The organism is Flavobacterium phragmitis (genome assembly GCF_900112575.1).
Classification (GTDB): domain Bacteria; phylum Bacteroidota; class Bacteroidia; order Flavobacteriales; family Flavobacteriaceae; genus Flavobacterium; species Flavobacterium phragmitis.
Map to the genome: position 1 here is coordinate 230687 of NZ_FOMH01000011.1, position 45908 is coordinate 276594.

Consider the following 45908-nt stretch of genomic DNA (forward strand, 5'->3'; position numbering starts at 1 on the left):
TATTATGAAATAGAAGCTAACGAAAATGAGGAACTTGTATTTTCTTACATTGGCTTTAAAAGTGAAACGGTTGTTATTTCCCAAAACAAAATCCAAAATATTATTTTAAAAGATGAATCTTCTAATTTAGAAGAAGTTGTTGTAGTGGGTTATGGTGTTCAGAAAAAGAAATCTTTAACAGGAGCAGTTACCCAAATGGTTGTTCAAGAAGATAATACCGTTTACAATACAGCTGGAATTTCAGATTCATTATCGGGAAAAGTTGCTGGTGTGAGTGTAAGCGATTATAAAGTTATGATTAGAGGAAACGGTTCAATCTCGAGTGCAAATTCTCCAATTTACGTCGTAGACGGAATAATAGTAGCCAATATAGACAGTATAGACCCTAAAGATATTTTAGCAATCGATGTTTTAAAAGACCAAAAAGCAACTGCCCTTTATGGAAGCAGAGCTGCAAATGGCGCTATTATCATTACAACAAAAAAAGCATTAGAAGGGTTAACCCAAGTCAAAGCCAGAAAAAATCTTTCTGAAACTGCTTTCTTCTTCCCTAATTTAAGAACTGATTCTAAAGGAAAAGTAAGTTTCAATTTTACTTCTCCCGAAGCACTTACGGCTTGGAAACTTCGTTTATTAGCTCATAACAAAGATGCCGTTGTAGGATATCTGGAAAAGAATGTTGTTACACAAAAAGAATTGATGGTTTTACCGAATTTTCCTCGCTTTTTGAGAGAAAAAGATACAATCGTAATTAGCACTAAAATTTCGAATGTGACCAATGAAACAAAAACCGGAATCGCAAGTTTGCAGTTTTTCGACGCTTCAACAATGCAACCAATCGATGCCAAAATGTTAAACGCAAAAAACATAAAAAACTTTACAATTCCAGCTTACGGAAATACAACGGCAAACTGGACAATTACAATTCCCGAAGGTCTACAAGGCATTCAATACAAAATCGTAGCTAAAGCAGGTAATTTCTCTGATGGAGAAGAAAATATTATTCCTGTTCTGACCAATAATATGCTGGTAACTGAAAGTATTCCGATTTGGGTTCGCGAGAATTCAACTAAAGAATATACGTTTGAGAATCTAAAAAACAATAATTCTACAACATTAAAAAATCATCAGTTTACACTAGAATATACTTCTAACCCAACTTGGCTTGCCATTCAGTCAATTCCTTATTTAATGGAATATGAACATGAATGTGCCGAACAGACTTTCGCACGTTTTTATGCCAATTCGCTAGCTACGGAGATCATTGCAAGCAATCCAAAAATCGCCAGCATCTTTGAAGAATGGAGAAAAAATGAAAAATTAAATTCAAAATTGGACGATAATGAAGAATTAAAATCACTCATTTTGGCCGAAACGCCTTGGCTGAATGATGCGCAAAACGAAAATGAAAAGAAAAGAAATCTTGCATTGTTATTCGATTTAGAAAAAATGAAAACTTCTCAAGATGCAGCTTTTCAAAAATTAAAACAAAAACAACTGCCTTCGGGTGCTTTTTCTTGGTTTGGAGGAAACTACGAAAATGAATACATCACGAGACATATTCTGGCCGGCCTCGGACATTTGGAAAAACTTCAAAAAAACAACACTACTTCTCAATTAGAGCAGATTACAGCTACTGCAATTCCGTTTATAGATTCTAAATTTTTAGAATACTATAAAGCCACAACCAAAAATCTAAAAAAGAGCGATAAATTAATTTGGCTCAATCCATATTCTGATCTGCATTATCTTTATACCAGAAGTTTTTATTTAGAGAAATATCCTTTACCTGATACTTTGAAAAAAGCCTCAAAACTATATATAGAAACAGCTAAAAAAAGCTGGTTAAACTATTCTCTTTACGAGAAAGGACTAGCTGCCTTGACACTAAATCGTTTTGGAGAAAAAGCAACAGCCAAAACAATTCTGGAAAGTCTAAAAGAAACTGCATCAAACAACGAAGACTGGGGAATGTACTGGATTGCCAACAAATCAGGATGGTATTGGTATCAGGCTCCGATAGAAACTCAGGCTTTATTGATTGAGGCTTTCGCCGAAATAAATAACGACACCAAATCGGTTGATGCGATGAAAGTCTGGTTATTGAAAAACAAACAAACCAAGAACTGGCCCACAACAAAATCTACAACCGAAGCCATTTATGCTTTATTAATGCAGGGAACCGATTGGCTTTCGGTAAAAGACAATACGGTTATCAAATTAGGAGATGAAAAAATCATGACGAAAAAATTATCCGAAAATGAAAAAGAAGCAGAAACAGGTTACATCAAACTAAACTGGAAAGCAGATGAAGTGAAAAAAGAAATGGCTTCCATAAAAATCGAAAACAAATCTAAAGTTCCAGGTTTTGGAGGTGTTTATTGGCAATACTTTGAAGATTTGGACAAAATTAAAAACAATTCCAGTGCAATTTTATCTGTTTCGAAAGAATTATATCTAAAGAAAAGTACTCTCAAAGGAAATCAATTAGAAAAAATTACAACAAAAAATCCATTAAAAATTGGAGATTTGGTTACGGTTCGACTTATCATTACCTCAAAAGAAGATACCGAGTATGTTCATTTAAAAGATATGCGTGCCTCATGTTTTGAACCTGTCAATGTTCTTTCTGAATATCAATACAAAAATGGATTAGGTTATTACATGAGTACAAAAGATGCGGCCACACATTTGTTCTTTGACCAAATCAAAAAAGGAACTTATGTTTTAGAATATGATATTCGAGTAAATAACATTGGCGAATTCTCCAACGGAATTACCACAATCCAAAGTATGTATGCACCAGAATTCGCAAGCCATACAAAAGGAATTCGAGTGAAAGTTCAATAAAAATTCCAAATTTTGAAATTGCTTCGCCAGTTCGCTAGCGCTCGTGTCCAAATTCCAAAAAAAGTATCTAGTATATCTTTGTGTCAGTCTGAGCGAAGTCGAAGACCCTTTCCAGTTGGCAAGCCTTCGACTTCGCTCAGGGTGACAGTAGATTTCAAAATTAACTTTTTGTCATAAAACCAAAGCAACAAAAAAACTGTTAGGTTTGCTTTTGCGTATCGATTGTCAGTCTGAGCGAAGTCGAAGACCCGTTCCAGTTTGCAAGCCTTCGACTTCGCTCAGGATGACAGTTGATTTCAAAATTAACTTTTTATCATAAAACTGAAACAACAAAAAAACCTAACAGCTTTAATTCTGTTAGGTTTTGAATTTTTATTTTACATCGAACCATATAATCCCAATAATTTCATTTTTTTGAGAAATTGGAATTTGGGATTTATAAATTGGAATTTAAAATCAGATTATTTAGCAATCGTCAATTCGTCGATAATGTTTTTTGCTCCTGCGTATTTGTCGATAATCCAAAGTACGTAACGAATATCTACGTTGATTGTTCTTTGTAAATTAGAATCAAAAATTACGTCACCAGCCATCGCTTCAATGTTTCCGTCAAAAGCAATACCAATTAATTCGCCTTTTCCGTTCAAAACCGGTGATCCTGAATTTCCTCCAGTAATATCGTTGTCTGTCAAGAAGTTTACTGGCATGTAACCTGCTTTATCAGCATATTGTCCAAAATCTTTTTTCTTGTTCAATTCTAACAAACGAGCTGGCAAGTCAAATTCCTGATCTCCTGCTTTGTATTTTTTAACCATACTTTCCATTGTAGTATAGTTATTGATTTTTGCATCATTACGAGGATCTGCAGGTAAAGCACGAACTTTTCCGTAAGTCAATCTCAAAGTAGAGTTTGCATCTGGATATTTAATCGCGTTTAATTTAGATTCTCTAAGACCTTCAACCAATTTACGGAAAGCTGTTGCGAAACCATCATCAGCTTTTGCCTGATCGTCTGTTTTAGAACGGTATTTTGTCAACAAATCATTAGAAATAATATACAACGGATCGTGTGTAAGGGCTACTGGCTTTGGATCTGCTAAAAACCCCAATATTTTTTCTTTAGATGTAAAATAACTTTGTTCCGTTGCTTTTGCTACATCGGCAGTAAAATCGCCATTGTTAGCCGTTTTCATTTTTGCAATTTCTGGAGCAAGTCCGTATTCAGCAGCTTTAGAAGCATATAAATTCAACTGTGCAGTTAAAATATCTTTTTCTAACGGAGCATAAAATTCTCCGTAAACGCTTTCAATCAATGCATTGATTTTAGGAAGCATTTCTGCTTTCTTCGCATCATTTTCTTTGTAGTAAGCAATTAATACATTTCCTAAATTAGCTGGTGCAGTTGCATAAGCAGAAGTACGTAAAAGCTGTGTCAAATAATTATCGTGACGGGCTTTTAAGTTTGTTTCTCTGTAATAATCGTTGATAGTCGGAATTACATTCTCGTACTTTTCTTTATTAGCAGGTTTGCTTGCCCACTCGTAAAATTTATCTTCTTGTTCTGCTTTAGTATCAACCGTTCCAGCTTTTGTTAAAGCATCGATCATACCTTGACGGTTTTTCCAGTAGTTTGCAGTCGAAGCATATTTAGAAGCGTACTGTAAACGAACAGTTGCATCTTTATCCATATACTTTTTCATTACGTCCATTCCGGTTTTTGCACCTTCAACCCAAGCAGGATATGCATACTTAATGTTTTGCTCAATTCCTCCGGCTGGCATCCAACGGTTTGTTCTTCCTGGATAACCTAAGATCATGGCAAAATCATTTTCTTTAACGCCTTTAATACTTACTGGCAAATAATGTTTTGGTTTTAAAGGCACATTGTCTTTTGAGTAAGCTGCAGGATTTCCGTCTTTATCTGCATACACTCTAAACATAGAGAAATCTCCAGTTTGACGAGGCCATTCCCAGTTGTCTGTATCTCCACCAAATTTACCAACGCTTTCTGGTGGTGTTCCCACTAAACGAACGTCTGTGTAATCCTGATAAACAAAATAGTAGTATTCATTTCCTTGAAAGAATGGACGAACAGAAACCGTATATTTTCCGTTTTCGCTGTTTTCTTTTTCGATCAAAGAGATTTCCTGCTGAATCACTTTGTTTCTTTCCGTTTCCGTCATTTGATCGTTTACTTTAGACAAGATTCTTTTAGAAACATCATCCATACGGACAAAGAAACGAACAAACAAAGATTTTGGTTTCATTTCCTGACTACGGTCTTTAGCCCAGAAACCATCTTTTAAATAGTTTCGTTCTGCAGACGAAAGTTCAGCAATTGCGCTATATCCACAGTGGTGGTTTGTCAATACCAAACCAGTATTTGAAACGATTTCTGCAGTACATCCTCCATTGAATTGTACAATCGCATCTTTCAAACTGTGATTGTTGATACTGTAAATTTCTTCGGCTGTCAATTGCAAGCCCATTTTTTCCATATCTCTATGGTTCAATCTTTCGATAAACATCAAAAACCACATTCCTTCATCGGCTCTCATAGGGAAAGTCATAAGGCACATGGTCAAGAATAAAATTACTTTTTTCATGTTATTTTGTTTAAGTGATGCGAATATAGCTCATATTTATAATTATTCCGCGAAAAACAAATCCAAAATTGCACATGTTTTCGCTTTTTTAGTCTTTTATTAAGAATTTAACACAAAAGCAGAACACTGATTAAACAGATTCGCTATCGCGAAGACGCGGATTTAAACTGATTTTTTTTTAAATTCGTGTTTATCCGCGACTTTACGAAGTAAATCCGTTGCATCCGCGTTCTTAATGTCATTATTTATCACAAGCAAAAAAGGATATTCAATTTCCAGAATATCCTTTTTTAAAATTGTATAAAAATATAATTTACTCGTTAAGCATTTTCCAAAGCCTGTCCTTCAAATCTGTCAAACCTTGCTGTGCAACAGACGAAATAAACATATAAGGAACATCTTTGAAAGTAACATCTAGTTCAGCTTTCAATTCTGCTTTTAGTTCATCATCCAGCATATCGCATTTTGAAATCACGACAAGACGTTCTTTGTCCAGCATTTCAGGATTGTATTTCGTTAATTCGTTAACCAAAATATCATATTCTGCTCTAATATCCGGTGCATCAACCGGAACTAAGAATAGCAACGTTGAATTACGCTCAATATGACGTAAAAAATAATGCCCAAGACCTTTACCTTCAGCAGCCCCTTCAATAATTCCAGGAATATCGGCAATTACAAAGGATTGAAAATCTCTGTACGCTACGATTCCTAGATTTGGTTTTAAAGTGGTAAAAGGATAATCGGCAATTTTTGGTTTAGCCGAAGTTAAAACAGATAATAAAGTAGATTTTCCAGCATTTGGAAAACCAACTAAACCAACATCTGCCAAGACTTTCAATTCTAAAATCACATCCATTTCCACACCAAGCAATCCTGGCTGTGCATAACGAGGCGTTTGATTTGTTGAACTTCTAAAATGCCAGTTTCCTAAACCTCCCTTTCCTCCTTTTGCAAGAATCTTTTTTTCTCCGTCTTCGGTAATTTCAAAAAGTGTTTCTCCGGTTTCTTTGTCTTTTACAACAGTTCCCAGTGGCACTTCAATGATTTTGTCTTCTCCGTCTGCACCTGTGCTTCTATCAGAACCTCCATCCCCACCGTGACCCGCTTTAATGTGACGTGCAAACTTTAAATGAAATAATGTCCAGAGTCCTTTATTCCCAACTAAATACACATGTCCGCCTCGACCTCCATCTCCACCGTCTGGACCACCTTTTTCAATAAATTTCTCTCTATGTAAATGCGTAGATCCTTTTCCTCCTTTTCCGGATGAAACATATATCTTAACGTAATCTACAAAATTTCCTTCTGTCATTTTTCTAAGTGTTCAGTCGCAGTCGCAGTTTTCAGTACTAAATACGACTGAAAACTGTAACTGAAAACTATAATTTATTTTTGATTTAATCTCAATCTAAGTCCCAGCGCAAACCGCGACCGTAAATTGTGACTGTAACTTTTTTATTTAATATTGAGCCTCAATCTAAATTTTCAGCATAAAACTGAGACTGAAAACTGAGACTGAAAACTCTTTTTACTCTTTTAGCGCTCTTACAAGCACTTTGTCAATCTTAACTCCATCCATGTCGATAACTTCAAGAACGAATTTTTGCCAAACTAACTTTTCACCTTCTTTTGGAATATGAGAAAGCTCGGTCATAATCATACCGCTTACGGTGTTTACTTCATAATCATTGGTTAATTCGTCTAACTCGAAATACGTTAAGAAATCGTGCAACGAATAATGTCCGTCAACCAGCCATGAACCGTCTTCTCTTTCTATAAGCTGGAATTCGTCTTTATAAAATTCCGATGCGTCTCCAACTAAAGCTTCTAAAATGTCATTCAACGTAATCATACCTTGAAAAACGCCGTATTCGTCTGAAACTAAAGCGTAATGAATTCCTGTTTTTTTGAAGTTTTCCAAAGCTTTATAAGCTGTGGTATGCTCCATTAAATAAGGTGCTTCAGTTATAATTGAGGCAAAATCGAAATTATCGTTTTCAATATTTGCAAATATATTTTTTAGGGTTGCAACTCCAACAATATCATCATAATTGTCGTTGTAAACTGGATAAACCGCATGCAAATCCTGAACAACCAATTCCTTAATTTTTGCCTTGTCCGCTTTTAAAGGCAACATGTCAACCGATTTACGGTGTGTCATTAACGAACTTACTTTTCGATCTCCAATATGGAAAACACGTTCCACAATATCTTGTTCAATTTCCTGAACTTCTCCAACTTCGGTTCCTTCTTTAATGATGGCTTTAATTTCTTCTTCGGTTACTTTTCCGTCGGCGGTTGGTTTAATCTGAAAAACATTCAGCAGGAAATCTGTTGAAGAAGTTAACAGCCAAATAAAAGGCGCCGTGATAATCGAAATAATTTTCATTGGCATTGCTACCATTTTAGCAATTGCTTCCGGATAATTTAATCCGATTCGTTTTGGAAGTAATTCTCCTAAAACCAATGAGAAGAAAGTTAAAACTACCACCACAATTCCAACTGCGATTGAATGTGCATAAGGTTTTAAAGCTGCAAAACCTGCCACAAATAATTCAACATCAGCAGTGATTTTGTCTCCGGAATAAATACCCGTCAAAATTCCGATTAAGGTAATTCCGATTTGTACTGTTGATAAAAATTTGTTTGGCGAATTGGCTAAATCGAGTGCCGTTCTAGCACTTTTGTTGCCTTTTTTCGCTGCTGTTTCCAACCTGTTTTTACGGGCTGAAATTAAAGCGATCTCAGACATGGAGAAAACTCCGTTTAGTAGAATTAGAAAAAATATTATTAGTATTTCCAATTGATAGGGGATTCGTTATAAAATAGTCTCGTTAATGTAATTCGTAATCGTAATCTAAATAGCCCAGATGGAAGTGAATAGCCCGGAGCTAAAAAAACTAATTTTTCCTGCCAGAAAACAGCGACCGGAGGAAGCTCGTTTTATGATTTGGAAAAATAGTTTTTTTAGCGAGGACTAGTAACGTACAGCTGGAAAAAGCTTCTACAAATTATCTATAACTGACGTTAAGCGCTCTGTAATATCTTTAATTTCTCCGATACCGTTTACAGCGTAAAATTTATTCTGTGCTTTGTAGTAATCGATTAACGGAGCTGTTTTTTCATTGTATTCCTGATATCTCACACGAATTTTTTCTTCGTCCTGATCATCTGCTCTTCCGCTTGTTTTTCCTCTTTCTAATAGACGTGCTACTAAAATTTCGTCATCAGCTTCTAAAGCGATTGTTGCTGTTACGCTAGAACCAATTGTTGGCAAAAATTTGTCTAAAGCTTCTGCCTGATTGATTGTTCTTGGGTAACCGTCGAACAAAAATCCTGCTGTATCAGGATGTTTTTTTACCTCATCAATTAACATTGCAGTTGTTACTTCGCAAGGAACTAATTCTCCATTGTCCATAAAAACTCTTGCTTTTTTTCCTAGTTCAGTATCATTTTTTAAATTGAAACGAAAAATATCTCCTGTTGAAAGGTGTGTTAAATTGTATTTTTCTTTTAAAAATTCTGCCTGAGTTCCTTTTCCTGCACCAGGCTTTCCAAATAAAACAATGTTAATCATAATTGAAATGAGTGTTGTTACTTCTGTCTTTCAGAAGTTTTAAAATGAATATATAGTTGTGTTTTGTTATTCTGCTAATTTGTAAACTTCGGTTAAGTTTCTTCCTAATCCATCATAGTCCAAACCATAACCCACAATAAATTTGTTCGGAATACGAATTCCGATATAATCTATTTTTATGTCTTTTTTATATGCTTCGGGTTTAAAAAACAATGTTGCAATTTTAAAATGCTTTACATTTTGTGCTTTAAACAAATGTTTCAATTCTTCGATTGTATTTCCGGTATCGATAATATCTTCGATGATAATTACCGTTCTTCCAGACAAGTCCTGATTAATTCCGATTAATTCTTTAACTGAATTTGTTGTTTCAGTTCCTTCATACGATGCCATTTTGATAAAGGAGACTTCGCACGGTTTTTTATATTTTTTCAAAAAATCTGATACGACCATAAAGGCACCATTCAAAACTCCAATAAAAATTGGCGTATCATCTCCAAAATCGTCTTCTACCTGAGCCACTATTTTAGTTAAAGCAAAATCAATTTCTTTAGCCGAAATAAACGGAACAAATTGTTTATCGTGAAGTTGTATCATTATTTTTCTTTTTAAAATAATGGACAAAGATACAGAATTAGAACTTAACAGCTTATATCAAAATGGACTGTATCTGGATTATTTTTTTTAGAATGTTAAATATCAGTTAATATTTACAAACCAGTCTTTTAGGCTATTTTAAATTTCAGTAAATTGTTATGATATAATTATTTAACTCCAAAAAACCAATGAAAAAATCGTTAATCCTGTTTTCAATTCCGTTATTAGCTATAATGACTTCCTGCAACGGACAAGTAAAAAAAGAAGAAAAAGAAGCACTTGCCAAACAACCGGGAAATGTTGTAAAAACGGCTATCGGAGATATTACACTTCCCCCGCCCTACGCAACCGAATCCAAAACAAAGAACAGTAAAGTTTTAGGCTGGCCAGAAGGAAAAACCCCAAAAGCGCCTGAAGGTTTTACGGTAACGAAATTTGCTGACGGTTTCGAAAATCCGCGTTGGAGCTATATTGGACCAAACAATGATATTTTTGTTGTGGAGAGCGGAACCAGAACAAGCAAAAACCAAATTATCATTTTACGCGATAAGGATAAAGACGGAAAATATGAAACTCGCGAAGTTTTTATTTCTGGTTTAAACAGACCTCTAGGAATGCTAATTCTTAAAGACTTTTTTTACATTGCAAATACCGACGGACTTTACCGTTACCCCTATAAAAATACTCCTTTAAAATTAGAAACCAAAGGAACTAAAATTGTTGAGCTTCCTGCTGGCGGATACAACAATCACTGGACAAGAAGTTTGCTTGCTAATCCTGAAGGAACGAAGATTTATATTGGTGTTGGTTCAGGAAGCAATGTTGGAGAAAACGGAATGGATAAAGAAATTCGCCGTGCCGCAATTTTAGAAATCAATCCTGACGGAACCGGCGAAAAAATTTATGCTGAAGGTCTTAGAAACCCAATGGGAATGGACTGGAATCCAGCCAACAAAAAAGAACTTTGGACAGCGGTAAACGAAAGAGATGAACTTGGCGATGATTTGGTTCCAGATTATATTACGAGTGTAAAAAGAGGCGGTTTTTACGGATGGCCTTATTCGTATTTTGGAAGTATTCCCGACCCAAGATGGAAAGGGAAAGGCGAACGAAAAGATTTGATAGAAAGAGCTATTGTTCCCGATGTTCCGGTTGGTGCTCACACTGCTTCGTTGGGATTAGCCTTTTACACTAAAAATGCTTTTCCTGCAAAATATAGAAATGGCGCTTTTGTAGGTCAGCATGGCTCCTGGAACCGATCTGTAATTTCAGGTTATAAAGTTTTATTTGTTCCTTTTAAAGATGGAAAACCTTCAGGAAAACCAGAAGATTTTTTAACTGGTTTTATTTCAAATGATGAAAAAGCAGAAGTTTATGGACGTCCAGTTGCAGTAACTGTTATGAATGACGGATCGCTTTTGGTAAATGATGATAGCGGAAATACGATTTGGAAAGTAACAGCGAATAAATAAAATTCCAATTTTTTTAAATTCCAAATTCCAATTCTCTTAGAGAGTGGAACTAAACTATAAAGATTTTTAAACACATAGAGACATAGATTTTTGTTCTAAAAAGATGTTACTAAGAAAACCCGTTTTCACACATAGTTTTTCTATGTGGCTTTTGATAAGTAAAACGCCTTTTTTGCCTCAATCAATGACTGTGTTTCTATGTGTTAAAATAAAACAGCACTTTTAACCTCCCTTATTTATGCCTTTTCAAAATTGTTTTCTTTTTCTTTTGATTCTTTTTATTTCTAAAAACATTTCAGCACAAGAAAATATTGATTCTACCAAAACCCAAAAACTAGACGAAGTTTTAATAAGTCCGCTTCATATTAATCGGGATTTGCAAAATAGTCCGGCTTCAATTGGCATTTTATCCGAAAAAGAATTACTTCGAAATAACACCACAGACATTAGTAATATCATTAATACGATTCCGGGTGTTTTTATGCAATCGTCGAATATTACCACAACCCGAATTTCGATTCGTGGAATTGGCGCCAGAACACCATACGGAACGAATAAAATCAGAGCTTTTTATGGAAATATTCCTCTGACATCTGGAAACAGCGAAACCGTAATTGACGATATCGATCTTCAAAACATTAATCAAATTGAAGTGATAAAAGGTCCGCTTTCGAGTATTTATGGCGCTGGTTTAGGCGGAGCAATTTTAATTTCGCCTCAAACATTTAATAAAGGAAATTATCAAACTGAAATCAGTTCTATTATTGGCTCTTTTGGTTTATTGAAAAACAGGGTCAGTTTTAATTTGAATGAAAAAAGTGCTTCTTTAAATCTAAGTTATCATAATTTAAAGACCGACGGCTGGCGAGAAAACAGCGTTTACAATCGGGAAGGAATTACACTTGGCGGTGAATTATTCAGAAAGAAAAACAGCAAACTGACTTACTTCTCCAACTATACATATTTAAAAGCTTACATTCCGAGTTCAATCAACAAAACCACTTTCGAAAATAATCCACAAGCGGCTGCTCCAACTTGGGTTGCTTCAAAAGGTTTTAAAGAATACAAATCAACTTTGGCAGGATTGGCTTATGATTTTAAATTAAATGATCATTTGAATAATTCGACTTCTGTTTTTATCAATTATAAAGACAGCAACGAACCGCGACCTTTTGATATTTTGCGTCAATATACTTTTGCCTCGGGTGTACGAACTCAATTTTCGGGAGATTTCAATATCGGAAAAATTAAAAATCAATTTATTGCGGGATTAGAATATTTCAGAGATAATTATAGCGGAAATACTTTCGAAAACTTGTATCAGCAAAATAATGGGAATGGAAGTCTGCAAGGCGATCAGCTTACTGCAACCGATCAAAAAAGACATTTTTATAATGTTTTTTCGCAAATCAGAACATTGCTTTCTGATCGATTTGAGATTCAGGCAGGTTTAAATTACAACAAAACCAAATTCGAACTTCAGAATGATTTTCCCGCTTCCGCGAATAATCCGAAGGAGAAATATAGTTACGATGGAATTTTTTCGCCACAACTTTCTTTTTTGTTCAAGCCAAATGAAGTTCAGACAATCTATTTTTCTGCAAGCCGAGGATTTTCTCTTCCCGCAACCGAAGAAACTCTAACCTCAACGGGTAATATCAATCAAAACATAAAACCTGAAACGGGTTATAACTTTGAATTGGGTGGAAAACTTCATTTTTTCAATAAAAAACTATATGCCGAAATTGCAATTTATCGAATGGAAATTAAAGATTTATTGGTAGCCAAAAGAATCGGCGATGATCAATACGAAGGTATGAATGCAGGAAAAACCTTTCATGAAGGAATTGAAATTTCCTTAAATCATAATTGGCCAATCAATCGAATTTTTACTCTAAATTCTTATGTCGGAACTTCAATTGGAAATTATGAATTTAAAGAATTTGTCGATAACGGAAATGATTATTCCGGAAACAAATTAACCGGAGTTCCAGCCAATACCGCAAGCGCTGGTTTTACCTTAAACCTAAATTCAGGATTTTACTTTACCGCCGATTTTCAGTTTACAGACAAAATCCCAATGAATGATTCAAATGCCGATTATTCCGATTCTTATTCACTTCTGAATTTAAAAGCCGGTTATCAATTTGAAATTTTATCAGGTTTAAAAGCTCATTTTGATGCAGGCATAAATAATGTAATGGACGAAAAATACGCTTCTATGATTTTGACCAATGCCACTGCCGTTGGAAATGCACTACCAAGATTTTATTATCCTGGATTGCCGATAAACTATTACGGAATTATCTCATTAAATTATGTATTTTAGCATTGTATTTAATTTCACAAAACAATGCTTTCCGAATTGCAGAAAAAACTGGATTACGTCAATGCTTATAGAGAAAATCGTCTCAAAACGGCAAAAGATGTTTTAGAAAACCCTTCGCTTTTTAGTGAATTGGTTTCGATTTGCTTTTCGCCCGAAGATAAAAACAATCATAAAGCTTGCTGGATTTTAGAATTTGTTTCATACGAAGAATTGTATTGGCTCCAGCCTCATCTTGATTTTTTCTGTTCGAATTTAAAAGTTTTAAAAGATGAAAGTTCTTTGCGACCGATTGCAAAAGTGGTTCAGCTTTTGGTAAAATCGCATTACAAGAAAAACGAAAACGGCATAAAACTCTCCGAAGAAAATCTTCAAGACTGCATCGAAGCTTCTTTCGACTGGCTCATTAACGATACCAAAGTCGCCACAAAAGCCTATTCTATTCGTACTTTATATATTTTAGGAAATTATTACGACTGGATTCATCCCGAACTAAAAATCATAATCGATAAAGATTTCGGAGACCATTCGCCCGCATACAAAGCCGTCGCCAAAGAAGTTTTGAAGAAAATAAAATAAGTTTTAGTTGCCACGAATTACACTAATTTCACTAATTTTTTATGTTGAATTTGAAAAAAAAATAATTCGTGGAAATTCGTGTAATTCGTGGCAAACAAAAAAAACCTCTATAATCCTTTTAATCTGTGGCAGAAAACTAAATTTTGGCTAAAAAAAGATTAAAAACTATCTTTGCAAAAACGCGACATAATTATTTTACGTACATTTGTAAAAACTTTACGTATATGAATACAAAACTCACTTTATCGCTTGAAAAAGAGGTTATCGATCAAGCGAAGTTGTATGCTAAAAAAACAGGCCGAAGCTTATCTGAGTTGGTAGAAAGTTACTTTAAAAATTTAACTGAGAAGACAGAAACATACGACGACATTCATCCGAAAGTAAAAAAGCTTATTGGAATAGTTACTTTACCAGATGATTTTGACGAAGAGAAAGTAAAAGAAGAACATTACAGAGAAAAATACGGTCTATGAAAAACGTATTTATTGACACTAATATTTTAATGGATATTTTCGCCAATCGACAGCCTTTTGTGCATAATTCATTAAAAATATACACTTTAGGCGTTGATAAAAAAATCAAGCTATATTCTACATCAAACACTATAATAACCCTTCATTATCTGTTAAAAAGATTAATTCCAGAAGAAAAAATTAGAATGGCTTTAGATGAAATTACTCAGAATATAGAAATAATTCCTATTGACGTAAACATTATTAAAAAAAGTTTAAAATCCAATCACAAAGATTTTGAAGATGCAATTCAAATTACATCGGCTCAATCAATAAATTCAATGGATTGCATCATTACACGAGATTTAAAAGATTTTAAATTTTCTGAAATTAATGTATTCACTCCCGATGAATTTCTAAATACACTATAATACAAATGAATTATTTTTCTTCTGATTTTAAATTAGGAATATTAGGTGGCGGACAATTAGGCAAAATGCTTTTGTTCGACACCAGAAAATTTGACATACAAACTTACGTTCTAGATCCAAGCGACGAAGCGCCGAGTAAAATTGCCTGCAACAAGTTTTTTCAAGGCGATTTAATGGATTATGAAACGGTTTATAATTTCGGGAAACAAGTCGATGTTTTGACTTTCGAAATTGAACTGGTAAACCTTGAAGCTTTGACACAATTGGAAAACGAAGGTTTAAAAATATATCCGTCTCCAAAAACCTTAAAAGGAATTCAGAATAAAGGCGTTCAAAAAGAATTTTACGCTAAAAATAATATCCCAACTGCACCTTTCGAAAGATTTGAAAATTTAGAAAATCTAAAATCTAAAATCAGCGATCTAAAATTACCTTTTGTGTGGAAATGCACCGAATTTGGTTATGACGGAAACGGAGTAAAAATAGTTCGTCAAGCATCCGATTTAGATACCTTGCCAAATGTAGAATGCATTGCTGAAACTATGGTTCCGTTCAAAAACGAATTGGCAGTAATTGTGGTTAGAAATCCATCAGGAGAAATGAAAACCTATCCGGTTGTAGAAATGGAATTTCATCCAGAAGCAAACCAAGTTGAATACGTAATTTGCCCAGCAAGAATCGACGATAAAGTTGCTGAAAAAGCTAGAGCAATTGCTTTGCAGGTTTCAGAAAACTTCAATCACGTTGGACTTTTAGCCGTTGAAATGTTCCAGACTCAAGATGACGAAATTTTGGTAAACGAAGTTGCGCCACGTCCGCACAATTCTGGACATTATTCTATCGAAGCAAGTTATACTTCACAATTCGAAAATCATTTACGCGCTATCTTAGATCTTCCTTTAGGAAACACAGACAGCAAAGTGGCCGGAATTATGGTAAATTTAGTGGGTGCCGAAGGTCATTCTGGAAACGTGGTTTATGAAAACATCGAAACCATTTTAGGATGGGATGGTGTTACACCTCATATTTACGGAAAGAAACAAACACGTCCGTTTAGAAAAATGGGTCATGTTACGATTGTAAATGAAGATATGGCTGAGGCCAGAAGAATTGCACAGGAAGTTAAGAATACTATTAAAGTTATTAGTGAATAGTTTTCAGTCGCAGTCACAGTATTCAGTTTAAAAACTATATTTTTTTGAAGTCTCAGTATTAACTTGAAACCTGAAACTTGAAACCAATAAACAAAAAACAAAATGAGCAAAGTAGCTATTATAATGGGAAGCATCTCAGACATGCCAGTTATGCAGGATGCAATCGACATATTAAAACAATTTAATGTAGAAGTTGAAGTAGATATCGTTTCGGCACACAGAACGCCTGAGAAATTATTCGATTTCAGCAAAAATGCACACAACCGCGGTATTTCGGTAATTATTGCCGGTGCGGGCGGTGCGGCGCATTTACCGGGAATGGTGGCTTCAATGTCTCCGCTTCCTGTAATTGGTGTTCCTGTAAAATCAAGCAATTCGATAGATGGCTGGGATTCGGTTTTATCGATTCTGCAAATGCCGGGTGGCGTTCCTGTTGCAACTGTAGCTTTAAACGGAGCAAAAAATGCCGGAATCTTAGCAGCACAAATCATTGGAAGCCACAATAAAAAAGTTTTAGATACTATTATTTCTTATAAAGAAGAATTGAAAGCGGCGGTTAATAAAGCGGCTGAAAGTCTCAAATAGTCATCAGTCTCAGTTTTCAGTCACAGCAAGCACAGAGGAACACAAAATTTGTGAATCTCTGTGTTTTTTTCTTGGTGAATCTTTGCGAAATAAGCCTCTTCAAGAATTAACTAATCCTTATAAAAATTTCTAAAAGAAAAACTTAACTTTGAGAAAAAAGCAAAATGAACATTCAAACTTCTAAAATAGAGCTCGCTAAAATAGTTTTAGACATTGAAAATCCCGATTTAATTCAGGAAATTGTCGAGTTCATTCAATCTAAAGAAAATCTTTCAGAAGAACAAAAAACCAAAATAAATGAGGCCATTTATTCTTTAGATAATAATGAAGGAATTTCACATGATGTTGTTATGGAAGAAACCAAAAATCGTTATTCAAAATACTTTAAATAATGAATGTAATTTGGTCTCCACAAGCTAAACAAGACTTTTGGAACAACATCGATTATTTGGAAGCTGAATGGTCTGAAAAAGTTGCTCAAAATTTCATTGAAAAAGTAAATACCACAATTACACTTTTAAAAAATGACAATGTTTTATTTCTCAAAACAAATTATAAAAACGTTTATAAAATTGTCATCACCAAACACATTTCACTTTATTACCGTATCGAAAACACTAATTTAGAATTACTTCGTTTTTGGAATACTTTTCAGGATACGAAGAAATTCAAATTATGATTTCCTAATTTTATATTTTTAAAAAGCATAAATAATATGAGCGTATTAACACAATACTTCAATACAAAACACAACACCGCACCTTTTTCGCAAATCAAAATCGAAGATTACGTTCCTGCTTTTCAGGAAGGAATTGCTTTGGCGAAAGCCGAAATTGATGCAATTGTAAATAATCCAGATGCGCCGACTTTTGAAAACACGATTGTAGCAATGGATTTTTCAGGCGATATTTTGGATCGTCTTTCGAGTGTTTTCTTTAATTTGAATTCGGCTGAAACGAATGACGAAATGCAAAAAATTGCTCAAGAAGTTTCGCCTTGGCTTTCAGAATTCGGAAATGACATTCGATTAAATGCAGAATTATTTGCGAGAGTAAAAGCCGTTTACGATCAGAAAGAAAGTTTAAATCTGAATCCAGAACAAACTACATTATTAGATAAAAAATACAAAAGCTTTTCAAGAAACGGAGCCAACTTGCCAGAAGACAAGAAAAACCAATTAAGAGAAATCGACAAAGAATTATCGAAATTGAGTTTACAATTTGGCGAAAATGTTTTGGCAGAAACCAACAACTTCGAATTGCACTTAACGGATGAAAAAGATTTATCAGGTTTACCAGAAGGCACAATCGAAGCGGCAAGATTATTAGCCAAAAATCAGGAAAAAGAAGGCTGGATTTTCACTTTAGATCATCCAAGTTATGTTCCGTTTTTGACTTATGCCGACAATCGCGAACTGCGTAAAAAAATGGCGATTGCTTTTGGCGCAAAAGGTTTTCAGAAAAACGAATTCAACAATGAAGAAAACGTTCTGAAAATTGCCAAACTTCGTCACGAAAGAGCGAATTTATTAGGTTACAAAACACACGCACATTTTGTTTTAGAAGAAAGAATGGCCGAAAGTCCAGAGAAAGTTTTTTCCTTCCTGAATGATTTATTAGCAAAAGCAAAACCAGCAGCGCAAAAAGAGTTTGCAGAATTAACTGCGTTCGCAAAAGAATTGGACGGAATCGAACAATTAGAAAAATGGGACGGCGCGTATTATTCTGAAAAATTAAAGCAACAGCTTTTTAATTTAGATGATGAAAAACTGAAACCTTATTTTCAATTAGAAAAAGTTTTGGACGGCGCTTTTACAGTTGCCAAAAAATTATACGGTTTAACTTTTACCGAAGTTTTTGATATCGATAAATACCATGAAGAAGTTACTACTTACGAAGTAAAAGATGCTGACGGAAATTTAGTTTCAATTTTCTACGCTGATTTCTTCCCAAGAAAAGGAAAAAGAAACGGCGCGTGGATGACTTCATTCAAATCACAATATGTGAAAGACGGCGTAAACGAAAGACCGCACATTTCGAACGTTTGCAACTTTACAAAACCAACAGAAACAAAACCATCTCTATTGACTTTTAATGAAGTAACGACTTTATTCCACGAATTTGGTCACGGTTTGCATGGAATGTTGGCTGACACGGTTTACCCAAGTTTATCTGGAACCTCTGTTTACTGGGATTTCGTAGAATTACCAAGTCAGATTATGGAGAATTGGTGTTACGAACCGGAAGCTTTGGCTTTGTTTGCGAATCACTACGAAACAGGAGAAATCATTCCGATTGAATATGTTCAGAAAATTAAAGAAAGTGCCAGTTTTCAGGAAGGATTGGCAACGTTACGTCAGTTAAGTTTTGGATTATTAGATATGGCTTGGCATGGACAAGATCCTACCAATATCACAGATTTGAAAACTTTCGAAACTGAACAATTTGCCAACACTCAATTGTATCCGGATGTAAAAGAAAATGCGATGAGTACCGCTTTTTCACATATCTTTCAGGGCGGATATTCTTCCGGATATTACAGCTACAAATGGGCTGAAGTTCTGGATGCCGATGCTTTTGAATATTTCCATGAAAATGGAATCTTTAATGAAGAAATTGCGAAAAAATTCAAAGACAATGTGCTTTCAAAAGGAGGAACTGAACATCCAATGACTTTGTACAAACGTTTTAGAGGTCAGGAACCAAAACCTGAAGCTTTGTTGAAAAGAGCGGGATTACTTTAATATTTATATATTTGTTTATTATTTAAACTATTGAAAGAGAAAAATCTATATATAATTGCAGGTTGTAATGGAGCTGGAAAAACAACAGCTTCATATACAATTCTGCCTGAAATATTAGATTGTAAAGAATTCGTAAATGCTGATGAAATCGCCAAAGGCTTATCTCCTTTTCAACCGGAAAAAGTAAGCTTTGAAGCTGGAAGAATAATGCTAAACCGAATTGATGAGCTACTTCAAAAAGAAGTTGATTTTGCTTTTGAAACCACTCTATCTGCAAAAAGTTATCTTTCGCTTGTAAAAAAAGCTAGAAATGAAGGTTATTTTGTGACACTAATTTTCTTTTGGCTAAACTCTTTTGAATTAGCAAAACGAAGAGTAAAAGTCAGAGTAAGCGAAGGAGGTCATAATATTCCTGAAGATGTTATTGAACGAAGATATACCCGAGGAATTCAAAATTTCTTTGATATCTATCTGAATAATTGTGACAATGTAATGTTATTTGATAATTCAAATAGACTACCAATACTTATTGCTGAAAAAGAAATTAACGAAAAGATTCAAATTATAGATGAGAACTTATTCAATCAAATAAACAATGTAAGATATGACAAAAGATAAGATTAAAGAATTACAGCGTAAAATTGTTGAAGGTTTAAAAGTATCTTCAAAAAAAATGATTGAAAACAAAAAGAAAACCAATGGAAAGATTGTAGTTTATGCTGATGGGAAAATTCAAACTATAAATGCAGTTGATATTAAAGACTAATGCATAAATCAAAATTGAAAAAATATTTTAAAATAGCCTTATATCTTGCCATTATTGGAATGATCTCGATTATTGCCGTAAATTATTATGTAAAATCTTCGACTAAAAAGAATATTTATTATTCCATAAAAAAGTTCCCTAAAAATGATGTCGGAATTATTTTTGGCGCAGGCATTAACGGAAATCAGCCAAGCAAATATTTAAAAGATCGTTTGGATGCCGGAATCATGCTTTGGAAAGCAAAACGCATCAATAAAATTTTACTTTCGGGAGATAACGGCCGTGATGAATATGATGAATTAACGGTAATGAAAAACTACTGTTATAATCATGGTGTAGACACAACCAAAATATTTATTGATTATGCGGGCTTTGATACTTACTCAACAATGTATCGTGCTAAACATATTTTCAATATCAAAAAAGCTACTTTAATTTCTCAAAAATATCATTTAAATAGAGCAATTTATATCGGTCAAAAACTCGGAATTAAATCTTCTGGTTATTCTGCTAATAATGGAGAGTATTTAGGATATAATTATGTTTGTTTCAGAGAATATATTTCTGTCTTTAAAGCTTTTTTTGATGTACTAAGAAATCGAGAACCTCGCTTTTTAGGGACTAAAATTGATATTAATGGTTCTTCTAATTTTTCAAAAGACGATAAACGATAAAACTATTGAAAAACATTTCGCTCCGCTGGAGCTCTTTGATAGTTGAAAACTGAATTTGCTATAAATATTCTGCTCCGCTGGAGCATTTAATACAAAAGGACTGTCTCGAAAGTGAGTCAGTCCTTTTTTGATTTAATTTTTTTCAAAATAAAGACCTTTCATCTTTGCTCTTTATTCTATTTTCTATATTCTCATCTACTCTTTCTCCAAAACCTTATTAGCCAATTTCCCAACAGTCAATCCTTGCACTACAATAGAGAATAAAACAACAATGTAAGTTACTTCCAAAAGCAGGTTTTTGTATTCGCTTTCCGGCATAGAAAGCACTAACGCAATAGAAACTCCACCTCGGATTCCGCCCCAAACCAAAACCATTAAAGAGCCTTTGTTGTAAGCCGATTTGATTCCAAAGAATTTGAATATATCGAAGAACTTCCATGGTAAAACAATCGAAGTTAATCTTGAAAACAGTACAATAAAAATAGCTACAAAACCTGTTAATAATTGTTTATTTAAATCTGGAAGCAATAACAATTCGAAACCAATAAACAAGAATAAAACAGCATTTAAAATCTCATCGATAAGTTCCCAAAATTTACCTAGATAATCTTTAGTCACTTCACTCATTGCCACTTTCTTACCATAATTTCCAATAATCAATCCCGCAACAACCATCGCAAGCGGACTAGAAACGTGTAACGCCTGAGCCACTAAAAATCCTCCAGTTACGATAGAAAGCGTAATTAAAACCGAAACTTTATAATCATCAATTTTCTTCATTACTTTTGAAGCCGTAAATCCAAAAACCGCACCTAATAAAAGTCCGCCAATTCCTTCTTTAATAAACAACCAGGATATTGAACCAAAAGTAGCATCAAATGTTGGATCGGTTGCCATTTTTAGAACCACAGCAAACATTACTACTGCTACTCCATCATTAAATAATGACTCACCCACAATTTTAGTTTCGATTCTTTTTGGGACTTTCGCTTCCTTTAAAACTCCCAAAACTACGATTGGATCTGTTGGAGAAATTAAGGTTCCAAAAACCAAGCAAAATATGTAAGGAATAGTAATTCCTAAAAGTGGTGCGATATAATAAAGTAGAACAGAAATAATTAAAGCTGATAAAACGACACTGACTGTCGAATAAATCATAATAGAAACTTTTTGTTCTTTAAGATCGAACATGTTTACGTGCAAAGCTCCAGCAAATAAAAGGAAATTCAACATCGCTCCCATTAGGATTTCGTTGAAGTCAAATTCTTTTATTAAATCAAAAAAGTGTTTTGTCGTTGCAGGAAAATAAGAATCCCCCAAAAGACGAATTGCCACTGAAACCAACATGGCAATAATCATAATTCCGATGGTTCCCGGAAGTTTTAAAAATCTTAAATTCAAATAGGCGAAGAAAGATGCCAATACAATTAGCACCGAAAAAGTGTAGTATAATTCCATAAAATGTGATTTTTACAAAAATAGCTGTATCATTATTTAATCAAAAATTTCAAGGTTTGAATTAACATAACTTTATAATTTGTTAAATAAGTTTCAATTATTTTTGAAAGTTTAAAAACTTTTACTTACATTTGATCCATGGATTTCAAAGAAGCAAAAAATAAGTTTGTACAAACCTGGGGAGCATTAGGTTCTCAATGGGGAATTAATAAAACGATGGCACAGATCCACGCTTTATTAATGGTCTCAAACGAGCCTGTTTCTATGGAAGACATTATGGAAGAATTGCAAATTTCGCGTGGAAATGCCAGTATGAATCTGAGAGGCTTAATGGATTGGGGAATTGTTTACAAAGAATTTAAAGCTGGTGAAAGAAAGGAATTTTTCACGGCAGAAAAAGATTTGGATGAATTGGCAGTTAAAATTTCCAGAGAAAGAAGCAAAAGAGAAATTAAACCTACTCTTAAGATTTTAAAAGAAGTTTCGACAATTGAAGCAAGTGATTTGGCAGAAGAAAAACACTTTGTAGACCAAACTTCTAAATTGTATGATTTTGTTTTAAAAGCAGATAATATGCTGGACAAAATGACTGAATTTAATGATAACTGGCTTGGAAAATTGTTCATGAAAATGATGAAGTAAATCTTCAGATTAAAAAAATTTAAACTAAGCTTTCATTTTTTCCTGAAAGTTTAAAAACAACAAAAAGTTATGAAAAATATAAACTTCTTAAAAGCAGAATGGAAAAACTTAGCCCTTTTCAATTATGAAGTTGAGGCTAAACTACTAGAAAAATATCTTCCTGTTGGAACTGAGATTGATATTTGGAATAACAGATGTTATGTGAGTTTAGTCGGTTTTATGTTCAAAAACACCAAAGTTTTAGGATTGAAAGTTCCGTTTCATATTGATTTTGAAGAAGTAAATCTAAGATTTTATGTAAAACGTTTTGAAAACGGAGAATGGAAAAGAGGTGTAGTTTTCATTAAAGAAATTGTACCTAAAAAAGCCATCACTTTTATTGCCAATACTTTATATCAGGAACATTATGAAACTCAAAAAATGAGACATGAAATTCTTGAAAACAAAAACAGCAATACTTTTATTTATCAATGGAAAAATGATGAGGAATGGAATACAATCGAATTAGAAACTAAAAATATTCCAACAGAAATTGAAATTGATTTTGAAGCTGAATTTATCACAGAACATTATTTCGGATATACCAAAATCGATGAAGAAACCACTTTTGAATATGAAGTGACACATCCAAGATGGGAACAATTGGAAGTTTTAAATCACCGAATTGATATTAATTTCGAAAAAATTTATGGAACCGATTTTACATTTCTTCAAGATCAAAAACTAACTTCTGTTTTTCTAGCTAAAGGATCAAAGATTACAGTGAAGAATAAAAGAAAAATTGAACTGATTCCGATTCAAGAGGAATTATACGCATAAAACTATTCATCTTTAAAACCAAAAATCATGAAAACGTTAGAAAACCAAACCTTACTTTATGATGAAGATTGTCCGCTTTGCAGTTTATACACTACTGGATTTGTAAAAAGTGGTATGCTGGATGAAAACGGAAGAAAATCGTATTGTCAATTATCTGAAGAAGAACAAAGTTTTGTGGATTTAAAACGCGCTCCAAACGAAATTGCTTTGGTTGACAATAAATCTCAAACTGTTATTTATGGAATTGATAGTCTTATAAAAGTAGTTGGATTTTCCTTTCCTTTAATTGAAAAAATAGCAACAGTAAAACCCATTCATTTTATCCTGAAAAAAATGTATTCTTTTGTTTCTTACAATAGAAAAGTAATTATTCCGGGAAATGTAAAAGAAGAAAACAAATTGCAATGTACTCCCGATTTTAATTACAAATACAGATTTCTGTATATCGGATTTGCATTAACTGTAACTACTTTTATTCTTTTCGGTTATTCTAATTTGATTCCGAGTTTGCCAAAGAGCAATATTACAAGAGAAATCATTTTAGCTTTTGGACAAATTGTTTTTCAAAGTTTATTGCTTTTAAAATTGAACAAACAAACGATTCTGAACTACGCAGGAAATTTAATGACGATTTCTTTGATGGGAAGTTTAATTTTGATACCAATCTTAATTTTGAGTCAGTTTTTCCAGCTTCCGCAAATGATTATTTTGGGTTGGTTTGGAGTGACGGTTTTGATTATGTTTTTGGAACATTTTAGAAGAGTAAAAATTTTAAAACTTCCTTTTTACTTATCTTTCACTTGGATTTTATACAGAATTCTTGCTTTGATTTTAATTTTAAATATGTAAAAATGGTTTGCCACGAATTACACTAATTTCCACTAATTTTTCTAGCGTTTTGCTGCATATTAATTCGTGAAAATTTGTGCAATTCGTGGCTATAAAAACACATACCAATGAGCAAACTTATAATAGCATCTGGAACTGGATTTTTAGGACAAGTTTTAGTCCATCATTTCAAAAATAAATTTGAAGAGATTGTAATTCTGACTCGCGGAAAAGCAGAGACAATTGACGGAATAAAATATGTACACTGGAATGCCAGAACTTTTACCGGTTGGGAAAAAGAGTTAGAAAACGCAACCGTTTTAATTAATCTCGCTGGAAAATCGGTTGATTGCCGTTATACAAAAAAGAATAAAAAAGAAATTCTTTGGTCTAGAATTGACAGTACAAAAATCCTAAATAAAGCGGTTTTGAATTGCAAGAATCCTCCGAAACATTGGCTGAATTCATCGACGGCAACTATTTACAGATTTTCTCTTGACAAACAAATGGATGAAGTGGATGGTGAGATTGGAAATGACTTTTCTATAAATGTGGCTTTATCTTGGGAAAAAGCATTCTTTAAAACCGAAACTCCAAATACGTTAAAAACCGCTTTGCGAACTTCGATTGTTTTAGGAAAAAATGGCGGTGCTTTTATTCCGTTAAAGGCTTTGGCAAAAATAGGTTTTGGAGGAAAACAAGGAAAAGGCAATCAATTTGTGAGCTGGATTCATGAAGATGATTTTGCTAATGCAGTTGATTTTATTATTGAAAAAGAAATGACTGGTGTTATCAATATTGTTTCTCCTACTCCAATTCGGAATATTGATTTTATGCAGAAACTCAGAAAAGCGGTTGGTTTTCCTTTTGGAATTCCACTGAACAAATTCTTCTTAGAAATCGGATCTTTCCTTATTCGAACAGAAACGGAATTGGTTTTGAAAAGCAGAAATGTAGTTCCAAAACGACTTTTGGAAAATGGGTTTGAGTTTAAGTTTGGGGAGATTGATGAGGCTTTTCAGGATTTAATATAGAAACCAAATCCACACCGTTTTGTTTTAAAACTTTGATAAATTCGTAATGAAACCCTACAGGTTTTAAAAACCTGTAGGGTTTGCAAAGCCAATAAAAAATGACAACAATTCATCTCACAACCAAAATAAAAGGATCAAAACAAATCGTCTTCGATGTTTCAAGAAATATTGACATTCATCAAAAATCTGCAAGTCCTTCAAAAGAAAGCGCCATTGAAGGCGTAATTTCTGGTTTAATAAATTTGGATGAAACAGTAACCTGGCGGGGAAAACATTTTGGATTCTATCTTACGCATAAAAGCAGAATTACAGCAATGAATTTCTATGATTATTTTGTGGATGAAATGGAAAAAGGTAAATTCAAATCTTTCGGACATGAACATTTTTTTGAAGAAGAAAATGGATTTACAATTATGAAAGATAAACTGCAATATAAAACTCCGTTTGGGATTTTCGGGAAGTTATTTGATGTTTTGTTCTTGAAGAGACATTTGACGGATTTTCTTTTAGGAAGAAATAAGGTTTTGAAAGAGATTTCAGAGAAAAATATTTGATTGGATTTTATTTCACGCAGATTCTACAGATTTTAGCAGATTTCGCAGATAAAAATAAATTCAATTTCCTCTAGTTAAAACTGGAGGAAATTCAAAAACAGTTTACTGAAATTTCTTTTCTTCAAATTCTACATTTCAAACATAGCCCGCGGTTTCAACCGCGGGAAACGTTTCGAATATTTGCGTAAAGAAAGCGTCCCAATGGTTAAAACCATTGGCAATACTGACAAATAAACATTATATTTTGAAAATGATACTTCTCGTTTTCACAGTTTGCGTGAGGGATAGGAGCTGGCTACCGAAGTAGCGCGAATAGCCCGACCCCGATAAAACAAGCGGGCGAATATGCGCAAAGTAATTTTGCCCACTTGTTTTATCGGGGGCACGCCCAAAATATTTATCACAAAAAAACCACCATCAGCCACCAAAAAATCGGCACCGCTTCTACCCAAAAAGAAGTGTAATATTTGGAGCGATTTGGATTGGCAAAGATGATAAAAAGCATTAGCATAATGACCATTATCAAATTGATGAAGGCATCGTGATAATTAAATGTTGATATGAAAATTTCTAAAAACCAAAACGGTACTAAAAGTGAAAGCCCTAAAAATTTTGTTTTTTTCACGCCGATTGTCTGTGGAACGGTTTGCAAATGCGGATCGTCATTGGCTAAATCAATGATTTCGAAAACCAGAATCAAAACAAAAACCAATACAAAACGTTGAATGCATTTGATGAAGAAATCTGTTGTAAACGGAATTTCGGCATTTATTAAAGGGAGAACCAAAGTCGCACCAACCCAACAAAGTGCTACAATGTATATTTTCACGCCTGCCCAGTTTCGGGCATTTCTTCGGTTTGGGAAAAAGGGTAAAGTGTAAAGCGCCGTTATCAGAAAAATGATGACCGAAACAATTTGGGTAATCTGCTTTAAATGGAAAAAATGATAGCCAACCAAAAGAAGCGAAATAAAACTCAAAACGGCGATGATTTTTAACTGAATCCCGATTGGATTTTTCTTTACTCGAACCAATGCATCATATTTTACGAAATTATATCCTACAATTGTTCCAAAAAAAACAAATAGTGCCATTGGCTCATCATATTGAATATGAAACACATGAAACGTAATTCGAACTAAAGCATAACACGACAAAGCCACGTGAATACTGCTGTTTAAATAAAAATTCAATATTTGTTTGAGGAGTTTCATATCACGAAATCTAATCAATTGGTAACAAATCAACTCTTTAGTTAGAAAATTGATAAAAAATGAAGTTAAAAATACCCATTAAATTATTAATAATACTTAATTTTGCGCCACAAAAAAACAACACATTTACTATAAAATGTAATAAACCCTGTGTAGCATGAGATTACGTCAAATAAAACACCCGGCAAATTACTTTTGATCTTTAAAAAATAGACTGCTACAAATGAAAACAGATGCTTTTGCTTTAAGACACATTGGTCCAAGAGAAACAGATCTTCAACACATGTTACAAACCATTGGTGTTGACTCGATTGAACAACTTGTTTATGAAACCCTTCCGGACGATATTCGTTTAAAAGCGCCTTTGAATTTAGATCCTGCAATGACAGAATTCGAATTTGCAAATCATATTCGCGAATTAGGAAAGAAAAACAAAACATTTAAATCATACATTGGTTTGGGTTATCACCCAACTATCGTTCCGGCTCCAATTCAGAGAAATATCTTCGAAAACCCAGGATGGTACACAGCTTACACGCCTTATCAAGCAGAAATTGCTCAAGGTCGTCTGGAAGCTATTTTAAATTTCCAAACTACTGTTATCGAATTGACAGGAATGGAAATTGCCAATGCCTCTTTACTAGATGAAGGAACTGCTGCAGCAGAAGCTATGGCTTTATTATTCGACGTTCGTACGAGAGATCAAAAGAAAAACAATACACACAAATTCTTCGTTTCTGAAGAAATTTTACCTCAAACTTTATCTGTACTTCAAACGCGTTCAACTCCAATTGGAATTGAATTGGTTGTTGGAAACCATGAAACATTTGATTTTTCAAATGAATTCTTCGGAGCTATTTTACAATATCCTGGGAAATACGGTCAAGTAAATGATTATAGTGCCTTTGTTGCTAAAGCAAAAGAAAACGAAATCAAAGTTGCCTTTGCTGCTGATATTTTATCACTTGCAACCTTAACTTCTCCGGGAGAAATGGGAGCTGCAGTAGTAGTTGGAACAACTCAGCGTTTTGGTGTACCAATGGGTTACGGTGGTCCTCACGCTGCTTACTTTGCAACTAAAGACGAATACAAGCGTTCAATGCCGGGCCGTATCATTGGAGTTTCTGTTGATGCAAACGGAAACCGTGCTTTACGTATGGCTTTAGGAACTCGTGAACAGCACATCAAACGTGAAAAAGCGACTTCAAACATTTGTACGGCTCAGGTTTTATTGGCAGTTATGGCTGGAATGTACGCAGTTTACCACGGACCAAAAGGATTAAAATATATTGCAAATAAAGTTCACGCCTCTGCAGTGACGACTGCTGAAGTTTTAAATAAATTAGGAGTTTACCAAACCAACACTGCTTACTTTGATACTATTTTAGTAAAAGCTGATGCTCAAAAAGTAAAAACGGTTGCGGAGAAAAACAAAGTAAACTTCTTCTATCCTGATGCTGATTCAGTTTCAATTTCATTAAACGAAACAACTTCTGTTGCAGACATTAACCAAATCGTTGCAATTTTTGCTGAAGCTTTAGGGAAAGAAACTGTTACGGTTTCTGAGTTATCTACTGGAAGTCAATTACCGGCTTCATTAGAAAGAACATCTTCTTTCTTGACGCATGATGTATTCAACAATCATCATTCAGAAAGTCAGTTAATGCGTTACATCAAAAAATTAGAGCGTAAAGATTTATCATTGAATCACTCGATGATTTCATTAGGTTCTTGTACAATGAAATTAAATGCAGCTTCTGAAATGTTGCCTCTTTCAATGCCAAACTGGAACAGCATTCACCCGTTTGCACCAGTTGACCAAGTAGAAGGTTACCTTACAATGCTTAAAAAATTAGAGCAACAATTAAATGTAATTACTGGATTTGCTGGAACAACTTTACAGCCAAATTCAGGAGCTCAAGGAGAATATGCTGGATTAATGGCGATTCGTGCTTACCACATGTCAAGAAACGAAGGGCATCGTAATGTATGTTTGATTCCATCATCAGCTCACGGAACAAATCCTGCTTCTGCAGCGATGGCCGGAATGAAAATCATTGTTACGAAAACTACTCCAGAAGGAAACATTGACGTAGAAGATTTAAGAGAAAAAGCAATTGAACATAAAGATGATTTATCTTGTTTAATGGTAACGTATCCTTCTACTCACGGAGTTTTCGAATCTTCAATTATTGAAATCACAAAATTAATCCACGAAAACGGCGGATTAGTATATATGGATGGTGCAAACATGAACGCACAAGTTGGATTAACAAATCCTGCTACAATTGGCGCTGACGTTTGTCACTTAAACTTACACAAAACTTTCGCTATTCCTCACGGTGGTGGCGGACCTGGAGTTGGACCAATTTGTGTGAACGAAAAATTAGTTCCGTTCTTGCCAACAAACCCAATCTTAAATGTTGGTGGTGAGCAAGCAATTACTGCTATTTCATCTGCGCCTTACGGATCTGCTTTGGTTTGTTTAATTTCTTACGGTTACATTACAATGATGGGAGCTGAAGGATTAAAAAGCGCTACAGAGCACGCTATCTTGAATGCAAACTACATGAAATCTCGTTTCGAAGGACACTACCCAATTCTTTATACTGGAGAATGTGGAAGAGCAGCTCACGAAATGATCTTAGATTGCCGTGCATTTAAAGAAAACGGAATCGAAGTTGGTGACATCGCAAAACGTTTAATGGATTACGGTTTCCACGCTCCAACGGTTTCTTTCCCAGTTGCTGGAACTTTAATGATCGAACCAACTGAATCTGAAGATTTAGCGGAGTTAGATCGTTTCTGTGACGCTTTAATTTCAATCAGAAAAGAAATCGAAGCTGCAACTGCTGATGATAAAAACAACGTATTGAAAAATGCACCTCACACATTAGCAATGTTAACTTCTGATTCTTGGGATTTCCCTTATTCTAGAGAAACTGCAGCTTACCCATTAGATTACATCGCTGACAATAAATTCTGGCCATCAGTTCGTCGTGTTGATGATGCTTATGGTGATAGAAATTTAGTTTGCAGCTGTGCTCCGATTGAAGCTTATATGGAAAGCTAAAAAATAGTTTTCTTATACATATTCAAGCCCGACAGGTTTTAAAACCTGTCGGGTTTTGTTTTTTTGTTTCAGGTTTCAGGTTTCAGGTTTTCTGTAGAACGTGAAACCTGAAATTTGAAACAATTAAAACAAAAATCATCTGGGCGTGCCCCCGATAAAACAAACGGGCAAAATTACTTTGAGCATAGCCGCCCGCTTGTTTTATCGGGGTCGGGCTATCCAGGCTACTTCGGTAGCTTCCTCCTATCCCTCACGCAAATCCGTATCCTAAGAAACCCGACAGGTTTTAAAAACCTGTCGGGTTTCTCAATAGTACAAATTAAGAGATAACCTCAAACATGAAAAAAAACTTTTATCTTCACTTTCATTTCAATCGTTTGAAATCTCGGAAAAACAAAAAAATCGTTAAAAAATAAACAATATATCTTTTAAAAAATCGTTATTCCATAATTATATGCATGCATAATATTTTTTATGATAGTTATCATTTTTTTATTTATACATTAGCATGAAATTTATGGGATAATTAAAGGAAATAATGAAAATAAAAATTATTGGTATTGGGAGCTATATTCCTAATCAAGAAGTAAAAAACACAGATTTTGACAAACATGTTTTTTTAAATGAGGATGGAACTCCTTTTGGTTATCCGAACGAAGTCGTTATTAAAAAGTTTAAAGGCATTACCGGAATCGAGAACCGTCGTTATGCTGAAAAAGATCAAACCGCATCTGACTTAGCTTTTTTTGCTGCGCAAAAAGCAATTGCCAATGCAAATATTGATGCTGAAACTTTAGATTATATTATCATCGCACATAATTTTGGGGATGTAAAAACTGGAACCACTCAATCCGATATTTTACCGAGTTTAGCAACACGTGTTAAAAACAAATTAGGAATTAAAAATCCTAAATGTGTCGCTTACGATATTATTTTTGGATGTCCGGGATGGATCGAAGGTGTTTTACAGGCCAATGCTTTCATCAAATCAGGAATGGCAAAAAGAGTAATGGTAATTGGAGCCGAAACTTTATCAAGAGTTGTAGATGATCACGATCGTGATTCAATGATTTATTCTGATGGTGCCGGAGCTTCAATCTTGGAAGCTTCAACTGATGAAGCTGGATTATTAGCTTACGAAAGCGCTACTTTTGCAACTGACGAAGCTGGTTTTCTTTTCTTCGGAAAATCATATAACAAAGATTTAGATCCAGATACAAAATACATCAAAATGTACGGACGTAAAATTTACGAATTTGCGTTAAGCAATGTACCGTGTGCAATGAAAAACTGTTTAGATAATAGCGGAATTGCAATTGATGAAGTTAAAAAAATCCTTATTCATCAAGCAAACGAAAAAATGGACGAAGCCATTATCGAACGTTTCTACAAATTATACGGACAAACTCCTCCTAAAGACATCATGCCAATGAGCATTCATGATTTAGGAAACAGCAGTGTTGCAACTGTTCCTACTTTGTATGATTTAATTCTGAAAGGAAAAGTGGAAGGCCATGAAATTAACAAAGGTGATGTTCTTATTTTTGCTTCAGTTGGAGCAGGAATGAATATTAATGCTTTTGTTTACCGATATTAAATAAAGCTTTATAAGTTTAAGCGAAATAATCTCGCAAAGACGCTAAGTCACAAAGTTTTTTAAACCATATAAGCAATGTAAGATATTTTAAGATTTCTCTTAATTGAACTTATATTATTTATATGGTTTATTTTTTTATCAAAACTTTTGCGACTTCGCGTCTTTGCGAAAAATTCATTTAAAACTTACCACCGCAACTGAATACTAAAAACTGAACACTGAATACTTTTTTAGTATATTTGCGACCTAATTAACAATTCATGAACGAGAGATTCGTTCGCAATGACTATGTACGAAAAAACGTTTCCGAATAAGAGATTCAGACTTACCTTAGAATTTTTACAAAAACACGTTAGCACCTCTGAAACCATTTTTGATTTTGGTGTTCCAAATCCGTTCTCCAAAATAATGGAAGAAAACGGTTATACTGTAAAAAATACTAAAGGCGAAGATTTAGATAACGATCATACTGCTTTACAAACAGAAGATTATACCGTTTTTACAGCATTTGAAATTTTCGAACATTTATTAAATCCGTATACCATTTTACAAAACGTAAAATGTGACAAATTGCTAATTTCAATTCCGTTGCGTTTATGGTTTTCACCGGCATACCGTTCTAAAACGGATATGTGGGACAGGCATTACCATGAATTTGAAGACTGGCAATTGGACTGGCTTTTAGAAAAAACAGGATGGAAAATTACAGATCGTCTTCAATTTACACATCCGGTAAAAAAACTTGGACTTAGACCCTTATTAAGATATTTCACTCCAAGATATTACATTGTTGCGGCAGAAAAAATAAAAGCCTAAAGGCAAATTCCAATAGAAAAATTCCAAATTCCAATTTTAGCAATCTCGTTAAGATTGGAATTTGGAATTTTAAAGAATTGGATCTTTAAATTGAAAATTTATGAAATACTACATCGTCATTCCGGCACATAACGAGCAAGACTTAATTGGCTTAACCTTACAATCTCTGGTTTCGCAAACCGTTTTGCCTTCAAAAGTTGTGGTTGTCAATGATAATTCAACTGATAAAACAGAAGAAGTTGTGTTGGGATTCGCAAAAAAAAATCCATACATCTCTGTTGTAAACAAAACTTCAGATGCTATTCATTTACCAGGCAGCAAAGTGATTCAGGCCTTTCAGAAAGGTTTTGAAACTTTGGATTCTGATTATGATATTATTGTAAAAATTGACGGTGATTTAATTTTTCCTCCAAACTATTTCGAAACCATAATCAAACATTTCGAATCTGATTCAAAAATCGGAATGGTGGGCGGATTCTGCTATATCGATAAAAACGGCGAATGGGTTTTAGAAAACCTAACCGATAAAGACCACATTCGTGGCGCTTTAAAGGCTTACAGAAAAGAAACTTTCCAACAAATTGGAGGTTTAAAACCTGCAATGGGTTGGGATACTGTAGATGAATTATTGTGTAAATATTACGATTGGAAAATAGTTACCGATCAATCCTTACATGTAAAACATCTAAAACCAACTGGTGCAAATTACAACAAAACAGCCCGCTACAAACAAGGTGAAGCTTTTTATACCTTAGGATATGGCTTTTGGATCACTGCGATTGCTTCGGCAAAATTGGCGATGATGAAGAAAAAACCATTCCTTTTTTTAGATTACATTAAAGGTTTTATGAAAGCTAAAAGTGCCAAAACTCCTTTATTAGTAACTCCTGAACAAGCTAATTTTATTAGAAATTATCGTTGGAAGAAAATGAAACAAAAGTTAATTTGATTGCCAAAACAGTCGAAAAAAGGGAACTCATACCCCATAACTCATAACTTCTTTTTACCTTAGCCAATATTTAAAAATTATGATGCTAATTCGTTATTTATCCCAAATCGGGAAATATTTTTTAATGCTGAAAGAAATTTTCAATAAACAGACCAAATGGCCTGTTATGAAAAATCTAATCTTTAAGGAAATCAATGACCTTATTATTGACTCTCTTGGAATTGTTTGCTTCATTTCTTTTTTCATTGGGGGAGTTGTTGCCATTCAAACGGCCTTAAACTTAACTAATCCATTAATCCCAAAATATTTAATTGGTTTTGCCACTCGTCAATCTGTTATTTTGGAGTTTGCTCCTACTTTTATCTCGGTAATTATGGCCGGAAAAATGGGGTCTTACATTACTTCTAGTATCGGAACAATGCGTGTTACAGAACAAATTGATGCTTTGGAGGTTATGGGTGTCAATTCTTTAAACTATCTTGTTTTTCCTAAAATTATAGCTTTACTAATGTATCCTTTTGTAATTGGAATTAGCATGTTTTTAGGAATTTTTGGCGGATGGATGGCTTGTGCTTACGGAGGATTTTCAACCGGAGCAGATTTTATTATGGGAGCTCAGAAAGATTTCATACCCTTTCATATTACATATGCCTTTATCAAAACTTTAATCTTTGCTATGTTATTGGCAACAATTCCATCCTTTCATGGCTATTACATGAAAGGTGGTGCATTAGAGGTTGGTAAAGCAAGTACAATATCGTTTGTATGGACATCTGTTACTATTATCCTTCTAAATTATATATTAACTCAATTATTATTAGGATAATGATAGAAGTAAAAAACATAGAAAAATCATTTGGCGACAGCAAAGTTTTAAAAGGCGTTTCGACGGTATTTGAAACTGGAAAAACCAACTTGATTATTGGACAAAGTGGATCTGGAAAAACAGTTTTATTAAAAACCTTGTTAGGAATCCATACCCCTGACTCAGGAACTATTGAATTTGACGGAAGAGTTTATTCTGACTTGGACAAAGATGAAAAACGTGAATTAAGAACTGAAATCGGAATGGTATTTCAGGGCTCCGCATTGTTTGACTCAATGACAGTTGAAGAAAATGTAGCTTTCCCATTAAGAATGTTCACCAACAATACTAAGGCACAAATTAAAGAACGTGTTGATTTTGTTTTAGAAAGAGTAAATCTGGTGGATGCTCATAAAAAATTACCATCAGAGATTTCAGGAGGTATGCAGAAGCGTGTGGCAATTGCCCGAGCCATTGTAAACAATCCGAAGTATTTATTTTGTGATGAACCAAACTCTGGTCTGGATCCAAATACTTCAACATTGATTGATAACTTAATTCAGGAAATCACAAGAGAATACAATATTACAACGGTGATTAATACCCACGATATGAACTCTGTTATGGAAATTGGAGAGAACATTGTTTTCTTAAAAAAAGGATTAAAAGCCTGGCAAGGAACCAAGGAAGAAATCTTTGTAACCGACAACAAAGACATTGTTAAATTCGTATACTCTTCTAATCTGTTTAAAAAAGTTAGAGAAGCTTATTTGAAAGACATAAAGTAATTAAAAATTCCAATTCTTTGGAAATCCCAAATATAAAATCCCAAATTTCAAACTATTTAGAATGGAATTTGGGATTTTATTTATTGAACATTAATTAACTCAACCTCTGCATTTGGATTAAACAAATAGGTTTTTCCGGAACTAATTTCGATACACTCAAAACGTTTTGTTCTAACCGCTAATTTTTTAAAAACCTTACCATTTTTGATTCTAAAAACGCTTCCGTAAGGTATTTCGAATACATAATTTTTATCGCTTTCTTTATCGTATTGTTTTAAAGCGAGAGATAAAGTCGTATCCGTATCACTACTTGCCGAGGGATTCTTAAAATGTCTTGCCAATAATGGCAGAATATGTCCCGGAAATATTTCCGGTCTTATAAACGGAACCATCAAACGCTGAAAAGTAAATTTCCATTCATTTCCATGTGGTTTTATGTTTCTTCCAAATTTTTCGAAAGCAACCAAATGCGCAATTTCATGAATCAATGTGATTAAAAACCTGTATTTATTCAAACTGGCATTAACCGTAATTTCGTGTTTCCCACTTGGTCCGCGTCTATAATCTCCGTGACGGGTTTGACGCTCGTTTACAATTTTCAAATGCACCTGATTGGCCACTATCAAATCGAAAACGGGTTTTACCGCATGTTCTGGAATATATTTAGCTAAAGTTTCGCTCAATTTAAAGTTAAATGTTATTGGTTAGAAGTTAAGAGTCATAGTAAAAAAGCAATACTGTTTTTAAATACAATAAGCTGGCTTGTTGTTTCATTAGTGTTTTTTTTATTCCATCATCCGAAACTCATAACCTATAACTCATAACTTTTTTTATGGATTAGTTGAAGAAACTTCGAGTACTTTTCCGTTAAAATATTTATTTCCGTTTAAGGTAAAATCATAAATGTAAGTCGCCATTCCTTCAGCAGAAATCGGCGCTTGATAACCTGGGAAAGCTTCATGCAGCATTTCAGTCTGAACAGAACCTAGAGCCAGAACATTAAACGAAATACCTTGTTCTTTATATTCTTCGGCTAATAATTCAGTCAAAGTTATAACAGCACCTTTACTCGAACTATAAGCGGCCAATCCTGCAAATTTCAAACTTCCTCTTACTCCTCCAATGGAACTGATTGTTACAACATGACTCCCTTTTTGTAAATACGGAAGACAGATTCTAGTCAGATTTGCAACAGCAAAAACATTGACTTTATAAATGCTTTCAAAATCGGCCTGAGTGGTTTCTGCAAAAGGTTTCAAAAGTAAAGCTCCAGCATTATGAACCACTGCATCTACTTTTTTCCATGTTGAAGAAAGAAAGCTTTCTATTTCTGTCAAAGCTGTTTCATCTGCCAAATCAATAGACAGGCAAGTCACATTTTGATGTTCTAAAAGCGTTTTAGGTATTTTTCTCGAAATGGCTAAAACCTGATTTCCTGCATTGGCAAACTGCAATGCTAATTCATAACCAATTCCTCTACTCGTTCCGGTAACAATAATATTTTTCATGGAGCAAAAATAATCAAATGCCGTAAAACAGCCTCTTATTTATTCATGGTTATTTCTTGTGTTGGAGAAGTGGCAATTTTAGTAATCGCCGGCAACAATTCCTGCGTAAAAGCAGTAATATGTAGAATATCCATTAGTTTAAATTCATCTGAAACATGATGATAGAAATCAAAGTTTTCAAAATCAAAAGTACTTATGGACTGACATGGCTTTTTGAAAACATCATAAAAGGAATAATTATCCGATCTGTAGAATAATTGATATTCTGCTTCTTTTGGTAGAAATCCTATCGTATTTTTCCCTGTGTATTCATTTATTTTGGCTGCCATATTCGATTTATCAAAACCTGTAATATAAGCCAGATAATCTCTTTTCATTGGAACACCAATCATTTCAATGTTTAACTGAGTATAAAGATTAAAGTTTTGATCTTTCAATTTCTGAACTAAACTTTTTGAACCTAACAATCCTTTTTCTTCTCCAGCAAAAAAGACAATTAAAATACTGCGTTTATTAGATTTCGTTTCGCTGAAATACTTCCCCATCGCAGCAACAGAAGTTACGCCCGAAGCGTCATCATTAGCTCCGTTATTGATTTTATCAGCCTGTTCTTTTTTCTCTATCCCAATATGATCGTAATGCGCACTAAGCACCACAAATTCTTTTTTCAATTCAGGATCTGTCCCTTCAATTACTCCAACTATATTAAAAGCGGGACTTTTAAAATTAGTCAGCGTATCACGATACGTTTTAAAATAAGGTTTGATATTATTCTTTTTTAGAAAATCTTCCAAAAACACTGCTGCTTTTTCAATTCCTTTTGTTCCAGTTTCACGCCCTTCCATTTCGTCTGAAGAAAGGTATTTTAAGAAATCAGAGATCTCCGTTTCATTGACTTTATAAGTTACTTCAATTGGTTTTGAACTTCCCTCTTTTTCAGGAAGGGTTGAAGTACTCGATTTACAGGCAAAGAAGATAAAGGGAAGTAAAAAGTATAGCTTTTTCATAATAGTTGGTTTTGAATTAGAAGGAAAATTTTCTTTAAAGTATAAACTTATGAAAAGTAAAAGAATATTCATAAAAAAAACCCTTCCAAACTAAAAGCCGAAAGGGTTTTCAAATTCAAATCTATTGCAACCTAATTTTATCCAGCGATAACAGCTCTTGAAATTACGATTTTCTGAATTTCAGAAGTTCCTTCGTAAATCTGAGTGATTTTTGCATCACGCATTAAACGTTCTACATGGTATTCTTTTACATAACCATTTCCACCGTGAATCTGAACTGCTTCAACCGAAGTGTCCATTGCAACCTGCGAAGCAAATAATTTTGCCATTGCACCGCTCACATCATAGTTCTTATGCTGATCTTTATCCCAAGCCGCTTTCATGCATAAATGACGCGCTGCTTCAATATTAACAGCCATATCAGCCAATTTAAAAGCAATTGCCTGATGATTGCAAATTTCTGTTCCAAAGGCTTTACGCTCTTTAGAATATTTCAAAGCCAATTCGTAAGCACCCGACGCAATTCCCAATGCCTGAGAAGCAATTCCGATTCTTCCTCCAGCTAATGTTTTCATGGCAAATTTAAATCCGAAACCATCTTCACCTATTCTATTTTCTTTTGGAACTTTCACATCCGTAAACATTAAAGAATGCGTATCAGATCCACGGATTCCCATTTTTTGTTCTTTTGGTCCAACAGCAAAACCTGGCATATCTTTCGTCATAATCAAAGCATTGATTCCTTTATGCTTCAATTCTGGATGTGTTTGCGCAATTACCAAATATACTGATGCAGTATTTCCGTTTGTAATCCAGTTTTTAGTTCCATTTACTAAATAGTGATCTCCCATATCAACCGCAGTTGTTTTTTGAGAAGTTGCATCACTTCCAGCTTCTGGCTCACTTAAGCAGAAAGCACCATGAATTTGTCCTGAAGCAAGACCTGGTAAATATTTTTGCTTTTGCTCTTCAGTCCCATATTCTTGTAATCCCCAGCAAACTAATGAATTGTTTACAGACATTACTACCGAAGCCGAAGCATCAACTTTAGAAATCTCTTCCATTGCAATCACATAAGAAATAGCATCAAGTCCACTTCCTCCATATTTAGGATCCACCATCATTCCCATAAATCCAAGCTCGCCCATTTTTTTGACTTGCTCTGTTGGAAAAATTTGTTTTTCGTCACGTTCAATAACTCCCGGTAATAATTCATTTTGAGCAAAATCTCTTGCTGCCTGCTGAATCATCAAATGTTCTTCGGTAAGATTAAAATCCATAGTAGTATACTTTAAAATGTTTTTTCAACCAAATTCCAAACAGAATTTTAGTTGATGGTTTTTTATGTTTTTGTTTTTTCAGTACCCAAACTTTTCAGTTCAAAGGCTTCCAAAGATACTTTTTAAAAGTGTAATTTACAATGCATGCATACAAAATTAATAGATCAGCAAAGATAACGATATCGTTTTCGTGATTATTTATCTTTTTATTCAAATGAACATTAATCTTGCAACAAATATTGTAAAATTCTGTCGAGATAATCCACTAAAAAATCTTTGAAAAACTGAAAATATTGACAAATCTTTTAAGTCCAAAAGTTAAACAATTCTTAAAATGCGTAAAACTACGTAAAACAAGTCTTACTAATTTGATTATTAATACAATACAAAAATTAGATATAAATTTTACAGAAAAAAAACATCTCAAAAATGAACCAAATATTAATAAATTAACATTATTTTTGACCAAAAAATAAAAAATTGACAGAACATGAAAAAGATTTTACTACTCCTTACACTCCTATTAAGCTTACCTTTTTATACTATTTCAGCACAAACTCAAATTGACGTTAACGGTGTAACTGTTCCTAGAAAAATAGATTTTCAAGGCAAAAGTTTACAGCTAAACGGCGCAGGCGGAAGATCTAAAATGTGGTTGGAAGTTTATGTGCAGGCATTGTATTTATCGCAATTAACTCAAGATCCTCAATTCATAATTGACAGCGATACTGAAATGGCGGTTAGAATTGAAATTACTTCTTCTATGGTTTCTTCTAACAAATTGACAAAAGCCATGAATACTGGTTTTGAAAAATCTGCCGGTGCAAATTTAGAACAGTTACGTCCAAGAATTGAGCAATTAAAAAGTTTCTTAAGTGATCCCATTACAGAAAAAGATGTATTTATATTAGCTTACAATCCGTTGGATCAAAATGTTTATGTTTCCAAAAATGAAGTATTGAAAGGCAAAATTGCAGGATTTGATTTCAAAAAAGCATTATTCGGAATCTGGCTTTCAGATAAACCAGTTGACGAGACTTTGAAAAAACACTTATTAGGACAATAGTTCTTAATTTTTTAAATATTCAAAAAGCCGAAAACCAAATAGTTTTCGGCTTTTCTTTTTTGTTTACTAAATTTGATGCGAAATACATTATTCACATTATTCTATTTTATACATTTACGCAAAATAAACATATCACAACAAAATGAAAGATTTATTACAACAATTTGAAAACAAGTCACCTGAAATTGTTTTCAATTGGAAAGATTCAGAAACAGAAGCCGAAGGGTGGACTGTAATTAATTCACTTCGCGGAGGAGCTGCAGGTGGAGGAACTAGAATGAGAAAAGGCTTAGACATGAATGAGGTTTTGTCTTTAGCAAAAACAATGGAAGTTAAATTCTCTGTTTCAGGCCCTGCCATTGGCGGAGCTAAATCTGGAATAAATTTTGACCCGAACGATCCTCGCAAAAAAGGCGTTTTACAGCGTTGGTACAAAGCGGTTTCTCCTTTATTAAAAAGTTATTACGGAACTGGAGGAGACTTAAATGTTGATGAAATTCATGAAGTAATCCCAATGACAGAAGAATGTGGGGTTTGGCATCCACAAGAAGGTGTTTTTAATGGACATTTTAAACCAACTGAAGCCGATAAAATCAATAGAATTGGGCAATTACGCCAAGGAGTAATTAAGGTTATCGAAAACCCTAAATTCTCACCAGACGTTACAAGAAAATATACTGTGGCAGATATGATTACTGGTTTTGGTGTTGCCGAAGCTGTTCGTCATTTCTACGCAACTTATGGTGGAGACATCAAAGGAAAAAAAGCAATCGTGCAAGGTTTCGGAAACGTTGGTTCTGCCGCTGCTTTTTACTTAGCCGAAATGGGAGCAAAAGTAATCGGAATTATTGACCGTGACGGAGGTTTAATTAAAGAAGATGGTTTCTCGTTTGAAGAAATCAGAACTTTATTCTTAAACAAAGACGGAAATAAACTGGTTGCGGACAATATGATTCCGTTTGAGGAAATCAATTCTAAAATCTGGACTATTGGTGCTGAAATTTTCACGCCGTGCGCCGCTTCAAGATTGGTGACTCAAGCGCAGATTGACAGCTTAATCGCAAACGGATTGGAAGTTATTTCATGTGGAGCGAATGTTCCTTTTGCTGATAAAGAAATTTTCTTTGGTTCTATCATGGAAGAAGTAGACCACAAAGTAAGTTTAATTCCTGACTTTATTTCAAACTGCGGAATGGCGAGAGTTTTTGCTTACTTCATGGAGAAAAAAGTTCAAATGACTGACGAAGCTATTTTTAACGATACTTCAGAAACTATAAAAAATGCGATTGTAAAAGCACATGCTTTAAGTGCATCCAAAACAAATATCAGTGCAACTGCTTTTGAAATTGCATTGAAACAATTAGTGTAATTTTTATTATACTTTACTATAAGCGAGCTGAATTATATTTGGCTCGCTTTTTTTTAACCGCAATCCCGATAGCTATCGGGAGCAAAAGTTGCCAAGGTTTTTTAGCCACGAATTCACGAATTATTTTTTTACAATCTTCGTGAATAAAAAATTCGTGAATTCGTGGCTATTTAATTTTCACAAATCATTGCGAACCTTGCGTAAAACTTTGCACCTAATAATTATCGGGATTGCGGTTAAATTCTCTCTTTCATTCTAAACAATTTTTACTACTTTTAAACGTTTTTAAAATAATACATTTCAAAATTCAGAATCAAAATGAGTTTCACTATTTCTTCAGATAAAAAGAAATCACTCCTACTCACAACTGCTATATATGCGGCCATAATTGCATTGCTTTTTTTCATACGCTTTTGGCCTCCATATAATCCAGAAAATAATGTAGCTCTTGCCGAAGGTGGCGGAGGTGGCGGTGGCGTAACGGTTAATTTTGGCGACAGCGATTTAGGTTCCGGAGCGAATTACAAAAGTGAAGTGCTGGATGTAAAAAACAATGTGAAACAAGTTGCAGCAAAAGCGGCTCCTGAAGAAGCTACTATTACTCAGGAGAATTCAACAGCTGATGAAACAGATGTTGTTATTCCGACAAAAGAAAAACCTAAAAAACCTGTTCCTGTTACAAAACCGGAACCGAAACCTGTGCCTGAAAAACCAAAAGTTTCGAACTCTACCAACGATGCATTATCCAGTATTTTAAAAGGTTCAAACAAAGGCGGCGACGGAGATGATAAAGTTTCCGGAAATAAAGGAAAATCTAACGGAAGTTTAAACTCCAGCGGTTATTATGGATCTGGTGGCTCTGGCGGAGGAACTGGAGGCGGTAACGGAACCGGAAATGGCATTGGAACGGGAAGCGGTTATGGAGCTGGAACTGGTGGCGGTTCTGGCGGAGGATCGGGATATTCTTTAGGAAATAGAAAAGCATTATCTAAACCGGCACCAAAATATACTTGCAACGAAGAAGGGAAAGTGGTGGTTGAAGTAAGCGTTGACCAAAACGGAAAAACAATAAGCGCAACTCCTGGAATTAAAGGAACTACAAATACTGCAAAATGCTTATTAGATCAAGCAAGAATTGCAGCAATGAATACCAAATGGGAATCTGATAGTGATGCTCCTGCAAAACAAGTAGGGAAAATTATTTATAATTTCAGTTTGGATTAAAAAAAACACGAATTGCACAGATTTACACTAAATCTGTTATTATAGAAAAAGGCTTTCAGAAAATCTGAAAGCCTTTTTGTTTATTTGTCATTTCGACTGAAAGGAGACTCGAGCGATAGCGAACAGGCGAAGCAAATCACACACGGGATTCGACAAAGATTGGAGAAAAACTTTGTGGAGCTTCTAGTGTGATTTCTCCTTTCAGTCGAAATGACAAAATGTAACGTTTTCCGCGTGAGGGATAGTAGCTGGCTACCGAAGTAGCGCGAATAGCCCGACCGGAATAAAAAAATGGGCGAATCAACGTTATGCTGATTGGCCCATTTTTTTATTGTGGTCACGCCCTAATGATAAATCTATTTCGGACTTGTAGCTATTACAAACTTCAAATTGTTTCTAACTCCTATCTGTAAAACATCTACTAAATCTTGAACTTGTAAATTGAACGGAATTCGGACTACAACAGTCTGCGTTTTATCTGTTCCTAACTTGCTCATTAAAGTCGTTTCCAGTTCTTCAAAAGGAACTTGTTGTTTGTCGATATAAAACTGCTTGTCTTCTGTAACCGACAAACTGATTAATTGTTTGTTTGTTTTTTCGTTCGATTTTGCTTTTGGAAGCGTCATCTTAATCACATTCGGGTTTGCCAGTGTTGAGATAATTAAGAAAAACAACAACAGGAAAAACATAATGTCGCTCAAAGATGAAGTCGCTACTTCGGCGTGAAATCTTCTTTTTCTTTTAATAGACATAGCTTATGCTCTTTGAATTATGTTGACAAATTCTAAAATCTGTTTCTGAATTTTTAAGGCGAAATCATCGATTTTTCCGTTTAATAAGTGGTACGCAGAGTATGCAATAATTCCCACGATTAACCCAGAACCAGAACTGATCATTTTCTCATATAAACCTCCGGAAATGTTTCCGATACTAATATTTTCTGTAACCGAAATGCTGTAGAAAATTTTAATAACCCCAGAAATTGTTCCAATGAAACCAAGAGTTGGCGCGATACCTGCGATAAGTCCCAAGTGCCCCAAACGTCTTTCCATTTCGCCAATTTCGATGTCTGCGGCACGATCCATATTGGCTTCGATTTCTGCGATTGGTCTTCCAATTACTAAAACTCCTTCTTTTAGAATATTAGCTGCTGCTGTATCACTTCTTTCTACAATAGTTCTTGCCAATTCAATATTTCCAGAATTTAATTTATCTCCTACATCTTGCATTAAACGATTGTCAATTTTGGATGCTCGGCTGATATACATATAACGTTCAAAAATCACATAAATAGTATAAAACAATAAAATCGCGATCGGAATTAAGAAAACTCCTCCTTTCATTATGAATCCAAACATTGATATTTCCTGTTCTGGCGCAATCTTTTCGATCACTACATTTGAAGCATTTGCGATTGTATCTGTTTGTAACTGAATAAAACTAAACATATATTAATTCTGGTTTTTAATAATTAATTCTAAAAAATATTTGAAATTTGCAATAAAGATAATTTTCGCTGTTATATTAAACTACAAAAATCGAAATTTATTTCAATCGACAACCATTTTATCCAAAATAAATGAACTATCAAGAGACTACCAATTGGATGTTTAATCAGCTTCCAATGTACCAATTACAGGGAGCTTCAGCTTATAAAGAAGATTTAACCAATATTAAATTGTTAGCGGAACATCTTGGCAATCCTCAAAAGCAATTGAGATGCATTCATGTGGCTGGTACCAACGGAAAAGGCTCTACTTCGCATATGTTGTCTTCTGTTTTACAGGAAGCAGGTTACAAAGTCGGATTGTACACTTCTCCGCACTTAAAAGATTTTAGAGAAAGAATTAAAATCAACGGTCAGGAAATTTCGGAAGCGTTTGTTATCGAATTCATTGCCAAACATAAATCGTTTTTTGAAGCCAACGATATGAGTTTCTTCGAAATGTCAGTTGGTTTAGCTTTTGATTATTTTGCTTCTGAGAAAACTGATATTGCGATTATCGAAGTTGGTTTGGGCGGAAGATTGGATGCTACTAATATTATTACGCCTTTGGCTTCTGTAATTACCAATATTGGTTTAGATCATACGCAGTTTTTAGGAAATACACTGGAAGCTATTGCCGGCGAAAAAGCGGGAATTATTAAACCGAATACTCCTGTGGTAATTGGTGAATATACAGCTGAAACCAAACCTGTATTTTTGGCTAAAGCCGAAGAAAACAATGCACCAATTTATTTAGCTTCCGATTTAATTGATCAGATTTATTTATCGGATTTAATTGGAGATTATCAATTTCACAATAAAAAAACGGTTCAGCAGACGATTTCGATTTTGAATAACGAAACCGATTTTAAAATTTCTGAAGAACAATTAAAAGAAGGTTTACTTCACGTTGTAAAAAATACCGGTTTACAAGGCAGATGGCAACAATTGGGAGAAAATCCGAAAATAATTTGTGATACGGCGCACAACAAACACGGATTATCGGTTGTGATGAATCAGCTGAAAAACGAGAAATACGAGAAACTGCATATTGTTTTGGGTGTTGTAAATGATAAAGATTTGGATTCGATTTTGCCTTTGTTTCCAAAAGAAGCACAATATTATTTCTGTCACCCTAATTCGTCACGAGCTTTGCCTGCCGAAACGTTACAAAAGGCATCACAAAATTTTGGTTTGATTGGAGAAAAATACGATTCTGTTGCAATCGCTTTCGCGGAAGCAAAGAAAAATGCCTCAGAAAATGATTTTATTTACATTGGCGGAAGCACTTTTGTGGTTGCCGAATTGCCTTTGAGTTAAAATATACTTTTGATATAGAAAAAACTTCAAAAAAACCGATTTAATAACAAATTCATAAACAAGGAGATATAAACTATTTTTAAAAAAGTTTTACTTTTTATTCGAATTTCTTTGCAGAACTCAAAAACTAGCGTATATTTGCACTCGCAATCACAAACGATAGCAACCTAGTAAAATAGGGCGATTAGCTCAGCTGGTTCAGAGCACCTCGTTTACACCGAGGGGGTCGGGGGTTCGAACCCCTCATCGCCCACAAA

General features: G+C 34.2%; 42 protein-coding genes and 1 tRNA gene (1 of these 43 cut by a window edge). 30 read left to right on the forward strand and 13 right to left on the reverse strand.

Going from position 1 to position 45908, the window contains the following annotated elements:
- Window positions 1–2850, forward strand: the 3' portion of a protein-coding gene (locus tag BM289_RS19650) for an alpha-2-macroglobulin family protein (protein WP_091496685.1). The gene continues 3648 nt to the left of window position 1, outside the view; the window shows 2850 of its 6498 coding nt (coding positions 3649–6498); its start codon lies beyond the left edge, outside the window; the stop codon is at window positions 2848–2850.
- A gap of 461 nt (window positions 2851–3311) precedes the next feature.
- Here BM289_RS19650 and BM289_RS19655 read toward each other — a convergent pair whose 3' ends face one another.
- The 5 genes from BM289_RS19655 to hpt all read right to left on the reverse strand — a co-directional run bounded on the left by BM289_RS19655 (window position 3312) and on the right by hpt (window position 9633).
- A complete protein-coding gene (locus tag BM289_RS19655) occupies window positions 3312–5456 on the reverse strand; it encodes a S46 family peptidase (protein WP_091496687.1) in 2145 nt (714 codons plus the stop codon).
- 313 nt (window positions 5457–5769) lie between these two features.
- Window positions 5770–6771, reverse strand: a complete 1002-nt coding sequence (gene obgE / locus BM289_RS19660; protein WP_091496689.1) for a GTPase ObgE — start codon at window positions 6769–6771, stop codon at window positions 5770–5772.
- Between the two features lie 216 nt (window positions 6772–6987).
- Window positions 6988–8262, reverse strand: coding sequence for a hemolysin family protein (locus BM289_RS19665; protein WP_091496691.1), 1275 nt, complete (start codon window positions 8260–8262; stop codon window positions 6988–6990).
- Between the two features lie 201 nt (window positions 8263–8463).
- Window positions 8464–9036, reverse strand: a complete 573-nt coding sequence (locus BM289_RS25670; protein ID WP_244165419.1) for an adenylate kinase — start codon at window positions 9034–9036, stop codon at window positions 8464–8466.
- A gap of 66 nt (window positions 9037–9102) precedes the next feature.
- Complete coding sequence (gene hpt, locus BM289_RS25675) at window positions 9103–9633, reverse strand: hypoxanthine phosphoribosyltransferase (protein WP_244165420.1); 531 nt, start codon at window positions 9631–9633, stop codon at window positions 9103–9105.
- A 188-nt stretch (window positions 9634–9821) separates the two neighbouring features.
- Between hpt and BM289_RS19675 the strand changes: the two genes are divergently transcribed.
- From BM289_RS19675 to BM289_RS19730, 13 genes are all read left to right on the forward strand, one after another.
- A complete protein-coding gene (locus BM289_RS19675) occupies window positions 9822–11105 on the forward strand; it encodes a PQQ-dependent sugar dehydrogenase (RefSeq protein WP_091496693.1) in 1284 nt (427 codons plus the stop codon).
- Between the two features lie 238 nt (window positions 11106–11343).
- Window positions 11344–13434, forward strand: coding sequence for a TonB-dependent receptor (locus tag BM289_RS19680; protein WP_091496695.1), 2091 nt, complete (start codon window positions 11344–11346; stop codon window positions 13432–13434).
- A 24-nt stretch (window positions 13435–13458) separates the two neighbouring features.
- Entirely contained in the window at window positions 13459–14010 is a 552-nt protein-coding gene (locus tag BM289_RS19685; RefSeq protein ID WP_091496696.1) for a hypothetical protein, read from the forward strand.
- 224 nt (window positions 14011–14234) lie between these two features.
- Window positions 14235–14483, forward strand: a complete 249-nt coding sequence (locus BM289_RS19690) for a DUF6364 family protein (RefSeq protein ID WP_091496698.1) — start codon at window positions 14235–14237, stop codon at window positions 14481–14483.
- The gene (locus BM289_RS19695) at window positions 14480–14893 is read left to right on the forward strand and encodes a type II toxin-antitoxin system VapC family toxin (RefSeq protein ID WP_091496700.1); all 414 of its coding nucleotides are present in this window, start codon (window positions 14480–14482) and stop codon (window positions 14891–14893) included. Before BM289_RS19690 ends, BM289_RS19695 begins: the two co-directional genes overlap by 4 nt.
- A gap of 5 nt (window positions 14894–14898) precedes the next feature.
- Window positions 14899–16047, forward strand: coding sequence for a 5-(carboxyamino)imidazole ribonucleotide synthase (locus tag BM289_RS19700; RefSeq protein WP_091496702.1), 1149 nt, complete (start codon window positions 14899–14901; stop codon window positions 16045–16047).
- Window positions 16048–16149: 102 nt separating this feature from the next.
- A complete protein-coding gene (gene purE, locus BM289_RS19705; protein WP_091496704.1) occupies window positions 16150–16632 on the forward strand; it encodes a 5-(carboxyamino)imidazole ribonucleotide mutase in 483 nt (160 codons plus the stop codon).
- 164 nt (window positions 16633–16796) lie between these two features.
- Window positions 16797–17024 carry a hypothetical protein gene (locus BM289_RS19710; protein WP_091496706.1) on the forward strand — a complete coding sequence of 76 codons (228 nt, stop codon included), beginning with the start codon at window positions 16797–16799 and terminating at the stop codon, window positions 17022–17024.
- On the forward strand, window positions 17024–17311 hold the full coding sequence (locus tag BM289_RS19715; RefSeq protein WP_091496708.1) for a type II toxin-antitoxin system RelE/ParE family toxin: 288 nt from the start codon (window positions 17024–17026) through the stop codon (window positions 17309–17311). Before BM289_RS19710 ends, BM289_RS19715 begins: the two co-directional genes overlap by 1 nt.
- A 36-nt stretch (window positions 17312–17347) precedes the next feature.
- Window positions 17348–19375 (forward strand): M3 family metallopeptidase, encoded by a 2028-nt coding sequence (locus tag BM289_RS19720; protein ID WP_091496710.1) that lies wholly within the window; start codon window positions 17348–17350, stop codon window positions 19373–19375.
- A 30-nt stretch (window positions 19376–19405) separates the two neighbouring features.
- A complete protein-coding gene (locus BM289_RS19725) occupies window positions 19406–19993 on the forward strand; it encodes an ATPase (RefSeq protein WP_091496712.1) in 588 nt (195 codons plus the stop codon).
- On the forward strand, window positions 19980–20141 hold the full coding sequence (locus BM289_RS25495; protein WP_167365468.1) for a hypothetical protein: 162 nt from the start codon (window positions 19980–19982) through the stop codon (window positions 20139–20141). The genes BM289_RS19725 and BM289_RS25495 overlap by 14 nt, the downstream gene beginning before the upstream one ends.
- Window positions 20142–20155: 14 nt before the next feature.
- A complete protein-coding gene (locus tag BM289_RS19730) occupies window positions 20156–20815 on the forward strand; it encodes a SanA/YdcF family protein (RefSeq protein WP_091496787.1) in 660 nt (219 codons plus the stop codon).
- A 195-nt stretch (window positions 20816–21010) separates the two neighbouring features.
- Here BM289_RS19730 and BM289_RS19735 read toward each other — a convergent pair whose 3' ends face one another.
- A complete protein-coding gene (locus tag BM289_RS19735; protein WP_091496714.1) occupies window positions 21011–22273 on the reverse strand; it encodes a cation:proton antiporter in 1263 nt (420 codons plus the stop codon).
- 138 nt (window positions 22274–22411) lie between these two features.
- Here BM289_RS19735 and BM289_RS19740 point away from each other — a divergent pair, with 138 nt between their 5' ends.
- The 5 genes from BM289_RS19740 to BM289_RS19760 all read left to right on the forward strand — a co-directional run bounded on the left by BM289_RS19740 (window position 22412) and on the right by BM289_RS19760 (window position 26150).
- Window positions 22412–22915 carry a GbsR/MarR family transcriptional regulator gene (locus tag BM289_RS19740; protein ID WP_091496716.1) on the forward strand — a complete coding sequence of 168 codons (504 nt, stop codon included), beginning with the start codon at window positions 22412–22414 and terminating at the stop codon, window positions 22913–22915.
- Window positions 22916–22984: 69 nt separating this feature from the next.
- On the forward strand, window positions 22985–23734 hold the full coding sequence (locus BM289_RS19745; protein ID WP_317043581.1) for a YqjF family protein: 750 nt from the start codon (window positions 22985–22987) through the stop codon (window positions 23732–23734).
- 27 nt (window positions 23735–23761) lie between these two features.
- Window positions 23762–24583: a thiol-disulfide oxidoreductase DCC family protein gene (locus BM289_RS19750; protein WP_091496718.1), complete on the forward strand. Its 822-nt coding sequence runs from the start codon at window positions 23762–23764 to the stop codon at window positions 24581–24583.
- A gap of 107 nt (window positions 24584–24690) precedes the next feature.
- A complete protein-coding gene (locus BM289_RS19755; RefSeq protein WP_091496720.1) occupies window positions 24691–25596 on the forward strand; it encodes a TIGR01777 family oxidoreductase in 906 nt (301 codons plus the stop codon).
- Window positions 25597–25694: 98 nt separating this feature from the next.
- Complete coding sequence (locus BM289_RS19760) at window positions 25695–26150, forward strand: SRPBCC family protein (protein WP_091496721.1); 456 nt, start codon at window positions 25695–25697, stop codon at window positions 26148–26150.
- A 400-nt stretch (window positions 26151–26550) separates the two neighbouring features.
- Here the strand turns inward: BM289_RS19760 and BM289_RS19765 are convergent, their stop codons facing one another.
- Window positions 26551–27363 (reverse strand): UbiA prenyltransferase family protein, encoded by an 813-nt coding sequence (locus tag BM289_RS19765; RefSeq protein WP_091496723.1) that lies wholly within the window; start codon window positions 27361–27363, stop codon window positions 26551–26553.
- Between the two features lie 223 nt (window positions 27364–27586).
- Between BM289_RS19765 and gcvP the strand changes: the two genes are divergently transcribed.
- The 6 genes from gcvP (at window position 27587) to BM289_RS19795 (ending at window position 35391) form a co-directional block, all read left to right on the forward strand.
- Window positions 27587–30436, forward strand: a complete 2850-nt coding sequence (gene gcvP, locus BM289_RS19770; protein ID WP_091496725.1) for an aminomethyl-transferring glycine dehydrogenase — start codon at window positions 27587–27589, stop codon at window positions 30434–30436.
- Between the two features lie 538 nt (window positions 30437–30974).
- A complete protein-coding gene (locus BM289_RS19775; protein WP_091496727.1) occupies window positions 30975–32033 on the forward strand; it encodes a 3-oxoacyl-ACP synthase III family protein in 1059 nt (352 codons plus the stop codon).
- Between the two features lie 288 nt (window positions 32034–32321).
- Window positions 32322–32849 carry a methyltransferase gene (locus BM289_RS19780; RefSeq protein ID WP_091496729.1) on the forward strand — a complete coding sequence of 176 codons (528 nt, stop codon included), beginning with the start codon at window positions 32322–32324 and terminating at the stop codon, window positions 32847–32849.
- Window positions 32850–32949: 100 nt separating this feature from the next.
- Complete coding sequence (locus BM289_RS19785; RefSeq protein WP_091496731.1) at window positions 32950–33798, forward strand: glycosyltransferase family 2 protein; 849 nt, start codon at window positions 32950–32952, stop codon at window positions 33796–33798.
- A gap of 79 nt (window positions 33799–33877) precedes the next feature.
- The gene (locus BM289_RS19790) at window positions 33878–34624 is read left to right on the forward strand and encodes an MlaE family ABC transporter permease (protein WP_091496733.1); all 747 of its coding nucleotides are present in this window, start codon (window positions 33878–33880) and stop codon (window positions 34622–34624) included.
- Window positions 34624–35391, forward strand: a complete 768-nt coding sequence (locus BM289_RS19795) for an ABC transporter ATP-binding protein (RefSeq protein ID WP_091496735.1) — start codon at window positions 34624–34626, stop codon at window positions 35389–35391. The genes BM289_RS19790 and BM289_RS19795 overlap by 1 nt, the downstream gene beginning before the upstream one ends.
- 80 nt (window positions 35392–35471) lie before the next feature.
- Here the strand turns inward: BM289_RS19795 and BM289_RS19800 are convergent, their stop codons facing one another.
- From BM289_RS19800 to BM289_RS19815, 4 genes are all read right to left on the reverse strand, one after another.
- Window positions 35472–36074, reverse strand: coding sequence for a SprT-like domain-containing protein (locus BM289_RS19800; RefSeq protein WP_091496737.1), 603 nt, complete (start codon window positions 36072–36074; stop codon window positions 35472–35474).
- Between the two features lie 147 nt (window positions 36075–36221).
- Complete coding sequence (locus BM289_RS19805) at window positions 36222–36899, reverse strand: SDR family NAD(P)-dependent oxidoreductase (protein WP_091496739.1); 678 nt, start codon at window positions 36897–36899, stop codon at window positions 36222–36224.
- Window positions 36900–36934: 35 nt separating this feature from the next.
- A complete protein-coding gene (locus tag BM289_RS19810; RefSeq protein WP_091496791.1) occupies window positions 36935–37906 on the reverse strand; it encodes a M28 family peptidase in 972 nt (323 codons plus the stop codon).
- 137 nt (window positions 37907–38043) lie between these two features.
- Window positions 38044–39186 carry an acyl-CoA dehydrogenase gene (locus BM289_RS19815; RefSeq protein WP_091496740.1) on the reverse strand — a complete coding sequence of 381 codons (1143 nt, stop codon included), beginning with the start codon at window positions 39184–39186 and terminating at the stop codon, window positions 38044–38046.
- 490 nt (window positions 39187–39676) lie between these two features.
- On the opposite strand from BM289_RS19815, the gene BM289_RS19825 reads away from it, so the two are divergent.
- The 3 genes from BM289_RS19825 to BM289_RS19835 all read left to right on the forward strand — a co-directional run bounded on the left by BM289_RS19825 (window position 39677) and on the right by BM289_RS19835 (window position 42845).
- Window positions 39677–40252, forward strand: a complete 576-nt coding sequence (locus BM289_RS19825; RefSeq protein ID WP_091496743.1) for a chalcone isomerase family protein — start codon at window positions 39677–39679, stop codon at window positions 40250–40252.
- 142 nt (window positions 40253–40394) lie between these two features.
- A complete protein-coding gene (locus BM289_RS19830; protein WP_091496744.1) occupies window positions 40395–41621 on the forward strand; it encodes a Glu/Leu/Phe/Val dehydrogenase dimerization domain-containing protein in 1227 nt (408 codons plus the stop codon).
- Between the two features lie 318 nt (window positions 41622–41939).
- Entirely contained in the window at window positions 41940–42845 is a 906-nt protein-coding gene (locus BM289_RS19835) for an energy transducer TonB (RefSeq protein ID WP_091496746.1), read from the forward strand.
- A gap of 356 nt (window positions 42846–43201) precedes the next feature.
- On the opposite strand, the gene BM289_RS19840 is transcribed toward BM289_RS19835, so the two are convergent.
- Entirely contained in the window at window positions 43202–43597 is a 396-nt protein-coding gene (locus tag BM289_RS19840) for an ExbD/TolR family protein (protein WP_091496748.1), read from the reverse strand.
- A 3-nt stretch (window positions 43598–43600) separates the two neighbouring features.
- Complete coding sequence (locus BM289_RS19845; RefSeq protein ID WP_091496750.1) at window positions 43601–44293, reverse strand: MotA/TolQ/ExbB proton channel family protein; 693 nt, start codon at window positions 44291–44293, stop codon at window positions 43601–43603.
- 131 nt (window positions 44294–44424) lie between these two features.
- Between BM289_RS19845 and BM289_RS19850 the strand changes: the two genes are divergently transcribed.
- Window positions 44425–45651, forward strand: a complete 1227-nt coding sequence (locus BM289_RS19850; RefSeq protein ID WP_091496752.1) for a bifunctional folylpolyglutamate synthase/dihydrofolate synthase — start codon at window positions 44425–44427, stop codon at window positions 45649–45651.
- 178 nt (window positions 45652–45829) lie between these two features.
- Window positions 45830–45904: transfer RNA gene (locus BM289_RS19855), tRNA-Val, on the forward strand.
- The last annotated feature ends 4 nt before the right edge of the window (window positions 45905–45908 follow it).

Coding starts and splice junctions, on each gene's coding strand:
- BM289_RS19690 (WP_091496698.1), top strand. CDS start 14,235: ATGAATACAAAACTCACTTTATCGCTTGAAAAAGAGGTTATCGATCAA.
- BM289_RS25670 (WP_244165419.1), bottom strand. CDS start 9,036: ATGATTAACATTGTTTTATTTGGAAAGCCTGGTGCAGGAAAAGGAACT.
- BM289_RS19785 (WP_091496731.1), top strand. CDS start 32,950: ATGAAATACTACATCGTCATTCCGGCACATAACGAGCAAGACTTAATT.
- BM289_RS19760 (WP_091496721.1), top strand. CDS start 25,695: ATGACAACAATTCATCTCACAACCAAAATAAAAGGATCAAAACAAATC.
- BM289_RS19840 (WP_091496748.1), bottom strand. CDS start 43,597: ATGTCTATTAAAAGAAAAAGAAGATTTCACGCCGAAGTAGCGACTTCA.
- BM289_RS19740 (WP_091496716.1), top strand. CDS start 22,412: ATGGATTTCAAAGAAGCAAAAAATAAGTTTGTACAAACCTGGGGAGCA.
- BM289_RS19655 (WP_091496687.1), bottom strand. CDS start 5,456: ATGAAAAAAGTAATTTTATTCTTGACCATGTGCCTTATGACTTTCCCT.
- BM289_RS19715 (WP_091496708.1), top strand. CDS start 17,024: ATGAATGTAATTTGGTCTCCACAAGCTAAACAAGACTTTTGGAACAAC.
- BM289_RS19780 (WP_091496729.1), top strand. CDS start 32,322: ATGTACGAAAAAACGTTTCCGAATAAGAGATTCAGACTTACCTTAGAA.
- obgE (WP_091496689.1), bottom strand. CDS start 6,771: ATGACAGAAGGAAATTTTGTAGATTACGTTAAGATATATGTTTCATCC.
- BM289_RS19805 (WP_091496739.1), bottom strand. CDS start 36,899: ATGAAAAATATTATTGTTACCGGAACGAGTAGAGGAATTGGTTATGAA.
- BM289_RS19795 (WP_091496735.1), top strand. CDS start 34,624: ATGATAGAAGTAAAAAACATAGAAAAATCATTTGGCGACAGCAAAGTT.
- BM289_RS19810 (WP_091496791.1), bottom strand. CDS start 37,906: ATGAAAAAGCTATACTTTTTACTTCCCTTTATCTTCTTTGCCTGTAAA.
- BM289_RS19720 (WP_091496710.1), top strand. CDS start 17,348: ATGAGCGTATTAACACAATACTTCAATACAAAACACAACACCGCACCT.
- BM289_RS19680 (WP_091496695.1), top strand. CDS start 11,344: ATGCCTTTTCAAAATTGTTTTCTTTTTCTTTTGATTCTTTTTATTTCT.
- BM289_RS19775 (WP_091496727.1), top strand. CDS start 30,975: ATGAAAATAAAAATTATTGGTATTGGGAGCTATATTCCTAATCAAGAA.
- BM289_RS19850 (WP_091496752.1), top strand. CDS start 44,425: ATGAACTATCAAGAGACTACCAATTGGATGTTTAATCAGCTTCCAATG.
- gcvP (WP_091496725.1), top strand. CDS start 27,587: ATGAAAACAGATGCTTTTGCTTTAAGACACATTGGTCCAAGAGAAACA.
- BM289_RS19825 (WP_091496743.1), top strand. CDS start 39,677: ATGAAAAAGATTTTACTACTCCTTACACTCCTATTAAGCTTACCTTTT.
- BM289_RS19700 (WP_091496702.1), top strand. CDS start 14,899: ATGAATTATTTTTCTTCTGATTTTAAATTAGGAATATTAGGTGGCGGA.
- BM289_RS19675 (WP_091496693.1), top strand. CDS start 9,822: ATGAAAAAATCGTTAATCCTGTTTTCAATTCCGTTATTAGCTATAATG.
- purE (WP_091496704.1), top strand. CDS start 16,150: ATGAGCAAAGTAGCTATTATAATGGGAAGCATCTCAGACATGCCAGTT.
- BM289_RS19755 (WP_091496720.1), top strand. CDS start 24,691: ATGAGCAAACTTATAATAGCATCTGGAACTGGATTTTTAGGACAAGTT.
- BM289_RS19835 (WP_091496746.1), top strand. CDS start 41,940: ATGAGTTTCACTATTTCTTCAGATAAAAAGAAATCACTCCTACTCACA.
- BM289_RS19685 (WP_091496696.1), top strand. CDS start 13,459: ATGCTTTCCGAATTGCAGAAAAAACTGGATTACGTCAATGCTTATAGA.
- BM289_RS19710 (WP_091496706.1), top strand. CDS start 16,797: ATGAACATTCAAACTTCTAAAATAGAGCTCGCTAAAATAGTTTTAGAC.
- BM289_RS19765 (WP_091496723.1), bottom strand. CDS start 27,363: ATGAAACTCCTCAAACAAATATTGAATTTTTATTTAAACAGCAGTATT.
- BM289_RS19695 (WP_091496700.1), top strand. CDS start 14,480: ATGAAAAACGTATTTATTGACACTAATATTTTAATGGATATTTTCGCC.
- BM289_RS19815 (WP_091496740.1), bottom strand. CDS start 39,186: ATGGATTTTAATCTTACCGAAGAACATTTGATGATTCAGCAGGCAGCA.
- BM289_RS19845 (WP_091496750.1), bottom strand. CDS start 44,293: ATGTTTAGTTTTATTCAGTTACAAACAGATACAATCGCAAATGCTTCA.
- BM289_RS19750 (WP_091496718.1), top strand. CDS start 23,762: ATGAAAACGTTAGAAAACCAAACCTTACTTTATGATGAAGATTGTCCG.
- BM289_RS19735 (WP_091496714.1), bottom strand. CDS start 22,273: ATGGAATTATACTACACTTTTTCGGTGCTAATTGTATTGGCATCTTTC.
- BM289_RS19790 (WP_091496733.1), top strand. CDS start 33,878: ATGATGCTAATTCGTTATTTATCCCAAATCGGGAAATATTTTTTAATG.
- hpt (WP_244165420.1), bottom strand. CDS start 9,633: ATGATACAACTTCACGATAAACAATTTGTTCCGTTTATTTCGGCTAAA.
- BM289_RS19830 (WP_091496744.1), top strand. CDS start 40,395: ATGAAAGATTTATTACAACAATTTGAAAACAAGTCACCTGAAATTGTT.
- BM289_RS19745 (WP_317043581.1), top strand. CDS start 22,985: ATGAAAAATATAAACTTCTTAAAAGCAGAATGGAAAAACTTAGCCCTT.
- BM289_RS25495 (WP_167365468.1), top strand. CDS start 19,980: ATGACAAAAGATAAGATTAAAGAATTACAGCGTAAAATTGTTGAAGGT.